Here is a 56,475-nt window from a genome sequence, read left to right as displayed (position 1 = left end):
TGATGCGTGCGGTTGTCGTCCATCAGAAGCGCGTCGACTTTCGTCTTCAGCTTCTCCGGCATGGCGCGTTCGACGCCGTTCGCGAGCATCGGCAATAACTGGCGATAAACGAAGGGACGATCGATCGTGCCATCGAGCATGGCGGGCAACGCCCATTCCGGCGTCTGGTCGCGGAATTGCCACTTCGTGAAATAGCCGTTGTACGATGCCGCCGCGACCACGTAATACATCACGACGAGCAGCATCCAGCGTACACCGCGGCGCAGAACGGGTTCGTTAAACATGGCGATCTCCAGACGATGTGTCGACCCAGCCCCGCAGCTCGGCACGAGACTGATATCGGTCAGGCGACTGTTCCGGACAGCCTCGCGCATGTTCGCTGATTTTCCTCGCCGCGAAGGTGGGCTACCGCACCGTTATGCAAATGCAAGGCGTACTGAGCGAAGGCCGCCGCGACGCTTTCGCGACTGGCGGCCTGTGCGACATCGCGCGATGCGGATAGAGTGGCGCTACCGCAATCCTTTCGAGATCATGGATAACCAGACCTTCAGCGAATCCGAACGCAACGCCGTGTATCGCGCCATTCAGGAGCGCCGCGACATGCGCCATTTCGTGAGCGATCCCGTCGCGCCGGCCGTGATGCAGCGGCTCATCGACGCCGCGTTGCATGCGCCGAGCGTCGGCTTCATGCAGCCGTGGCGCATCGTCCGGATCACGTGCCCCGAGATTCGCGCGCAACTTCACGCGGCGGTCGAGCGCGAGCGCCTGCTGACCGCCGATGCGCTCGGCGAGCGGCGCGATGCGTTCATGAAACTGAAGGTGGAGGGCATGCGCGATTGCGCGGAGGTGCTCGTGATGGCGCTGATGGACGGCCGCGAGCGCCATGTGTTCGGCCGCCGGACGCTGCCCGAGATGGATCTCGCGTCGGTGGCCTGCGCCATTCAGAACATGTGGCTGGCGGCGCGCGCCGAAGGCATCGGCATGGGATGGGTGTCGCTTTTCGATCCGCAGGAAATCGCCGACGTGCTCGCGATGCCCGCAGGCGCGCGGCCCGTGGCGATTCTTTGCGTCGGACACGTCGAGCGGTTCTACGACGCGCCGATGCTGGAAACCGAGGGCTGGGCCACGCGCCGGCCCCACGAAGAATGCGTCTTCGAGAACCGGTGGCCGTCGCGTTGACTTCTTAACAGGCCGTCGGCCTGACGCGTTCCACTTCCAGCCCGAAGAGCGGGCGCAGGCGCGTGCCGAGCACGTTGCCGAAGAACGCCGCCACGAGCCACAGCCAGCCGTGCAGGCTGCCCGACACGATGCCGCTGAAGTACGCGCCGATATTGCATCCGTACGCGAGCCGCGCGCCGTAGCCGAGCAGCAGACCGCCGACGATGGCGGCGATCAGCGAGCGCATCGGCACGCGCCACACCGGCGCGTAGCGGCCCGCGAGCGCGGCGGCGAGCATCGCGCCGAGCACGATGCCGATATCCATCACGGACGTCACATCGTGCGAGACCGGCGCGGCGAGCGTCGCGGCGTTCGGCTTGCTCATCCAGTACGGCCAGCTAGCGACGTCGAAGCCGATGGCGGAGGCCGCCTTCGCGCCCCACAACGCGAACGCCGACGTGACGCCCCACGGCCGGCCCGACAGCGCGAGCGTCGCGAAGTTGAGCACCGCGAGCGCCAGCGCGCCGGCCAAGAGCGGCCACGGACCATGCAGCCACGGCGACGTGTGCGCGGGCTGCACGTGCGCGGCGACGAGCTTGCCGTGCCGGCGCTTCTCGATGACGACCGTCAGCGCGGCGATCAGCGCGAACACGATCCAGTTGACCGCGAGCGCGGGCGCGAGGCCCAGCGACTTCACGAGCGAGATGGGCTGCAACGAAGGCAGCGCGGTCCAGAACGGCATATGCGCGGTCGCGATCACCGATCCGACGATGAACGCGGCAAGCGTCACGATCATGCGCGTGCTGCCGCCGCCGACCGTATAGAGCGTGCCGGATGCGCAGCCGCCGCCCAGTTGCATGCCGATGCCGAACAGAAACGCGCCCACGATCACCGACGTGCCCGCAGGCGACACGAGCCCGGTCACGGGCATGCCGAAAAGCGACCCGGCCGACAGCGCGGGAAAGAACAACGCGACGCCCACGGCCAACATGAGCATTTGCGCGCGCAGGCCGGCGCCGCGGCCATCGGCAATGAAAACGCGCCACGCGGACGTGAAGCCGAAAGCGGCGTGATAGAGCGCGACGCCGAGCAGCGCGCCGACCACATACAGCGCGGCCTGACGCGCGCCGGCAGTCTGCGCGAGATAGAGCATACCGGCAAGCAGAAGGAGGCCGGCAACGGTCAACGGCTTCGGGTTGATCTCGGTGCGGCGGCGAAGAGGGCTGGCTAAGTCAGACATGATGAGTCGAGGCGGTGAATTTGCGTAAACCCCTATATTGTCGGCCTATTTCGGGGTTCTTGCTGACGGCCGATCGGTCGCCGCTTGGTCACCGCTTCCCTGCTTCGGCCTCCTTGCCGTAGCCCGTGAGTTCGAGATAGCCGCGTCCGCCCTTGCCTTCCGCCTGGCCCTGGCCCGTCACCGTCACGGCGCCTTCCCAGTACACCGCGCCGGTGGAATCACGCGAGTCGAGTTCCTGATCGTCGATGAGCGGCGCGAGACGCCAGCGCATCGCGCCGACGCGCACGGTCATCGCGACCGGATAGCGCGTGTTCGTGCGCGGCGAGCGCCACTGGCGTTCCGGCGTGAACTCGACATCGCCGGGACTGAACTGCGTCGTGCGGCCATCGCGGTCGCGCAGCGCGGCGTGCGCCCAGACCGCGCGGCCGTCGCGGCTGCGGACCTTGAACGCCATCAGCGCGGAACCGTCGTCGAGGTTCGCGCCGAGCCAGTCCCAGCCGGCGGCGTCGGCGGGTAGCAAGGTGCTCGACCACTCGTGATCCAGCCACGCGCTGCCGGTGACATCGACCGTATCGCCCGGGCCTTTCGCCGACGGCCGCGTGACGCTTCCCGTCACCTGCAATTGCGGTTCGCTGTAGTAATAGCTCGCTTCTTCCGGCGACGGCCCCTTGCGCGAATAGCCGCGCTCGCCCTGAATCATCGGCGGCTGCGTCGGCGTGAACGTGAGATGCAGCGCGAAGCCGGCGGCATCCGCGCTCACGGTGTAGCGGCCATCGGCTTCGCGCACCATGCGCCATGCGTCGAGCTTGACGTCGGTGTTGCCGTTCGCCGCATACGCGAGCCCGAAGCCCTGCCGCGCGATGTCCTGATCGTGCACGAGCCGCCCGAACGCCGGATCGGAGAGCGCGGCGTGCGCGACGATGACCTGCGACGGATCGAACGCGCCGCCGCCGGCCTTGCCCGTATTCGAGCGAAAGAACGTGATCTGGAAACCGAGCGGCTTCTTGTCCGGCGTCTGCAGCCAGCCGGTCGCATACCACCACTCCGTGCGGTACGCGGGATGCGCGCCGCTGTCCTGCGGCCAGTCGATCGCCCGGCCCGGCACGACCGCCGCGAACGGCGCATCGGCGGCGAGCGCGCTCGTCGAAAAAAATGCGGCGAGCGCCAGGAGCATCGCGATAAAGAAGCTGAAGCCGCGCATCACCAGTCCTCCCGCACGGCGCGCACCGCGTCGACCGATACGGCGCGCCGCCCCGCCAGCACCGCCGTCGTGCAGGAAGACACGAGCATCACCGCGCCGATGACGACGAGCATCGTCCACGGCACATGCAGCGACATGGTCCAGTGGAACGATTGCGGATTGACCACGAAAACGAGGATCAGACTGATGGCGAAGCCGAGCACGCAGCCCATGGCAATGCCGAGCAGCGTCAGCAGGCCGCCTTCGGAGGCGAGCAGCGCGAGGATCTGTTTTCGCGTCACGCCGACATGGCGCAGCATGCCGAATTCACATGAGCGCGCGAGCGTCTGGACCGAGAACGTCGCCGCGACGCCGAACAAGCCGATGATGATCGCCACCGCTTCCAAAAGGTACGTCACTGCGAAGCTGCGATCGAAGATGGTCAGCGTGCGCGAGCGGATGTCCCCGGGCTGCGAGAATTCGAGCGCGTCGCCGAACGGCAGGCTTTGCAGCGCCGCGATGACCTGCCCTGCCCGCACGCCCGGGCGCAGCGTGATGGCCACTTCGGTCGCGCCCATGTCGCCCGTCAGCCGCCGATAGTCCGCGAGCCGGAATTGCAGCGCGCCGGTCTGCCGCACGTAGTCGCGCCAGATGCCAGCCACGACGAAATGTTCGTCCGCGCCGCCGAGCGGCAGCGTGACGCGCTGGCCGGTGCGATAGCCGTACAGATCGGCCATCGCCTCGGACGCCCACACGGGCGTTTCGTCGGCGCGCCATGCTTCGGGCGGCAACGTCGCGCCGGTCATTTGCAGCATCGCGCCGGGGTCCGCGCCGTTGATCTCGCGAGCGATCACGGCGACGGGCGGTTTCGAGGCATCGAGCGTCACTTGCGAAGAACGCGAGAACGCCGCCCGCGCGACGCCGCCGGTAGCCGCGATCTGCGCCTGCTGCTGCGGCGTGAGTCCGCCCGTATCGCCGGTGGATGCGAGCCGCGCATAGACATCGGCGGAAAGCAGATGCTCCAGCCAGTCCACCACCGATATGCGGAAACTCGCCACCATGATCGCCATCGCGACGATCAGCGTGAAGCTCGACAGCACGCCGCCCATGGCGATCGACGCCTGCCCCGGCGCGTTCGCGAGCCGCGCGAGCGCGAGCGTGCCCACCGCACTGCGGCCATGATTGCGGCGCAGCCACGCGTAAGCCGCGCTCGCCGCGCCGAAGACCATCGCCGTGAGCCGCGGCATCAGCGCGATGCCGCCCACCAGCAGAAGCGCGACGGCGAGATAGCCCGCGATGGGCGCATCGTCGATGGGCGGCGCCTGCGTGAGCGCCGCGCCCGCGACGAGGCACAGGAGCGCGGGCCACGGCGTCGAAAGCGGCGAGAGCGCGGCTTCCTCGCTGCCCGCTTTCAACGCCGGCGCGGGGCGCGCGCGAACCGCTTCGAGCGCGGGAACGAACGTGCCCGCGAGCGCGACGCCCAAGCCGAGCGCGAGAAAGATCGCGGTCGAGACCGGCTCGAAATGCACGCGCGGCTGCACGCCCGGAAAGTAGCCGCCGCCGAGATCGCTGCCGAAAAAGCGCAGCGCGAGCCCGGCCACCGCAAAGCCGAGCGCGATGCCCAACAGCGCGCCCGCAACGCCGAGCAACGCGCCTTCGGACATGATCTGCCGCACGAGCTGACCCCGCGTCATGCCGAGGACGCGCAGCATCGCGAACTGCGCGCGGCGTCGCACGACGCCCGCCGCCTGCGTCGAAAAGACGAGGAACGCGCCGGTGAAGAGCGCAACCAGCGCGAGCACGTTCATGTTGATGCGGTAGGCGCGCGACAGCCTGTCGGTGCGGCTTTCCGTGTCGCGCGTCTCCGCGACGACGAAGCGCGGCCCCAGTTCATCCTGCAACGCGCGACGAAACGCTTCGCGATCGACGCCGCGCGCGAGTTGCAGGTCCACGCGCGAGAGCCGCCCCTGCACGCCGAAGCGCGACTGCACGGCGGCGATATCCATCACGCCGATACGCTGACCCGGCAACGCCCGCACGATGCCGCCCGCGACGCGCAAGCGCACCGGCGACGTGCCATTCTGCAAATCGACGTCCGCGCCCACGCGCGTGTTCAGCCATTGCTGCGCGGCGGTCGACAGAAAGATGGCGTCGTCCGACAAGACGTCGAGCGGCGTCTGCGGCGACGGCACGCCGGTCAGATCGGGCGCGATGCGCTTTGCGCGAAACACGTCGATGCCGAGCACCTTGAGCGGCGCGGTCTGCTTCGGCACGGCGACGTCGAGTTCCAGCACGGGGCTCGCCACGACCACGCCCCGGCGCATGGCGAGCATCGGATAAAGGCGCTCGTCGATGAACTGTTGCGCGCCGCGCACCTGCAAGTCCGCCTGCCCCGACAGGCTGCGCGCGGCGGCGGAAAATTCGTTGAAGGCCGCGCTGTTGATGAGTTGCACCGCGTAACCGAGCCCGACGCCGAGCGCGATCGTCAGCACGGCGACGAGCGCCCGCCCGCGATGACTGCGCCATTGAGCGCCCAGCAGCCAGCGCGCGAGCATGCGATGACCGGCGGCGCGCGCCGTCATCGCGCGCGCGACTCGTTGAACGCCGCGAGCGACGCGGCTTCGTGCAACGTGCCGTCGGCGAGGATCAGCACGCGGTCGGCGAACGCGGCGGCCGCTTCCGAATGCGTGACCATGATCGCGGCGGCACCGGTCGCTTTCGTTTCGGCGTGGAAGAGGCCGAGAATTTCGTGGGCCGTTTGCGGATCCAGATTGCCGGTCGGTTCGTCGGCGAGTATCAGTCGCGGGCGATGCACCAGCGCCCGCGCGATGGCCACGCGCTGAAGTTCGCCGCCGGAAAGCTGGCGCGGCAGATCGTTCTGACGATTGAAGAGACCGACGGCCGCGAGCATGCCGTGGGCGGGCGTGGTCGGCAGGCCGTTCAGGAGCAGCGGCACCGCGACGTTCTGCACCAGCGTGAGATGCGGCAGCACGTGAAACGCCTGAAACACGAAGCCGAGCTTTTCGCGCCGCGTTTTGGTGGCGGCTTCGTCGCTCATCGCGGAGATGGGCACGCCGTCGATCAGAATCTCGCCGCTGTCGGGGGCGTCGAGGCCCGCGACCAGATTGAGCAGCGTGGATTTCCCCACGCCCGAGTCGCCCATGATCGCGATGAATTCGCTCGCGCCGAGCGTGAAGTCCAGCCCTGCAAGAATGGTTCTGCCGGGACCATAGGTTTTGTGAAGGCGGCGGCATTCCAGGGCGGGGCGTGTCATAGGCAAGCGCGCTCAATATCCTCGGGTGACGAGTATTATGCCTAAGGTGTTTCGTCCGATGTGAACGACCATCGCCGCCATTCGTTGGACGTTTCGCGTCGACCTGTTCACCCGCTTTCTCTTGCGCATTCCGTGCGCCCGCCGGCCCGCGCACGTGTGCGCATTGTGCGGTACGCCACATAGGTCCGTTGCCCGCTGGACTAGATTGTTCGCAAAGAAATGGCGTCGCCTTCCTGCATGGATCGGCACCCCTGAACAAGTCGTTCCGAGCCTTCATTCCGCTTAGGATACCTATCTTTTTTTGGTACCCGCCGTTCAAGGTGAATCGCATACATCCATCTGACGAAACAAGGGACATCAATGAAAAGCAAAAAAGACGGCTATGGCTATAACGAACGCCTCTTCTCCGGCGGAGTCCGCGGCCGGTTCCATCTGGCGCGTTTCAACTGGATCGCCCGCGAGCTGGCCCGGCGGCGCTGCGCATCCGGCTCGGTGCTGGAACTCGGTTGCTTCGACGGAAAGCTGATCGAGTTCCTTCCCACCGCGCCGAAGAAGTACGTCGGGTACGACGCAAACTGGGAAGGCGGCCTCGACATCGCCGCGAAGAAATGGGGCGAGCACGCCGACTTCGTCTTCCACGAGGCGACGCAGCCCGAACACATGGCGCTGGCCGACGACGAACGCTTCGATATCGCCGTGTCAATGGAAACGCTCGAACATGTGCCGCCGCATCTCGTCGATGGCTATCTGCGCAAGATCGCGGAGCATCTCGACGGCTACCTGTTCGTCACGGTGCCGAACGAAAAGGGCATCGTATTTCTGACCAAGTGGACGCTCAAGCGCATGCTGAGCAAGGACGCGCACGCCTATTCGTTCGATGAGCTCATGAACGCGACGCTCGGCAGAATGGAGCGCGTGCGGCGCAACGAGCACAAGGGGTTTGACTACGGCGCGCTCGTGCAGCAAATGAAAAAGTACTTCGATATCGTGGAAGTATCAGGGCATCCGTTCGGCTTTCTGCCCGCGCAGCTGTGTTTCAGTATCGGAATCATCGCGAAGCCCAAGGGCGTCACGCATGCTGCGCCTTACGAGAGCGAACCGATGCCGGGAGCGGCCGCGAAAGCCTGATGATTTTGCGTGCGCCCGGACGACCCGCCTGGCTGATCGCGGCAGCGGCGGCGCTTGCCGGGGTCTGGTTGATCGGCTCCGGCGTCTGGGGCGCCGCCTTCCGCGATCCCGGCGATGAGCCGGCGGTATCGCAAGGAGAGCATGTCGCGATCGTGCTGCTGAGTGCGGGCGCGCGCCGCGAACGCCCAGGCGGCGCGTGGGTTCCGACTCGCGATGCGTTTTATCGTATCGAGAAGACGGCCGACGTGTATCGCGCCTGCAAGCACGACGAACGCACGTGCGCCGTGATCGTGAGCGGCGGCGACCCGGACGGCCACGGCATCTCCGACGCGCAGCTCTACCAGCCGTGGCTCGTCGGGTCAGGCGTCGATCCGCGCGACATCACGCTCGAAACGCAGAGCGCGAATACACGCCAGAACGCCCGTTACGTGAGCCGCATCCTGCACGGCATGCCACACGACAGCGTCACGCTCGTGACTTCCGCTTATCACATGCGCCGCGCACAGCTCAATTTCGAGGGTCTGGGGATTCGCACACACGCGGCGGCGGCCTTTTCGGACAGCGCCACAGTATCGCTCGTTCCGCGGCGAAAGAATTTCCTCGTCGCCTATCACGTCGTGCATGAAACGCTCGGCATCGCGCAATACTGGGTCATTCACTGGATTGGCGTGTTCTAGCGCCGTAATTTATTCGTCGTTCAAAGTAAATTGATGCTTCCTGCGGATGTCCCGCCGCGCCCGGCATTTACCGCCCCGACTTCACCGCATCGGCTTCGGCCGGCTTCTCCCAGCCGAACGCCTGCACGTCCGTCACCGCGCCGCCGACCGCCACGACACCGCGTATCTCGCCGGGCATCGGCAGCACGATCGCGTGCCACGATGCATCCGCGCCGCTGTCGCACCGCTCGGCGCGCGTCTTCGCGATGCGCGCCGCATCCGCGAGCGCATCCACCGTGACGCCGATGCCGACGCTCGCCGCGCCCACCGCGATCACGATCCAGATGCCCGAATACGCGACATCGACGCAAACGCTGCGTTCGCCGCGGGGATCGGTGGCGATGATGCGCTCGTCCGGGCCGTCCTCGACCTGCACTTCTTGCGGACGGCAATCGAACATCTGCGAGACGACGAGCCGCAGCGTCGCGCGCGCCACGCCGAAACGCCGCCCGATGGCCGAATGCGGATGGAGCCGCGCGCGCCTGCGCTCCGCGACATTCAACCAGCTTCCAACGTTCGACGCCGACGCAAAGCGGAATTCGCTCGTGATGAGCCATACGCACAACTCGCCGCTCGCGGGCGGCCGGTCGACGGCCCGCGATTTCGCGAGGTCGTGATAACGCCACGCGGCGTCGTCGGCCAGCTTCAGCGGGAAAGACGTGCAGACGCCCTGCATCATGCACAGAGGCTCGGTCGAAGGGCAAAGGCATGCGGCATGGCGGCGACCTCTCAGGTTGTTTTTGTGGGGCGCCCGCCGGGCGGGCCAACCTGCATTTTCCGGAACGGTTCCTTAACAAACGCTTATGAGACGGCCTTCATTTAGCATGCAATGGTAGGCGGTTCGCGCGCATGGCACCGCATGCCGGAATATCGATTGCTGCCCTCTCCGACCACCTGTCATTCCGGAGACTCCCTATGCCACAAGCCGCTCTGTTTACTCCCACGCGCGTGCGCAACCTCGAACTGGCGAACCGCATCGTCATTGCACCGATGTGCCAGTACTCGGCCGAAGACGGCTGCATGAACGAATGGCATCTGATCCATCTCGGCCAACTCGCGTTGTCGGGCGCGGCGCTGCTCACTATCGAGGCGACCGCCGTGCTGCCCGAAGGCCGCATCACGTGGGCGGATGTCGGCCTATGGAATGACGAGACCGAAGCCGCGCTCGAACGCACGCTGAAGGGCATTCGCCGCTGGTCCGACATGCCGATCGCCATCCAGTTGAGCCATGCGGGCCGCAAGGCATCGACGGAAGTGCCGTGGGAAGGCGGCGCGCAGCTCGCGCCCGACGACGCGCATGGCTGGCAGACCGAAGCGCCCTCCTCCGTGCCGTTCGAGGAAAACGAAACGCCGCCCGTCGCGCTGGACCGCGCGGGGCTCGAGCGCATCCGCGACGCCTTCGCCGCTTCAGCGAAACGCGCCGCAAGACTCGGCCTCGACCTCATTCAGATCCACGCGGCGCACGGTTATCTGCTGCATCAGTTCCTGTCGCCGCTTTCGAACCGGCGCGACGACGAGTACGGCGGCTCGCTCGAAAACCGCATGCGCTTTCCGCTCGAAGTCTTCGACGCCGTGCGCGGCGCCTTCCCCGAGGACCGGCCGGTGACGGTCCGCGTGTCCGGCACGGACTGGGTGGATGGCGGCTGGGATATCGAACAGACCATCGCCTTCGCGCGCGCGCTGGAGGCGCGCGGCTGCGATTCGATCCACGTGTCGAGCGGCGGCCTGCACCCGGCGCAGAAGATTCCCGTCGGTCCCAGCTATCAGGTGCCGCTTGCGCGCGCGGTCAAGGGCGCGGTGAAGATGCCGGTCGTCGCGGTGGGGCTCATCACCGGCATCGAGCAGGCGGAGAGCATCATCGGAACGGGCGACGCGGACATGATCGCGCTCGCCCGCACCGCGCTCTACGACCCGCGCTGGCCGTGGCACGCGGCGGCGCAACTGGGCGCGCACGTGCGCGCGCCGAAGCAGTATCTGCGCTCGCAGCCGCATCAATATAGGGACTTGTTCGAAGAGGACTGAGGCCCCGCGCAAACGTCGCGGCGTGCTATCTTCAAGCCGTCGCGCGTCGCCGTGTCATGTGGTGCCATCATGAGTCAAGTCCGCTATCCGCTCGGACCCGACGACCGGGTGCATCTTCTCTGCTGGCTCACATGCGGCTTTCTCGGCGCGTTCTATCTCGAAGGCGCGTGGCCCGAACCGTCGTTTCAGGTGCGCGCGGCGCATCGCTGGCTGGACAACCACAACCGCGCCGCCGACTGGATCGAGACCGCCAAGCTCTCCGTCACCGCGCAGGCGCTCGCGTCGCGCTTCTGTCCGCTGCTCGATACCGAAGCGGGACGCAGCGCCATCGAAAAGATCATCGAAGGCGACGATCTCGACTACGAGAGCGAACTCGTCCAGCGCATTTTCCACGCTTGTGTCGTCCAACTGACGGACCGGCGGCGGCCCTCGCGCTAAAGTCGCGCAACCCCGCGCGCGGCGTTGTATTCGTCCGACAGAACGCCCTTCTTCCCACGCTTATTTCACTTGACAAGCCGGTTGCCCGCGCCTTGCAGCAAGCCTTCGGCCGCGCGGATTTTTTCTGCAGCGGCTATGTGCGGTAGCCCACACTTCGGCGTTCGGGCGCGTTGCTAAATTCGTGCCGCCTGCTCGCACATCGATGTTCGCCCTCTCGCTAGCCGACGACGGCGCGGCTACACCGTCAGCGGCCAAAAGACGACAAAACAAATCGACACAGCCCGGAGGGTGTATGCAGCGCAGCATCGGTTCTTTCAGTCGCGCCTCGCGGCTTCGGCCGCTTTCGGCCATCGTGCCGCTTATCGTCGGTCTTCACTGTGCGCACGCCGCGCCCCCGCTTCCGAGCGGCGGCCAGTTCGCCGTGGGCAGCGGCTCGATCACCGGCGGCGGCCGGTCGCTCGTGATCGACCAGACTTCGCCGCGCGGCGTGATCGACTGGAAGAGCTTTTCGATCGGTAACGGCCGGCAGGTCACGTTCAACAACGGCAACGGCGCGACGCTCAATCGCGTGACGGGCGGCGATCCGTCCACCATTCTCGGCCAGCTCACCGCGAGCGGCAGCGTGTATCTCATCAACCCGCAGGGCGTGGTGATCGGGCCGGGCGGCGTGGTCGCGACGGGCGGGCGCTTCGTCGCGTCGTCGCTGAACGTGAGCGATGCGGCCTTCATGAAGGGCGGCGACCTCACCTTTTCCGGCGACGGCCGCGGCGTCGTGGTGAATCTCGGCAAGATCGGATCGAGCGGCGGCGATGTCTTCCTCGTCTCGCGCACGGCTGCAGTGAACGCCGGCTCCATCGACGCGCCCAAAGGCTCCGCCGAACTGGCGGCGGGCACGCAAGTGCTGCTGCACGATTCATCGAGCGGCCAGCAGATTTTCGTGCAGACGGGCAGCCACGGCACGGTCGCGAACGCGGGCGTGATCCACGCGGCGCAAGCGAGCCTTCAGGCCGCCGACGGCAACGTCTACGCGCTCGCGGGCAACAACGCGGCGATCCGCGCGACCGGCACCGCGAAGCGCGACGGCCACGTGTGGCTCGTCGCCGATCAGGGCGCGGTGCATGCAGCGGGCACCCTCGCCGCGACGAATGCCACCGGCAGCGGGGGCACGGTCGAAACCCGCGCGGCCACGCTCGATGTCGCGAACGCAAACGTTGTCGCGGGCGAGTGGTCGCTCGCGTCGCCGACCTTGACCATCGACAGCGCCACCGCGAATGCGTTGTCGCGCGGCCTCGCCAACGGCACGTCCGTGAATGCGCAGTCCGGCGGCGATCTGACCGTGAACGGCAACGTGCGATGGAACGGCAACGCGTCGTTGACGCTCGCCGCGGGGCATGGCGTCACGGTAGCGCAGACATCGACTATCGCGAACACGGGCGGCGGCAATCTCATGCTGCGCGCCGATGCCAAAGGCGTCGACAACGGCGGCAGCGTGACCAATCGCGGCAAGATCGACTGGTCGGGCAGCACGGGCATCGTGAGCGCGCTCTACGACATGAACGGCAGCTACGCGCCCGGCACGCTGCTCACGCACGCCGGCTGGACGGCCGCGCCGTATAGCGGCGTCGTCACGCAGATCACCGCGTACAAGCTCGTCAACACGCTCGCCGATCTCGGCCGCGTGTCGCAGAACCTCGCGGGCAACTATGCGCTCGGCAAGGACATCGACGCGAGCGCGACCGCGTATCCCAACTTCTTTACGCCGATCGGCGCGACGGCCGCCACGCCGTTCACCGGCCAGTTCGACGGCTTCGGGCACACCATCGACCAGCTCGCGGTCAACGACTCTTCGTCGTCGGGCTACGTCGGCATGTTCGGGGTGATCGGCGCGAGCGGCGTCGTGCGCGACATCAAGCTGACGAACGCCAGCGTGGGCGGCGGCGCGCCCGGAACCTACGGCCTGCTCGCCGCGCAGAACAACGGCCTCATCACGTATGCCTCGACCTCGGGCGACTTGTCGTACGGCGGTTTCGGCGGCGGCGGAAACGGCGGGCTCGTCGGCGCGAACAACGGCCGCATCGAGCGTTCGTCGAGTAGCGCGACGGTCGGCTTCCAGGGGCCGTCGGGCGGCCTCGTGGGCGTGAATACCGGGACCATCGCGCAGTCGTATGCGACGGGCAATCTGACCGGCGGCTCGCACGCATCGGTGGGCGGGCTCGTCTCCTTCAATAATGGCACCATCACGCAGTCCTACGCGACCGGCAGCACGGGCGGCCAGACCGGCGACGGCGGACTGGTCTACGACAACGGCAGCGCGGGCGTCATCAACGAGTCGTTCGCGGTCGGTCAGGTCGGCGGCGGCGGACCTCCGTTTGCCGGGTACGGCGGCATCGCGGCGATGAACGAGGGCGTGATCGGCAACGTGTACTGGAACCGTGACACGACGACGCTCACGAACGCCGTGGCCCTCAACAACGGTACCGCGCCGGGCGACGCGAACGGGCTCTCGAACGCGCAAATGCGCATGCCGGGCAACTTCGCGTCGTGGAACTTCGGCGCGGGCGGCGCGTGGACGATGCCCGCCAACGCGACGCATCCGGTTCTGAGCTGGGAACGAGCGCGGCCCTGAGGCGTCTCGCACGAAGCGCGAAGGGCGGGCAGCCGCCCGCCCTTCAACTTCCGATCACGACGAACACTTCGCCGAGCGGCGCCTTCGATCCGTTCGGCACGACCGCTTTCAGCGGAAAGCCGAACGTTCCCCGCACGCTGACGAAGCGCCCCATCTGAAAGCGAATGCCCGCGCCGACGCTCGCGAGCGATGCGTTGTTTACCTCGCCCGCTTCGGGAATGCGGTTCCACACGTGTCCGGCATCGAAGAAGACGAACGGCTGCAGCGCCGCGACGCCTAGGGTGAGCGCGGGCGCGCGCATTTCCGTCTGCACGTTCCAGCCGCGATCGCCTTGCGCCGCATACGGCTCGTAGCCGCGCACGGTCGCATCGCCGCCTAGCCCGAGTTCTTCGCTCGGCAACAGCGTGTTGCCGGTCCACTGAAATAGCCCTCGCGCGGACACCGAAAATCCCGACGCCCCCAGCGCCGACTCATGCTGTCCCGACAGTTGCACGTACTGATAACGCGGCGTCGCGCCGAGCCGCGCGGCATCGAAGGCGGCTTCGTTGTTGCTGCTGTCGAGACGGCCGGGACTCGCAAAGAGCGACGCGTTCAGATGCGTGCCGCCCGCCGGGTCGCCGTTCGTGAGATCGTAGGCAAGCACGAACTGGTGAATATGCGTGTTCGCGTTGAACACCTGAAAGCCGCCGAATTCGAGGTCGTTGTTCGAGCGCTTGAAGTCATAGCCGAACTGGATCTGCTGCTGCCACGCGCCCGCGTTGTCCAGCGGCGGAAGCAGGCGGTCGTAGCGAAAGCTCAACTGCGAACTGATGCCGGTCTGTCCGTAACTGTCCGGCAGGCGCGGCGTGCTTTGCGCGAACACGCCGAACAGTTCGATGCGATCCAGCCACGGCAGCGGCGCGAAGAAGTTGAACGCATGCGCGACGAAGCGCGCTCGGTCGGGCCGTCCTTCGATGTCCGGATTGCCCGAGAATAGGTCGTTGCTCGCCGTCGCCTGATAGCCGATGCGCGCGTCGATGCCGAACAGGTTGCCGTAGTCGAAGCCCGCGAGAAACCGGTCTCGTCCGAGATCGCGCACGCCGTCGTTGTTGTAGCCGCCGTAGACGCGCAGCGGCAGGCGGTCGTCCGTTTGCAGCACGACGTCGGTCGTGTTCTGCGCCTCGCCCGGCGCATAGATGACATCGACCCGGCGATACGGATTCGCGTTGAGCAGCGCGAGCCCCGCTGCGACATCGGCCTCGTGGATCGGCTCGCCGCTCGCAAGCGGCATCTCGCGCGTGAGCAGCGCATCCGAGAAATAGCGGTTGCCCTTCGCCATCACGCGCCCCGCGCGGAACTCGGCGACCGCGATGGTCACCACGCCGTTGCTCACGTCCTGCTCGGGCACGTAGACATCGACGAGCGGCTGTCCCGCGGCGCGATATCGCTGCACGACCGCGCGGCGGATCTGCGCGAGACGTGCGAAGGTGAGCGGCTTGCCGAGATCGGCGGCGAAAGTGTCGAGGAAAGCCGCGTCGAGGAGCGGAAGGTCCGTGGACGTGATCGCGCCCTGCGCGGCGGATCGGCGATGGCCCGATGCGGCCTCGCCTGCGCGCGCGAACGCAATGCCGCGCAAGTCTTCGATCGCGACGGCCGGCGATTCGTCGGCCGGCTGCTGCGGCGGCTGCGGCGCGCGCGGGCGCTCGGCGGCGGGCGGCGCGATCGGCGCGACATCGCGATAAGCCTGCGCGGCGGCATCGCCGATATGCGCGCACAGCACCGCGACCGCGACGGCCAGCGCGCGCATCGGCGGGAAAAGACGCGTCATGCGCCGCGAAGGCGCATGGCCGAACTCACGACGCGGCGGGCAGGCGAGCCGCGCCGCGCATTGTCAGCGTGTGTCACGCCGCCTCCGATGCTGTCCGTTGCTGGGCCGCCGACTATATATCGGCGGCGGTCCGGCCCGCCAGCCTGCGTCCGGCGTGAATGTGCGAAAGCGCACGGTAAGCAGACGAATCGCTCGCATCCGCTTACGCGCGCGCAACGCATCACGCGCTCACGGCTTAAGCACGACCTTGATGCAGCCGTCTTCCTTGTCGCGGAACGTCTTGTACATGCCCGGGCCGTCCGCGAGCGACACCGTGTGCGTGATGACGAACGACGGGTCGATCTGCCCGTCCTGAATGCGCTTGAGCAAGTCGTCCGTCCAGCGGTTCACGTGCGTCTGACCCATGCGCCACGTCAGTCCCTTGTTCATCGCGGCGCCGAACGGAATCTTGTCGATGAGCCCGCCGTACACGCCCGGCACCGACAGCGTGCCCGCCGGACGGCACACGTAGATCATTTCGCGCAGCACGTGCGGCCGGTCCGTCTCCAGCATCACGGCCTGCTTCGCGCGGTCGTACATGGCATCGACGGAACGCGTCGCGTGCGATTCCATGCCCACTGCGTCGATGCATTTTTCCGGACCCTTGCCCTGCGTGAGTTCGCCCAGACGTTCCAGCACGCTTTCTTCCTTGAAATTGATGACGGTCGCGCCGCCCGCGCGCGCCATCGCGAGGCGCTCGGGAATATAGTCGATCGCGATCACCTGCTTTGCGCCCAGCAGCACCGCGCTGCGAATCGCCATTTGGCCGACCGGGCCCGCGCCCCAGATCGCGACCGTGTCCGTCGGTTCGATATCGCATTGCACGGCGGCCTGCCAGCCGGTCGGAAAGATGTCGCCGAGAAAGAGCACTTGCTCGTCGGTCAGGCCGTCCGGAATCTTGACGTGCGTCTTGTCCGCGAACGGCACGCGCACGTATTCGGCTTGTCCGCCGGGATAGCCGCCCGTCAGGTGCGTGTAACCGAAGAGGCCCGCTGTCGTGTGGCCGAACACCTTGTCCGCGACATCCTTGTTGCGATTGCTGCGTTCGCACACCGAGAAATTGCCGCGCTTGCACTGATCGCACTCGCCGCAAACGATCGTGAACGGCACGACGATGCGATCGCCCTTCTTGAGCGCGCTGTTCCCCGAGCCGACTTCGACCACTTCACCCATGAACTCGTGGCCCATGATGTCGCCGGATTCCATGCCAGGCATGAAGCCGTCGAAGAGATGCAGGTCGGAACCGCAGATTGCGCACGTCGATACCTTGATGATGGCATCGCGCGGGTGCTCGATGACCGGGTCCGGGACTGTCTCGTAGCGGATGTCTTTCTTGCCTTGCCAAATCAGCGCCTTCATTGTTTGCCTCCAGCGGGAGTGAAAGGTCGGATCGCGTGTTGCATCTGGGAGCAGCAGGTTGCCGCGACCGCAAACAAGTTCAGCAACGCGTGTTCCGCGCTGGCGGCCGCAATGATGTCCATGACGCGCATCCGACATCGCGCGCAGCACGTAAGCGATGCAATAACGCGAACGGCGCAGTGGGTCCGTCCTTTGAGCCGCGACATGCCCCACGCCTGTGAAACGCCCGCGCGAACCGCGCCGCGCGTCGCCCCTATCGACGCGATTGGAAAAATCCAACGGCTCGGCGCGCCGTGGGAATACCCACTGCTGTTCACTCGATGCGCCCATCCGGTTCTAGCGCTGGACGCTCGATGGCGCTTCCCCGCATCGCTTGTTTGGACCTCTCGCACTTTCATCGAAGGAGCCTGCCATGTTCATTCACAACAAACGTCTGCAGTACACGGTGCGCGTTGCCGCGCCCAATCCCGGCCTCGCCAATCTGCTCCTCGAGCAGTTCGGCGGCCCGCAAGGCGAGCTTGCCGCCGCCATGCGCTACTTCACGCAAGCGGTGACCGAAGACGATCCGGGCCGCAAGGACATGCTCTTCGATATCGCGACCGAAGAGATGAGCCATCTGGAAGTGATCGGCAGCATTGTCGCGATGCTGAACAAGGGCGCGAAGGGCGCGCTCGCGGAAGCGGTAGAGCAGGAAGCCGAGCTGTATCGCTCGATGACGGGCAACGGCAACGATTCGCACACGACCGCGATTCTTTATGGCGCGGGCACGCCGCTGACGAACTCGGCCGGTTACCCGTGGACGGCGGCGTATATCGACACCATCGGCGAGCCGACGGCTGACTTGCGCTCGAACATCGCAGCCGAAGCGCGCGCGAAGATCGTTTATGAACGCCTGATCAACGTCACGGATGATCCCGGCATCAAGGACGCGCTCGGCTTTCTGATGACGCGCGAAATCGCGCATCAGAAGTCGTTCGAGAAGGCGCTGCATTCTATTCAGCCGAACTTCCCGCAAGGCAAGCTGCCCGGCGTGCCGGAGTTCACGAGTGTGTACTTCAACATGTCGAAGGGCGACGACGCACGCGGCCCGTGGAACGAAGGCGGCGACTGGAAGTTCGTCGAAGATCCGCAGCCCGCAGTCGATGGCGGCGACGGCACGGCGAGCGTGACCGTGAGCGAGATGGAGAAGGACGCGCTCACCACGATGGCAACGCGCACTGCGTCCGACCCCGCCGCCGACCCGGTAACGGGCGCGGACCTGGGCTCGGGCAAGGCAGTCTGACGCGCGCATCGCGCGACGCCGCCGCAAGAACAAACGGCCGCGATCGTGACGATCGCGGCCGTTTGCGTTGGTGAAGCGTTGGTGAAGCCTTCGTGAAACTCGGTGCAGCTTAGAACCGGTGACGCAGACCCACCGCAGCGGCGACCTGATTCTGCGAGGTCGACGGCGACAGCGTGTTGATGATCGCGACGTTCGCGCCTGCGTTGCCGAGCTGGCCGGAGGCATGCTGATACACGCCTTCGACATAAACGTCCGTGCGGCGCGACAGCGAGTAATCGGCTTGCAGCGAGACGGTATGCCATTTCGGATCGCCCGTGCCGTTCGATCCCGTGAGCTTGCCGTCCGTGTACGTGTAGGCGGCGTCGAGGTTCAGCGCCGGCGTCAGCGCGTAGCGGCCGTTCAACTCGAAGTTGTTCAGATGCAGGTTCGTGCCGGTCGGCAGCGTGAACGACGTGCCGCCCTGCGACGCCGCGATCAGGCCGTCATAGTGCGTGTTCGTCCACACGAAGCCCACCGTCGCCGGACCGTACGCGTAGTTCACGCCTGCGCCGAACGTGCGTTGCAGATCCGCCGTCAGGTTGCCCTTGTTGCTCTGCCCCGCCGTCACCGCGCCGCCCGTGTTGAAGTTGCGCGAGTTGTTGGTTTGCAGGTAAGCCGCCGCGAAGTTCAGCGGGCCGGCCGTGTACGACGCGCCCGCGCTCCATGCGCGGTTATTCGAGAACTGGCCGGCGTCGTTGCTGAAGCCGTACAGACCGCCGAAATTGAAGCCCGCGTAATTCGCGCTGCGATACTTGACCGAATTCTTGATCGAGAACGAGTTGTCGAGATTGTCGTTATCGAACGGATGCGCGCTCAGGTTGTTGCCATAGCCCGCGCCTGCTTCGGAAAGCGGCCCGAGAAAATCGACCATCGAATCATATTGACGGCCGAGCGTGACAGTACCGAACTGATCGCTTTGCAGACCGACATACGCCTGGCGATTGAACATGCCGTCCTGATTGAAGCCGCCGTTATTCAGGTTGAAGCCGCTCTCCAACTTGAAGAGCGCGTGCAACCCGCCGCCCAGATCTTCGCTGCCGCGCAAGCCGAAATACGTATCGGAGACGGAACCGCTGCCTTGTTGCCAATTGCTGTGGCCCCCGGCGTTATTTGCATACACGAGGCCGGCGTCCAGCATGCCGTATAGCGTGACGCTGCTTTGTGCCTGTGCCGAAGCCGCAAAGGCGCCGAGCACGCCCACAATGAGGAGATTTCTTTTCATGGTTGCTGTGTGTCCTGATTTAGAGCAAAGGCTTCCCGAGGCGATGCGCCTTGTCCCCGGGAGGCTCGACACACTTTAAGCAAAGCGCTCTCATACGTCGCGTTATTCGACGCGTTTCGCCAAGTAAGAATCTATTGCTAAAACTGGAATGAGCCTGCTCGAGCGCGGGTTAATGCTTTACGGTCAATCGCTTAGTGCCATTGAAACTTAACCGTCGATGATTTGGATGTTGCACATGGACCACGTTATTCATGCGCCAGTTGGAGAGGTGCTTTGCAGATGAGCGCGTTGATCGACGCAATCGCGCTCGCTAATCTTTCGAAGGTCTAAAGTCTTTGACACGAGTTGCAGTCTGAGGACACGGGGCGGTTTCGCGAGAGGAGACCGCCCCGCTTTTCCATTACCCGTCAAGCAGCAGGATCGAGCTTAACCTTGATCCAGCCCGGCTGGCGCAGATCGAATGCCTTATAAGCCTCGATGACGTTCATCATCGGCTCGCGCGTCGTCAACACGCGAAGCGGATCGAACGAGCCGTTGCTCACGCGCTCGATCAAGGCCGGCGTGATCGAGCGATGGTTGCAGTTGCCCATCTTGATGGTGAGATTCTTGTTCATCGCGATGCCGAGCGGGAAGAAGCGATCGTTCGGCGGATACACGCCGATCACGCCGAGCGTGCCCGCCTTCGCGAGCGCGGCAACGGCCCAGTCGACGGCCTGCGTCGGCGCATTGCCGGGCGTCCAGTTGTTGCCGTCCTGATTGCGCTCGGGCGTGACCGTCTGGCTTTCCTGTTCCGCCTGCTTGATCTTGTCTTCCGACGCGGCCGGCCCGCCTTCGGGATGCACCGCGTCCACGCCGACCGCGTCGATTGCACGATCCACGCCGATGCCGTTGGTCAGTTCCAGAATCGCCTGCACCGGGTCTTCCTGATCGAAGTTCACCGTTTCCGCGCCCTGCGCGCGCGCCATGTCGAGACGATCCTGCAAGCGGTCCACAGCGATCACGCGGCCCGCGCCGAGCATCCATGCGCTCGCAATCGCGAATTGGCCCACCGGCCCCGCGCCGAACACGGCGACGGTATCGCCCGGACGCACCTCCGCCAGTTGCGCGCCGAAGAAGCCGGTCGGAAAGATATCGGAGATGAGAATGGCGCGCTCGTCGTCGACGTTTTCCGGCAGCTTGATGAGGCTCGCGTTCGCGAGCGGCGTGCGCGCGAACTCGGCTTGCAGGCCGTTGATCGGGCCCGTGGCTTTCGGTCCGCCGTAGAACGCCGTGCCCGCGGACGGACCGTTCGGGTTCGCGAGGTCGCATTGCGCGGTGTAGCCCTGCCGGCAGTACCCGCAGCATCCGCATGAAACGGTCGACGGAATCAGTACCCGATCGCCGCGCTTCAGGTTGCGCACGCCCTTGCCGATTTCTTCGATGATGCCCACGCCTTCGTGACCGAGGATCGTGCCCGGCACCATGCCGGAGAACGTGCCGCGCACCATGTGCAAGTCGGTGCCGCAGATGGCGCTCGCGGTGAGCCGGACCACTGCGTCGTGATTGTGCTGAATCGTCGGGTCCGCTACGTTGTCGAGCGATATGTTGCCTATGCCGTGAAACACGACTGCTTTCATCGTCTGACTCCCGGAAAGGTTGATCGAACGATGATTCAGCAACACGCGCGCCCGTAAGCTCGGGCATAACCGTTGCGACGAACGGTATGTTGAAACCGCTAATCCCGAAAGGAGAGTCACATGAACAAGGACACGACCGAAGGCATCAAGGAACAGGTGAAGGGCTGGGTGGATACGGCCATCGGCACCGTGACCGGCGACGAGGACCGCAAGCTCAAGGGCGACGTCGAAATCACCAACGGCGCGAACCGTAAGGACTACGGCGATCAGAAGGACAACATCGAGAAGGGCGTCGAAGATCCGGGCGAGCCGACCAACACGTAAGCCCGCTCTTTCCCGTCACGCCGCGCGCTTCACATAGCGCGCGATGAAGGTGCGCGTCTCGTCGTCCGGGAAGCGCACCGCCACCCGATCCGCGCTCACCATCTCGACGACGCCATCGCCATAGCGGCGCACACGCACGCGGTCGCCCTGACTGAACGTTGGTGCGCTTCGCTTCGGCTTCGCTTCTTTCTCGTGCTCTTCCGACAGCGCCTGTTCGCGCACTTCGCGCGGGCTCTCCTGCACTTCCGGCGGATGCAGGCAGTTGTCGCAGGAACCGCACGCGCCGCCGCCGAGTTCGTCGTCGGGCGCCCGATAGTTCACTTCCTGCTTTCCCGCGGACGGCTGCGGAGCAGCGTCGTCCACGTCGTCGGCGAAATAGTCGAGCAGCATGCGCCACCGGCACCGCGCGCTCTGCGCATAGGTGATCATGCGTTCGAGCACCGCGCGATCGCGTCCTGCCCGCGCGGCGTAGCCCTGGGCGGCGTCGTCCAGTTGCGCGATGGCCGCGCCGTCGTCGATCAGCTTCATGCCGCCGCGCCGCGTGCGACGCGTCACGCCCATGTCGTTGAGGAGCGTGGCCGCGACGCGCAGCTTGTTCACGCCGACGTGCGGCAACGCTTCGCGCAGTCGTTCCAGCGGCTTTTCGAGCGTCTGGCTCGCGTTCTCGCGCGCGAGGTCGCGCACCGTCTCCGCCACGCGGCGGATCGTCTCCGCGCTCGGATAGCGCCCGCCGAGAAAGAACTGCTGAACCTGCTTGTCCTTCAGTTCGAAGAGCAGGATGCACTTGGCCGGCTCGCCGTCGCGGCCGGCGCGCCCGGCTTCCTGATAGTACGCGTCGAGGCTGCCCGGCACCTGCGCATGCAGCACGAAGCGAATGTCCGGCTTGTCGATGCCCATGCCGAACGCATTGGTCGCGACCATCACGCGTGCTTCGTCGGCCATGAACGCGTCCTGCGCTTCGGACCGCGCGCTCGCCGCCATCTTGCCGTGATAGCGCTGCGCCGCGACGCCCGCCTCGCCGAGCGCGGCGTGCAGCGCATCGCATTCCGCCACCGTCGCGCAATAGATGATGCCGCTGCCATCCAGCGTGCTCGCGAGCTCGATGGCGCGCCGGCGCTTGTCCTCGGGATTCGTCAGTTGCTCGACCGAGAAATGCAGGTTGTCGCGGTACACGCCCGTATGGATCACGTTGGCTTGGCGCATCTGCAATTCGCGCACGATGTCCTCGATGACGGCGGGCGTCGCCGTCGCGGTCAGCGCGAGCACGGGCGGGCGGCCGAGCGTCTTCACGGCGTGGATCAGCTCGACGTAGGCCGGGCGGAAGTCGTGGCCCCACTGCGAGATGCAATGCGCCTCGTCGATGACGACGAGCGGCACCGACGGCATGTCCTTCGAAGTGAGCGTCGCGGTGAATTCCGCGTTCACGAGCCGCTCCGGCGTGACGAAAAGGATGCGGACCTCGCCTTGCGTGACCGCTTGCATGGCTTCGCGCTCTTCTGTCGTGGACAACGTGCTGTTGAGGACCAGCGCTGCTACACCGGCTTCGGTCAGCTTTGCGGCCTGATCGCGCATGAGCGAGATGAGCGGCGAGACGACGACCGTCATGCCGTCCAGCTGCAAGGCCGGCAATTGATAGCACAGAGACTTGCCGGCGCCGGTAGGCATGACGGCGAGCGTGTCGTGGCCGTCGAGAACGCTGCGGATGACTTCGTCCTGGCCCGGCCGCAGATGAGGAAAGCCGAAAACCTTGCGAAGGGCGGTTTCGAGTTCACGGTCGAGCGGTTTGCGCGCGCGGGTGGCGATGCTGCGGGTGGTGTCGTTCATGTCGATGGGTTCGAGTGGCGCGCTGCGCGGTTTGCATCCGGTGGATTCACTAAGAAAGGATGGCACGCGGCGAAGGGAGCAAGCGCCAGACCCACGGCAAACGTTTGAAGAAACCACCATGCCGCGTGTAAAAGTTTTCGCATCGGTCCGTGCGCTAGCCGACGCACGGCTGCATTTGACGTCGGATGTATCGGCCAAATTAAGTCCAGACGAATAAGGGTGAACGCTAATACCGGCGGGCCTGAGCGCACGTCCGTTTCATTTGGAAACACATTTATCGGTGCGAAAAAGCCGCGAAGGTACGCACCTTGCTCATGTAGTTGTTTTCCGAATTCACGCTGGACGCTTCCTTATGACACGAACCCTCGCCGCCGCCCCCGCCTTCCGACAGCGTCGCCCGGCCCAGCTCGCAGAGCGCGAACTCAAACACCTCGAACTGATCCTGGCGAGTTTCGTGGAAGGCAGCGCCGCGCCGGGACGTCTGCCGACGAAGTATTGGGACATGCGCGTGGCGCAACTCGACAGCGACTACGAGCTCGTCCCCTCGCAAAGCCAACGCGTCGCCACGCTGCAACGCAAGCTGGCCTTGCTCGATTCGGCGCTCGGCTCCGCCGCTGCCGATGCTCAAGAGAAGCAGAATCGCCGCGTGGCCGCCTGAGCCGTTTGAGCCGTTCGAGCCTTCCGACGGCCGCAGTTTCCCGCCTAATCGACGCACGCTGTGCCAGCGGGCGTCAGCCAAAACTGAGTGAACCGAGCGGCGCTTACTTAGCCCGCCGGATCAGCGCGCGTGCCACATTGGCCGCGAGATCCGCGCGGAGCTCGGCCCACTTGCCGAGCAGCGACGCATCGTTGGTCAGGAAGTAAGGCGCTTCCGCAAAATTCGTGTTCTTGCCATCCGAGCTCGCGACTTCGAAGACGCGCATGTCCAGGTCATCGCACGTGCCCATGCTCACGAGTTCGCCGAACGAATGCACGCCCGCGATGGCGACATTCTGCACGCCCACGCCATGCACTACCGCGATGACCGTCTTTCCCATGCGCCAGGCGGCTTCGCGGCTGTCGGCCATGACGAACGCGATACCCTCGACAGGCGCTGTCAGCGTCACGCGAAAGAGCCGTGATTTGCATACGTCACTGAGTTGAGTGGTCATGTTGGCCGCCGGCGGAAGAAGGAACTCGATAAGCGCGAAGAGCGACATGTTAGCAAGTCATGCTCCCGCCTAGCCACCGCTTCAAAGGCAATGGCTTTGCGAGTTCCGCCGACACACGAACCTCGATCACAGCTCGGGGCGCGCGAGATCGGCCTGCACGACCTCGTCGCCGCGGCGCTGCGCCGCTTCGATTGCATCCGACTTCGACGCGTAGGGCCCAAGCGTGTCCGCGCCTTCGAACGGAAACAGCAATCGCCCGTCCGTTTTTCGCACGACCTTCAAGGTGCCGTAATAGCCGCTTGCCGCACTACCGCGATACGACGCATAAATCTGGAAGTCACTCTCACTCGCGCCTGGCGTCGGCGCGACGATGCGGGTGGGGAAATAAACCAGCTTGGGGCGTCTGCCACTCGAATACGTCACGAAAATCACCGGTTGAACGCGCGTGAACCTATGCCTTAGTTTCGGACGAGTCAGCCCGGGCGCGGCTCGTCGCATCACGATGCGAACCACGCTGCGCGCCTGCCGTCGGAAAAGAACGTAGGAAAGGAAATTCAGCTGCATTCAGATTGAGCAATTGGCAAGCCGGATCGGCTGTCCAGGACGCGCGCCTCGGCCTATGCGCGCGGATCGTCGCAGAACACGGTCGTCGCGTGCTTTCTTTCCACGGTGAGGTTCACCGAGCGCGCGCCGAGCGGACGCGTGCGATGACGCACGCCCGCCGGAACCGTCAGCAGTTGTCCGGCGTGGACGTGCATCGAGCCGTCTTCGAGGTCGATCACGAGCGTACCTTCGGTGACGATGAACGTCTCGTCCGAATCGGGATGCAGATGCCATTCGTACGGCGAGGTCATCACGCTTATGTGGACTTCGTGGTCGTTGACGGTGGCGACGATGCGATTGAGATAGCCGTCGTTCGGCGTGCGAGCGAGCGTCGTCAGATCGATGGGCGAGATCATTGCGGCTCCTTCCGTGCGATGCGGTTCGTTCACCGAGCCTAGTCGAGCGTGAGCGCGCGGCGCAAACGAATCGTTTTCGCTTCGTTGCGAAGCGGGCTCACACAATTGGTCGCACTCGCCGAAGCCCTCTGCGCTCGTCGCGCTTAAGATGCCCGAGTCAGCCGCAAACTCCGATGAGCAACAGAGGAAACGGAACGAATCGTCACACGCGCCACCCTATGCCGCCGCAATGCAGTTACGATAGCTCGCGAGCACTGCGCGTCCATCGCTGCGTGCGCGAACGTGACGCCGGTCCATGAGGACGCCATCATGTCGATGCGGCTTCTTCACGGCCGACTTTCATACCCAACACTGCGACTCGCCACACCATGCGTCGAATCACTGTCCGAACATCGCCCGTTCATGGCCGGGGCGTCTTCGCCCTCGCGGATCTGCCCGCGGGCGCGCTGCTCTTCGAATACAAAGGCAAGCGTCTTTCGTGGAAGGAAGCGCAACGCATGTACGAGCGTTCCAACGCCGAGGACGGTCATACGTTTCTTTTCGGACTCGACGACGGCCGCGTGATCGACGGTGCGCGCGGCGGCAATTCCGCGCGCTGGCTCAATCACAGTTGCGCGCCGAATTGCGAGGCCGAACAGGACGGGGAGCGCGTCTTCATTCGTTCGCTTCGCCCGATCGGCAAGGGGCAGGAACTGTTCATCGACTACCGGCTCACCGTCGAAGGACGGCGCACGGCGGCGCTCAAGCGCCTCTACGCGTGCCGATGCCTCGCGGCCAATTGCCGGGGCACGATGCTCTCCGACGAACGGTGACCTGCGCCGCACGGCGCGCTTTGAGTCCGCGGGCACGCTTCAATCGCGGCGCATGGCATCGGCCCGATACAGGCGCGCCAGTTCCCGAGCACGCTGCCTGAGCGCCTCGCGATCGGCGCTCGACGCATCGCGCATGGCCGCTTCGAGTTCGTCGATCGACACGGCGCCCGGCGCGTTCGCGTCGTCCCACGTTTGCGCATAGGCGGCCTGCTTGCCGGTTCGCGCCGCTTCGTCCGGATGAAGCATGTTGATGCGAGGCAGTCCATACGCCATCGCGACGATCCGTCCGTGCAGGCTGCTGCCCGCATAGCCCGCGCTCGTCGCGATCAATGCGCAGATGTCCCAAATGTCCAGCGACCGGAAGACGAGCGCACGATGCTGCATGCGTGCCGCAAGCCGCGCGTATGCGTCGATGTCGTCGTGCCACGGCGCCGCGCCCGCGCGAAACAACACGATGCCGAGGCCGGTCGATGCAGCGAGCGCATCGAGTGCGCGCGCCAGCCGGTCGAGCGTCGCGTCGTCGGCGAAGTCGGCGCTGAACTGCACCGCGAGGTGGCCGCGCGGACACGCCCGTCGCACGTCGGCCGACGGGCCGAGGCGGGCGCGCGAGGCGATGCGTGAATCGAAAAGCTCGGCAATCATCGTCACCGGGTCCGGAACGAGCCTCGCTTCGATGCCGGCCGCACGCAGCATCGCTTGCGTGTGCTCATCGCGCACGCTCAGGTCGTCGGCGCTGCGCAATGTGCTCACGACTTCGTAGCGCAGCGCAGGCTCGCGCGTGTCGAGCGACACGCCCCCCACCGCATTGAAGCGAATCGACGACGCCTGCGGCCATGTTTCTCGGCCGACGACATACGGCGCGAGCGCGTCGGAATCCAACAGCGTGCGCGCATACGCCGAGCGCTCCTCGGCCCGCGCGCCGTATCGCGCGATGGTCGCCTGCGCGTCCTCGGGTTCGTTGAGCATCACGGCGGCTTCCCACGCGTCGCAGGTCAAGAGTTCGCCGCCGGCATGCACGAGCGTGACCGGCTTATCGCGCAGATGTCCGGCGAGCGTGCCGAGCGCCGCGACCGCATGGCCGCCGTATCGGCGCAGGTCTCGCGCGGCCAGTCCCGCAAAAAGCGGTTCGGCGTCAGGCAGGCGTTCGAGAAGCAGACGCTGCTCGACATGCGCGAACAACATGTCGCCGAAGTTGTGGCGGTCGAATGCGCCGAAGATCACGACGGTGGCATTGAGCAATGGGCTTCCTCTGTCTATTCGATGCGTGAGCGACAACGAGCCGGCTTCGTTCGCTTGACGCGCCGCAGTCCTGCGCCTATACAGGACGTTCCCGCTTCGAGCACGCGAGGCGGCCGACCGCGACCGGAGCCTTCGATGACGAGCACGACACGCGCCGCGCTATTCCCTGCCTCGCTTGCCCTACCCTTCGTCGTGTTCTTCACCGCCTGTTCGACCAGCCCGCCGCCCGCCCCGCCGGCGCAAGCCATTACGACGACGCTGCCATCCGGCGGCGTCTACAAAGGCACGCTCGGCGACGCGGACGCCACGTTGCTCGTACTCTTCGACGGCACCGCCTACCTCTTCTATGCGAACGGCAGCGCGGGTGTCGGAGGCGTCGTCATCGCGACGAACGGCTCGCAGACGAGCGACGGACGCTTCGCCAGCTCCTCCGCATTAAATTACCGCATCGGCGCAGCGCCGCCGTCGCCGGTGTCGTTCACGGCGGACTTCGCGCATGCGCCGGCCGTCCAAGGGGCGATCACGCGCGGCAACGGCGGCGAGAGCCAGAGCTTCTCCGCGACGGCGGCGCCGTTGCTCGACACCGCGCCCACGCTCGCGAATGCGGGCGGCCTCTACAGCGGACGCGGCATGGCGCTCGGCGGCTCGACGACGACGCGCATCACCATCGCCGCCGATGGCTACGCCGCCGGAACCACCAGCGCCGGCTGCATCTTCAAGGGGACGCTGCGCCCGCGCCCCGGCGTGAACGCCTACGCGGTGTCGGCCACCTTCGGTCCCGCGCCCTGCCCGCTGCCCGACGCGACGGTGGACGGCAGCGCCATCGTCGACGGCGCGCGTCTCCTGGTCGCGCTGCCGAGCCCGGACCGCTCCAACGTCTTCATCTTCGACGGCCGGAAGTAGCGGCGGCATCGACTTTATTCACGCGCCGCTTACATACGGCGTTTCCTGTCCTAACATTGCTTTACCGGGCCAGCGGCGCCGTACCTGCCGGCGCACCGACGCGGAGGGCTCGGCAAAGAAAGTCCTGTGGTCGAACACCATCTTCCGATGCCGTAAATAAAGGAGACAACCGGATGAACGCAACGCTCAAGCTCTTGCCACTGGCCCTCGGCCCAATGCTCGCCTGCATGCCGCCCGCCGACGCAGCGCAGGACAACGTCGGCACCCTGTCCAACTTCCGTCAGACCGGCAATACGCAGCCGCCCGAAACCGTCCCGCAAACCGGTCAGACTGCGGACGCGCTTCGCGAAAACCTCAAGCAGATCAAGCTGCCGCCGGGCTTCAAGATCGACCTGTATGCGGTCGTGCCGGAAGCGCGGCACATGGCGATCGAGCCATCCACGGGCGTGGTGTTCGTCGGCACGCGCAAGAATCGCGTGTGGCAGGTGACGGACAGGACGAAGCAACGCGTCGCGAGCGACGTCGTGCAGTTCGCTTCGTCGGTGACGTTCAAGGTGCCCAACGGCGTGTGCTTCTCGCCGGACGGCGTGCTCTACGTGGCCGAGCAGAACCGCGTGCTCGGTTTTCCGGCCGCGCAGTTCTTCGGCGAAGGCGGACCGGACGTGGCCGCGGCAGTCGTGGTGCCGCAAGGCAAGCTGATTCCGACGCAGTTCGAGAGCTTCAATCACGGCGCGCGCGCGTGCCGCATCGGACCGGACAAGAAGCTGTACATCGCGCTCGGGCAGCCGTGGAACGTGCCGCCTAAGGACAAGCTCGCCGAACTCGACCGCAACGGACTCGCGGGCATCATCCGCATGGACCAGGACGGCAAGAACCGCGAAGTGTATGCGCATGGCGTGCGCAATTCGGTGGGCCTCGACTTCAATCCGAAGGACAAGACCTTGTGGTTCACCGACAACCAGGTGGACGGCATGGGCGACGACATCCCGCCGGGCGAGCTGAATCACGCGACGAAGGCCGGCGAGAACTTCGGCTTTCCGTGGTACGGCGGCGGCAAGGTGCGCACGGTCGAGTACAAGGATCAGAACCCGCCGGCGGGCGTCGTGTTCCCGCAAGTGGAGTTCGCCGCGCATGCCGCCGACCTGGGCATGTCCTTCTACACCGGCAAGATGTTCCCGCAGAAGTATCAGGGCGGCATCTTCGATGCGGAGCACGGCTCCTGGAACCGCACCAAGCCCATTGGCGCGCGCATCATGTACACGCCGATCAAGGACGACGGCACCGCTGGCGAAACGGAAGTCTTCGCCGAAGGCTGGCTCACGCAAAGCGGCGAATACATGGGCCGTCCGGTCGACGTGCAAATGCTGCAGGACGGCTCACTGCTCGTCTCGGACGACTACGCCGGCGCCATTTACCGCATCTCGTACTCGGGGGCCAAATGAGGCGCGTGAAGCAGACGGCGGCGCTCGCGGCGTTGGTGGCGATGCTTGCGGCGATATCGGACGCGTCGCTCGCGGCGGGCGATATCAAGGCGGGACGCGCGAAGGCGGCGCAGTGTCAGGCGTGCCACGGGCTCGACGGCATGTCGAAGCTGCCGGAAGCGCCGAATCTCGCGGGGCAGACGGAGGAATATCTCGTGAAGGCGCTCAACGATTTTCGCTCGGGCGCGCGGCAGAACGAGATGATGTCCGTGGTGGCGAAAGGCTTGTCGGATACGGATGTCGCGAATCTGGCGAGCTATTACCACAGCCTCGGCAAGCAATGAGGGCGTTGGAATTTTTTCGAAATGAACGCTTGACTTGGCGGACTAAGGGTTTATACTAGCCCTTGTCTCCTCCATGTCTCAACCGATGTGGATTCAAGCCCGCTCTCTCGAGCGGGTTTTTTTTTGGGCTTTCGCGGCGAGACTATCCACAGAAATCGGGGAAAAGGCTGTGGATATCGGGCTGACGAATGGCCTAAGCCGTTGACCCTGAAGCGCTTACTCTCGCCGCTTCACAACGCACCCGCTCACTTCCCGACGCCGACGCACGACAAAACCATCGCGTCCGCGCGGCTCACGTCGGCGGCGAATATCGCTTGCGGCGCAGTCGCGATGCTCAACTCTTCGGCCGCCGACCCCGGCAGCGCGTAAAGGATCGTGCCCGTCGCGACGAGCGCCACGATCATCGATAAGAACCAAGAAAAGACGTACATCGCCGGCACCTCGCCAAAGAACGCTTCGTCTGGACAGGCGCGCCGAACGTCAGCGCCTGACGCGCAGAGTAAAGCGTCGCGGCGGGTCGCACAGCCCCACGGAGGGAGGGACGTGAAGGAGGGAAGCGCTCGGTCAGCGCGTGTCCGGCGCGGGCACCGGCGAGACGCCTTGCGCACGGGCGGCGGCGTCCTGGGCGCGCATCGCGCGGATGAAGCCATCGCGTTCGCGCAGCCGGGCCCAGTAACGCGCGACCGGTTCGGCGAAGCGCGCGCTCAAGTCCAGATGCTCCGCCAGCATCAGCGCATAGCCGACCGAAATGTCCGCCGCCGTGAAGCGGCCCGCGCAGAGAAAGTCCTGGCGTTCCAGAAGCGGCGCGAGGGCGCGCAACCGCGCGTGGAACCATCGCGCGTAGTCTTCCGCGACCTGCGGCTGCCGGCGCTCGGGCGGCTCGAAATGCGTGTAGCGCAGCACGAGCGTCTGCGGAAACGTGAGCGTCGCCTCGCCGAAGTGCAGAAAGTTCAGATAACGGCCAAAGTCGGCCTCGTGCACGGCGACATCCAGTACGCCAGGCGAATAGCGCGCCGCGAGATACTGGCAGACTGCGGCGGATTCGGTCATGAACAGCGCATCGTCGGAAAATGCGGGCACCGTGCCGAGCGGATTCACGTCCATGAAGGCGCGCGCCATCATCCGCGGCGGAAACGGCAGCATCTTCACTTCATACGGCAGGCCGATTTCCTCGAGCGCCCACAGCGGCCTGAACGAGCGCGCGCTGACGCAATGATGGAGCGTGATCATCGCCGTGCGTCTGCGCTCAGGCCAGCCACGACGGCTTGCGCTTTTCGAGGAAACTGCGCACGCCCTCGCGCCCTTCGTCCGATGCGCGTATCCGCGCGATGCGATCCGCCGTGTCCGACATCAGCGTCTCGTCGATAGCGCTGCCCGCGAGATCCGCGACGAGCCGCTTGCATTCGCGCACCGCATTCGGGCTGTTCGCGGCGATGCTCGCGGCGATTCCGTCGACGGCGGCGTCGAGCGCATCGGCTGCGACGACCTGATGCACGAAACCGATGCGCAGCGCCTCGGCCGCGTCGAAGCGCTCGGCCGTCACGAAATAGCGGTGGGCGGCGCGCGCGCCCATTGCGCGGATCACGTACGGCGCGATGGTCGCGGGCATCAGGCCGAGCTTGGCTTCTGACAGGCAGAAGTGCGCCGTGTCCACGGTCACCGCGATATCGCACGCGGCGACGAGGCCCACGCCGCCCGCGTAGGCGTCGCCCTGCACTCGCGCGATGACCGGCTTCGCGCTCGTATAGATGGCGTTCAGCATGGTCGCGAGACCGAGCGCGTCGGCGCGGTTCTCCGCGTCGGTGAAGCCCGCCATGCGTTTCATGTAGTTGAGGTCCGCGCCCGCGCAGAAAGCCGGGCCGTTCGCGGCGAGGATGATCGCGCGCACGTTGGCGTCGTCGTTGAGGGCGCGGAACGCGGCGGTCAGGTCGACGATAGCCGCGTCGTCGAACGCATTGCGCACGTCCGGCCGATCGAGCGTCACGCGGGCGATCGGGCCATCGACGGCGAGTTTCAGGCGTTGCAGGTTCATTGCATCGCTCATGTCTTGTCTCCTCGTTTGCCGCTGCATGTGAGTAGCGCTCATTTCTCGCGGGTGCGAACTCGCGCCATGCGGCACAGTTTCTTCGATAACGGTAATCGCGGTCAATCGCTTCCTGTGAGGCAGGCTCACACGAAGCCGACGCCCGCTGGACCTTCATCATGTCACGAACGCGCGTAATATATTCGGCTATATTACGCTGGCTCGTCCGGCCGAATATGCCGCGACACACCAACACGACGAAGAACAGGAGCAGTTACGTGAAGACCCGTTTCATCCGCACGATGCTTGGCGCGTTGCTTTCGCTCGCAGTCGGCCTGGCCGCGTCCGCTGCGGTCGCCGGCGAGGTGCAGGTCGCGGTCGCCGCCAATTTCACGGCGCCCATGCAGGCCATTGCCGCCGACTTCGAGAAGGACACGGGCAACAAGGTCGTCGCCTCGTACGGCGCGACCGGCCAGTTCTACGCGCAAATCAAGAACGGCGCGCCGTTCGAAGTGTTCCTCGCCGCCGACGACACTACGCCCGCCAAACTCGAAAGCGAAGGTCTGACCGTGCGGGGCAGCCGCTTCACCTACGCGACCGGGGCGCTCGCGCTGTGGTCGGCGAAGGACGGCTACGTTGACGACAAAGGCGAAGTGTTGAGGAAGAACCAGTTCACACACCTCGCGATAGCGAATCCGAAGGCCGCGCCCTACGGGCTCGCCGCGACGCAGGCGCTCGACAAGCTCGGGCTGACGCAGGCCGTCGCGTCGAAGATCGTGGAAGGACAAAACATCTCGCAGGCGCAGCAGTTCGTCGCCACGGGCAACGCCGAGCTCGGCTTCGTCGCGCTGTCGCAGATCTACAAGAACGGCAAGATCACGGGCGGTTCGGCGTGGATCGTGCCCGCCTCGCTGCACGAACCGATCAAGCAGGACGCGGTGATCTTGAGCAAGGGCCGGGACAATACGGTCGCGAAGCAGTTCGCAGACTATCTGAAGGGTCCGAAGGCTGCGGCGGTCATCAAATCGTTCGGTTATCAACTCTGAGCGGACCATGCCGATCGATTCCGCCGACCTTCAGGCCATCGCGCTGACGCTGGAACTCGCGTCGCTCGCGACGGTGCTGCTGCTCGTCATCGGCACGCCGGTCGCGTGGTGGCTCGCGCGCACCGCATCGCGCATGAAGGGCCCGGTCGGCGCCGTCGTCGCGCTGCCGCTCGTGCTGCCGCCGACGGTCATCGGCTTCTATCTGCTCGTGCTGATGGGGCCGAACGGCGTTGTCGGCAAGCTCACGCAGGCGGCGGGCATCGGTCTGTTGCCGTTCACGTTCGCCGGGCTCGTCGTGGGTTCGGTGATCTATTCCCTGCCGTTCGTCGTGCAGCCGCTGCAAAACGCGTTCGAAGCCATCGGCCGCCGTCCGCTCGAAGCCGCCGCGACGCTGCGCGCGGGGCCCTGGGACACGTTTTTCACAGTGGCGTTGCCGCTCGCGCGGCCGGGCATCGTCACGGCGACGATTCTCGGCTTCGCGCATACGGTCGGCGAATTCGGCGTGGTGCTGATGATCGGCGGCAACATTCCGGGGCGCACGCGCGTGGTCTCCGTGCAGATTTTCGATCACGTCGAAGCCCTGGAATACGCGCAGGCGCACTGGCTCGCGGGCGGCATGGTGCTGTTCTCGTTCGTCGTGCTTCTTCTGCTCTATTCGACTCGCCGGAGGGCGGCGGCGTATGTCTGAACGCACGTCACCTTCGCTCATGTTCGACGGCGCGCGCAACAACGCGACGCACGCGGCCATCGAAGCACGCTTCGTGGTTCAACACGGCAGCTTTTCGCTCGATGTCGACCAGAACCTGCCGGGGCGAGGCGTCACCGCGATCTTCGGCCAGTCCGGTTCGGGCAAGACCACGCTGTTGCGCTGCATCGCCGGGCTGGCGCGCCCGACACGGGGGCGGCTCGTCGTGAACGGCGACGTGTGGCTCGACACCGAACGCCGCATTTTCCTGCCGACGCATCGGCGCGCGCTCGGCTACGTCTTCCAGGAAGCGAGCCTTTTTCCTCACCTGAGCGTCGAAGAGAATCTGCGATTCGGGCTCAAGCGCGTGTCGCCCGCCACGCGCCGCGTCGATCTCGCGCACGCTGCGGAATTGCTCGGGATCGCGCATCTGCTCGAACGGATGCCGGCGGGTTTGTCGGGCGGCGAGCGGCAACGCGTGGGCATTGCGCGGGCGCTGCTGACGAGCCCACGTCTGTTGCTGCTCGACGAGCCGCTCGCCTCGCTGGATCACAAGCGCAAGCTCGAAATCCTGCCGTATCTCGAACACCTGCACGACGAGCTCGATATTCCGATGTTTTACGTGAGCCACGCGCCCGAGGAAGTCGCGCGGCTCGCCGATCATCTCGTGCTGCTCGACGCGGGGCGCGCGCTGGCGAGCGGTCCGATCAGCGAGACCCTCGCGCGGCTCGACTTGCCGATCGCCCTCGCCGACGATGCCTCGGTGGTGCTGGAAGGCACGGTCGCTGGCTTCGACGCGCGGTATCGGCTGCTGACGCTCGCGCTGCCGGGAGGACGCGCGACGCTGCGCGTGCTGCACGAGCCGGTCGCGCAAGGCAAGCCGATGCGCGTCGCGGTGAAGGCGCGGGACGTGAGCCTGATCACCGGCGAGCACGACCATACGCTGAGCAGCGTGCTGAACGTGCTGCCCGCGACGGTGAAGGGCATTGCCGAAGACGCGAATCCGTCACAGGCGGTCGTGCGGCTGGACGTGAACGGCTCGCCGCTGCTTGCGCGCGTGACGCGTTACTCGCTGGATCGCTTGCACATCGCGCCCGGCATGCACGTGTGGGCGCAGGTCAAGGCCGTGTCGCTGCTCGCCTGAGCGCGAGATACTGCAACAGCATGATCGTCTTACCGTCCATGATCTCGCCGCGGTCGATCATCGCCATCGCCTCGTGAAGCGGCGGTTCGATCACCTCGATCTCCTCGCCCTCGTCGATCACGCCGCCGCCGTCGCCGACGCGCATCGCGCCGTCGTACTCGCCGATATAGAAGTAAAGCTTCTCCGTCACCGATCCGGGGCTCATGAACGCCTCGAAGATCTTCTCGATGTGTCCCACGCGGTAGCCCGTCTCCTCCTCCACTTCGGCGCGGATGCGGGCATCGGGCGTTGCGTCGTCGAGCAAACCGCCGGGGGCTTCGATCAGCATCCCGTCATGGCCGTTGACGAACGCGGGCATGCGGAACTGGCGCGTCAGAAGAACGGTGCCAGTACGCGGGTTATGCAGGAGGATGGTCGCGCCATTGCCGCGGTCGTACGTCTCGCGGCTTTGCCGCTGCCAGGTGCCGTCGCGGCGCCGGAAATCGAAGATGACTTTTCTGAGCACGTACCAGTCGTCGGACAGCGTGACTGTCTCGACAACGCGAACGCGTTCTTTCGTGCCGCCTGCATCGGTCATGATCGCCTTGGCTTCGAGTGTTCTTGACACGCATTATTACCGGGTAACACGCCGAAAGAATGCGTCGCCGTGCCGTAATTGAAATTCTTCCGCGACTGGAATAGCGTAGAAGAATGCACGCATCGCGGCCATGTGGAAGCCGGAAGTTTCCTGCCGCGACGCAACCAAGCAAGATTTTTTTTGGAGAAAGTCGTGAATCGCCTGAAGGCTCTTATCGCGATGTCGGTGCTCGCTACCGCCGGTGTGGCGACCACCGCGAGCGCGCATGGCGGCCATGTCGGAATCTGGTTCGGCGCGCCGCTGTATTACCCGGTGGCGCCCGTGCCGTACTACTACTATCCGCCGGCGCCGGTAGTCGCGGTGCCCGCTGCGCCGACCACGTATGTCGAACAAGGACAGGCCGCGGCCGCTCCCGCGCAGCCGAGCGGTTCCTGGTACTACTGCGACGGATCGCGCACGTACTACCCGTATGTGAAGGAGTGCCCCGGCGGCTGGCGCGAAGTGCCGGCCCAACCGCCTGCGCCTTCGAACCAATGATGAAGTGCTAAGGAAGTCACGTCCATGAACTACCGAAGGCTCGTATTTCTTCTCGCGCTCACCGGCCTGTCCGCATGCACCGTCATGCCGAGCGGGCCGAGCGTCATGGCGCTTCCCGGCTCCACCAAGACGTTCGACCAGTTCCGGGCCGACGACGCCTCCTGCCGTCAGTTCGCGCTCCAGCAGATCGGCGGCGTCAGCGCCGATCAGGCCGCGACCAACAGCGCGGTCGGAAGCGCGGTCGTGGGCACTGCGATCGGCGCGGCCGCGGGCGCGGCGTTCGGCGGCGGCTCGGGCGCGGCCATTGGCGCGGGCGCGGGCCTGCTGACAGGCAGCGCGTTCGGCGTCGGCGCGGCGCAGTCGTCCGGCTACGGCGTGCAGCGCAGCTACGACTACGCGTATCTCCAGTGCATGTACGCGGCGGGCGACAAAGTGCCCGTCAGTGGCGCCGTGCGAACCGTCCCGCCCACCGGCGCTTACTCGGCCCCGCCGCCCCCGCCACCGCCGCCCGGCATCCAGCCGCCTCCGCCGCCTTCGACCTGAGTCGAATCAACGGCGCCGGCGCCAGCTATCGTCGGCGGGGCGCGCGTGTGGATCGAGCGGAGCAACCAGTCCCGGCGCGACCAGAAGCCCCGTCGCCCAGCCGATGTAGAACCGCAGGTCGCTCCAGAACTCCGCGTTCGTGTAGATGCGAAAGCTCTGCACGTGCGCGAGCCACAACGCGACTTGCAGCACGCCGGTCAACGCGAGCCACGTCGCCGCGACGACAGCCGTCGCGCGGGCGCAGCGGCGAAACGTGGACGGGTCCCACTGGTCGCGCACGACCACGGAACCCGCGATCAGAATCAGCACGGAAGGAATCAGCGTCGTCGCGATGACGCGCCCTCCCCACTCGAAGGCCAGCCCGCATAAGTAGCCGATCACGACCGCGAGCAACGCCGCCGGCCATGCCGTCCAGCGCGGCCCGCGCGCCGCGAGCCACGCGATGGTGATGAAGAAAGGCATCGCCGCCCATTGCAGCGCCTGCGCGACCGCTTTCGCGAGATTCTCGCCGGCCTGCTCGTTCGAATGGCTGGCTGCGACATACACGGTGATCGCCTCGTGCACGCACACGGCCACCACCGCGAAGCTCAGCGCTTCGCGCGGCGAAGGCGGGCGACTTGTCGGGCCGTCGATGCGTCGCATCCTCGCCGAGCGCGCGCACGCGCTCCAGCACCGGATCGACGAAGAACGCGAGGATCGCGCCGATTAGAAGCGCCGCGGCGGCGTCGGTCAGCGAAAAGTGTCCGACAAGCGAGACGAGTCCTTGCCACAGGAACTCGGGCGCGGCCGCGCAGACGGCGACCCACAGCGCAAAAAAGAAGCCGTTCGATGCACGTCTGAGCGGCATGGCCACCTCGATGCGGTTGAAACGGACAGCGACCAGACGCTCAACCCGTCTCGGGCAGCGAAGCCCGCGCAAGACGCGCGGCGAGCGCATCACACACGCGCGCGCGCAGGTCGGCGGGAATCTCGAAGCATTCGTACGCGAGCGCCTGCGCGACAGTGACGACTTTCATCTCCTGATAGCGGCGTCCGCTGCCGATGAGCGCTTCGAACGCGTTGGCGCGCTCGTTGATCTCGACCGGGTCGGCATCGACCAGCAACACGGCGTGGGCGAGCACGGCGTAGAGCGGCGTGTCGCGCTCATCGGCTGGTTGCGGCGCGCGCCGCCAGTACTGCGCGGTGCCCGCGATCTTGCGCGCATCGTTGCCGGGCCCCCACGCCAGATTGAAGCGTCCATCGCAAAAGGAGCCGTTCACCGCCTGATGATGCGTGAGGACGCCGAGCGTTTGCAGCGCGTCGGCCAGAATGCCGCACAGATGCACATAGACCGTCTCGGCGAGCGCGCCCATCGGCGCACGCACGGGATACGCGAGGCTCAAGTTTACGATGCCCGGTCCTTGCGGCACCAGGCCGCCGCCCGACAGACGCTGCCACACCGGACAGCCGCGCCGCGCGAAGTTCGCCCGGGCATCGGCGAGCGCCGGGTACCGTTGATAGCTGCGCGGCACCGAGAGCGAGACGGGCGCGGTCCAAATGTGCGCGACGGCATCGCCGGACGCGGCGCGCGCAAGAAGTGCTTCCTCGGCGTCGAGCGGATCGCCGGCAAGCATGGCGGGATCGAGCAAAACGAAGGACATGGGATCAGGTGAGGGCCGCGCCGGTATCGACGCCACCGGGAGATGGTAGCGAAGATCGGCGGCGGCGGCCAAATGCGTGCACCCGGCGCAATCTTCACGAGCCGCGAGCATTCCAACCGCGGGTAAACCGCCCCGCGCGCTTCATCGTTCAGGCCATATGATGCTCGAATCAGCACACGAGACATGCGCCGGCTCGCCGAAGCCGGCGACAAGAACATCAAGAAGGAGACGACCGATGACGAAGATCGCCTACGAAGACTTCGAGCGGCAGGTGGTGCAGCATCACCTGATCAAAGGCAACGTGTACGAAAACGGCGCGGCGCTCGTCGAACGCGCGAACCGGTGGATCGCGGAGAATCGCATCGACGTGTTGAACGTGGAAAGTCTCTCCACCTTCGGCGCCGGTGACGATACCAGCGTGAGCCACTGGTACTCAGGCATTCGCGTCTGGTATCGCACCGAATAGCGCGCTCAGCCGCGGCCGACGAACGGCATCTTGGTCGCCATCACGGTGTGGAACAGCACGTTCGCTTCGAGCGGCAAGTTCGCCATGTACAGCACGGACTGGCCGACGATCTTCACGTCCATCATCGGCTCGACGGCGATCTCGCCGTTCGCCTGCGGCACGCCGCGCGACATGCGTTCGGAGAGTTCGGTCAGCGCGTTGCCGATATCGATCTGGCCGACCGCGATGTCGTACTTGCGGCCATCGAGCGATGCGGATTTCGTCAGGCCCGCTACCGCATGTTTCGTGGCGGTGTAGGCAGCCGAATTCGGACGCGGCGCGCTCGCGGAAATGGAACCGTTATTGATGATGCGCCCGCCTCTGGGCGACTGCGCGCGCATGGTGCGAAACGCCTGCTGCAGGCAATAGAACATGCCGTTCAGATTGACGTTGACGACGCCCTGCCACTGATCCGGCGTCCAGTCCTCGAACGGGCCCGGCGGATTGCTCACGCCCGCGTTGTTGAACAGCAAATCGACGCGTCCGAAGCGCTCCACCGCCGCCTGAAAGAGCCGTTCGACCGATTGCGGATCGGCCACGTCGGTCGGCACGGCCAGGCCGCGTTCGCCCGCGCCGGATTCGGCGATGACCGCCTCCAGCGGCGCGGCGCGGCGGCCGGCCAGCACCACCGACCAGCCATCGCTTAGCAGCGCCAGCGCCGCCGCGCGTCCGATGCCGCTTCCCGCTCCAGTGACGACCGCGATCTTCGAATTCGTGTTGGCTGCTTCAGGCATGTCTCCGTTCTCCTGTCGACCGGAGTGGGCGCGCGAGCGTCGTTCTCCGGTTCCATGTGTGGAAGTGTTGGGTGGCGCGCGACAGTGCGCGCGTCGTCGATCAGGCGAACATTATCGGCGAAATGCCTTGCAACGCCGTTTCAATGACTGCTCGTCGTGTCGGTCGCGACCGTGCCGGCCGTGTTGCGCATGGGGCTGCCGTTGCAGAAGATGGCGGTCATCAGCATCGGCACCACTTCATGGACGACGGCCGTGCTGCCTGCGTCGCGCACGCGCGCCTCGACCGACTCCTTCGACCCGACCACGACGACGCCGTACGCCGAATCGTTGATCGGCTCGCCCTTGCCCTGCTTGAAAAGCGCGTCGCCGTGTTCGTAACCCAGCACGGCGTAGACGCGAAAGCCGTACGCGGTGAGGTCGCTGCCGTGCGTCGGCCGGAAAGCGTTGACCGAGTTGGCTTCGACGCGCATCGGGCTGGCGTCGATGTACTGCTCGTCGCGCAGCGGCGCGATGAAGCGATGCGCGCTCGACTTGCAGTCGAGTTGTTGTTCGAGCGGGTAAGCCTGCGTCACGCTGGGCAGCAATCCCCCAGCCACAGCGGCGAGCGCGGTAAGCGTTGCGAGAGGAACGGTTTTCATGGCAGCGGCAAGGCAGCGGTTGAGGAGTCTGGTCGTTGAAATCCCGGCTGTGGGCGCCGGTTTTGTCAGGAAAGCGTGGCGGATGCCGCAATTTCTGAGCCAGCTTTTGCGGGAACGCGGGACGGTGAACGCTGCGGCGGCATGTAGAACGCCATTCACCTGGTCTGCGTCGAGTGGGCGAACTCGTTATATTGAGCGATTCCCATCGAACAGGACCCGCCATGCCCGCGCTCTCCGACTTTCCGATCACCCGCAAATGGCCCGCGCAGCATCCCGACCGTATCCAGCTTTACTCGCTGCCGACGCCGAATGGCGTCAAAGTGTCGATCATGCTCGAAGAAACCGCCCTGCCCTACGAGCCGCATCTGGTGCGCTTCGATACGAACGATCAGATGTCGGCGGAATTCCTGTCGTTGAATCCGAACAACAAGATTCCCGCGATCATCGACCCCAACGGTCCCGGCGGTGAGCCGCTCGCGCTGTTCGAGTCGGGCGCGATTCTGATTTATCTCGCCGACAAGTCCGGCCAGTTGCTGCCCGAAGACCCGGCGCGCCGTTACGAAGCGATTCAATGGCTCATGTTCCAGATGGGCGGCATCGGTCCGATGTTCGGCCAGCTCGGTTTCTTCCACAAATTCGCGGGCAAGGACTACGAGGACAAGCGGCCGCGCGATCGCTACGTGGCGGAGAGCAAGCGCCTCCTCGGCGTGCTCGACGCGCGGCTCGCTGGCCGTGAGTGGATCATGGGCGACGATTACAGCGTCGCGGATATCGCGGTGTTTCCGTGGGTGCGTAATCTGGTCGGCTTCTATGAGGCGCGCGATCTCGTTCAGTTCGACGCCTACGCGCACGTGCAGCGCGCGCTCGATGCGTTCGTCGCGCGGCCGGCGGTGCAACGCGGGCTCGACATACCGAAGCGCGGGTGACGCGAAGTATCGTCGATGCATTGAGACCGTCGCGCGACGCATGATTGCGCGACGTCGGAGGAAATGCGTGAAGCATCAAGCGCTTAGCCGCTCGATGCTCAGGATATCCACATGGTTGATCACTGAAACTGTGGACAACGATACAGCGTTGTCGTGAGAGAGCCGGTCGAAAGACTCGAGAGCGAACGCGCTTTTTGCAACCGGTCCACAATAGGCGTTTCACGCGCGCATTTCGCACGACGGGCGAAACACGTTTCGCATCAACGCGTTGGCTCGGCGATGCTCAGGATATCCACACGCTTGTGCACGGAAACTGTGGACAACGCGGTGCTTTGCGACCGCTATCGATGAGCCCGGCGCGCCATGTCTCGATGCGATGCTTCGTTGGACTGCGACGCCATGAACACTCCTTCCTTCTTTGATCTCCGTAGGCGCAGCGCGCGAACGCTCGCCGCCGCCGCGCTCGTCGGTTCCGTATGCGCGGGCGCGCACGCGCAGGCGGTCGGTCAATGTCCCGGTTACGTCGAAACAGATGGCGGCAGTGCATTCGACGTCGCCGCCATCGTGAAGGACAGTGGCTCGCCACAGTCGGCGCTCGAGCGCGTGCGCCGTGCGGTATCGAAAATAGATGCAGGCGGCGGATGCTCGATCTTTGCCAACGTCCACGCTTGCGAAGAGACGGTGACGCTCGCACGCAAGGCGATCGTCGCGCTTCAGGCGTGCGCGGCGGCATCGGCGCCGAAGGGCACGACGCGCGGCTGAGCGGCGCAGGCAAAAAAAAACGCGTGCCGTCCATTGGACGGCACGCGTTGTGCCCTGCTCGATCTGCTCTATCTGAGCTTAGCGATCCAGGAACGGACGCAGCTTGTCCGCGCGGCTCGGATGCATGAGCTTGCGCATCGCCTTGCTTTCGATCTGGCGAATACGCTCGCGCGTCACATCGAACTGCTTGCCGAGCTCTTCGAGCGTGTAGTCCGACGCCGTGTCGATACCGAAGCGCATGCGCAGCACCTTCGCTTCGCGCGGCGACAGTGCGTTGAGCGCATCGTCGATCGCGGCACGCATGTTCGCGTGCACGGCAGCATCCGCCGGCGACGCGGCGCCCTGATCTTCGATCATGTCGCCGAGCGTTGCATCGGCGTCCTCACCGACCGGCGTTTCCAGTGACACCGGCTGCTTCGCGATCTTGAGAATGCCGCGGATCTTCTCCTCGGGCATTTCCATGCGCTCGGCGAGCACCGACGGATGCGCTTCCTGACCGGTCTGCTGCAGAATCTCGCGCGAGATGCGGTTCAACTTATTGATCGTTTCGATCATGTGAACCGGCACGCGGATCGTGCGCGCTTGATCGGCGAGCGAGCGCGTCACGGCCTGACGAACCCACCACGTCGCATACGTCGAGAACTTCCAGCCACGGCGATATTCGAACTTGTCCACCGCCTTCATCAGACCGATGTTGCCCTCCTGAATCAGATCCAGGAACTGCATGCCACGGTTGACGTACTTCTTCGCGATCGAAATCACGAGACGCAGGTTCGCCTCGATCATCTCGCGCTTTGCCTGACGCATCTTCAACTCGGCAGCCGTCATCTGACGGTTGATCTGCTTGAGTTGCTTGAGCGGCATCGCGACAGCGGCTTCGATGTCGATGAGCTTTTGCTGCTCTGCCTGAATGGCCGGCAAACTGCGCTCGAGCGATGCACCGTAATGCTTGGCGCTCGCCGCCGTGCGCGCCGTCCATTCGAGGTCGGTCTCATGCCCCGGGAACGACTCGACGAACTTCTCGCGCGGCATGCCGCAGCGATCCACGGCGATCTGCAGAATGCGACGTTCGATCTCGCGCACTTGCGCGACTTGCTGCTGAACGTTCGCGCACAGACGGTCGATGGTCTTCGCCGTGAAGCGGATCGATCCCAACTCGCGTTGAATCTCGGCGCGCGCGCGTTCGACCGCCTTCGTCGCTGCGGCACCCGAACCTTTCGGATGACTGGCTTGTTCGGCCAGTTCGCGCACGCGAGCGAAGATCTCGAGGCAGTCGGCCTTCAACTGCTTCAGACGCGCTTCGTTCGATGCACCCGCGTCGCCACCTTCGATGTCGCCGTCGTCGTCTTCGTCGCTATCCGATTCTTCGGCATCCGTATCGATGTCCGTCGAATCCGTCACTTCGGAGGCCGAAATTTCTTCTTCCGCTGCGTCGTCTTCCTTGAGGCCGTCGACGAGTTCGTCGATCTTGAGCTCGCCCGATTCGACTTGCGCGGCGTCCGCCAAAATGCTCGCCACCGTCGACGGGCATGCGGCGATCGCCTGAATCATCTCGTGCAAGCCGTCTTCGATGCGCTTCGCGATAGCGATTTCGCCGGCGCGCGTGAGCAGTTCGGTCGCACCCATTTCGCGCATGTACATGCGAACCGGGTCGGTCGTGCGGCCAAATTCCGAGTCGACGGTCGAAAGCGCGTTTTCGGCTTCCTCTTCCGACTGTTCATCGGTCACCACCGTCGGCGCGTTGTCGCTCAACAGAAGCGTTTCGGCATCCGGTGCTTGCTCGTAGACGGCCACGCCCATGTCGTTGAACGTGCTGACGATGGTTTCCATCGCCGCCGTCTGCGCGAAGTTGTCGGGCAAATGGTCGTTGATTTCGGCATGCGTCAGATAGCCACGCTCCTTGCCCAACTGAATCAACGCGCGCATTTGACGCTGGCGCTCTTCGTCCTGCTCCGCCGTCATCACGACATCGGGCTGCACGTTGCCGGTCTGGCCCTTTGCTTTGCCTGCGCGTCGGCCCGGCGACTTGCGCGCCGGCGCGACGATATCCAGCTCCGAATCTTCCCGATCAAAACTTGCCATACTTTCTCCTCGACAGGTTTGCTCGGCGATGACAGGTCCCCGGAAGCGAGCGTACGGCCCGCATGGATATCGAATGATTTTCGATCACGGACGGCTTGCTGAGAATCGCATCGAGCAAAGCGCGCAAACCGGCTAGTCGCGCAGCTTGCATATTTCAATCGCCTCTACAGGCGGAACCTTAGAGTATATCAGGGTTTGTTGCGACGCAGCAGATTTTTTAAAAGGTCTGCTCGTTGCGGCGAAATGTCAGACCGCATAGGGCGGATGGGCGCGGGGCCTTCCGCCCTTAACGTCTCAGACTTCTCGCTCCCATTCGATCTGGGGGCGAGGCCGACTGTTTTCAACTTGAGCAGTTGTTTGAGGGCATTGACCTGTTCCTTGCTTCGCGAGGCGCGCTTCGCGGCTGCCGACTCGAACTGGTCAGCGGGCAGGCAACGTGGCGATGCGGCCGCGTTGTTGGCAGCGCTAGCCGCAGCGGGCACGATGTGCCCGGCGTCCAAAGCAGCGATGAATTCCTCGGCCCACGATCCAACGCGTACGCGAGGACGCGCTTCATCGCGGTGATGCGCGGTCAGTTCGGTTGCGTTCGCGGAAACGACATAGCGCGTAAGTCCGTCGCGACTCTCAAACGATTTGCCGGCGATGGCGTCTGTGGCCTGCTTCACGTGGGCGTCTTTGGAGGCGCGCGTCTCTTGTTCGGCGAATTCAGCGTGAAGCGTGCGGACTCGATAGGCGTAGTCGACCGGCTTTCGCAGCAGAGCGCGCAAATAGCTGATGGGATGCTGAGCGCGTTTTAGATGTTCCCAGGTCGTCTCTACGACGTCTGAGAGGAGCTTGCCGTGTCGGCGAGCCTCGGCCATGAGTTTGAAGATCAAAAAATCACGAAATCCCAGAAGCCGCAGGCGCATGAGATCGGCAGGGAGGCGGCCCGGTTGTCTCTTTTGATTACTAGGGGATAGATCCTTATATATAGCACCGTCTGCCAGCGTGACAGACGGCGCGATCAAGAACTGGGCCGTTCTGTTGCGCGCAGGCGATCCCTGTGGCTTATGCGCCGAGTCAGTGGCGTGCTCGGAAGTTTCGGTCAATCCCAGCACGTCGGCCGCTTTGGTTGTCAGGTGCAGATAGGCTCGACCGAAAAGACCGGCGCTGCCGTATCGTGTTTGCGGGGGACGCGTAATGAACCCCGCCGCTTCGAGGTCTTCGAGGCTGCGATAGAACGTGCGCATGGACTGAAGTGCTCGGCCGGTCAAGAGTTCGCGTCGGGCGAAGATTGCTGCGAACGGCCGATTTGCATCGACGGTCCGGGCAAGGGCGGCGAGTACGGCGCGGGCGCGAGCAGGTAGCGCTGATAGGTGATTGGCGCGATGCGCCGCGCGAAAGATCACCCACGGAAGATTCGACCGATCACAAGCGTATTCGTCGAGTGCCTGTTGATCGGGTGTGGCAGTGAGTGAATTATGGTTTTGCGGACGAGAATCAACCTCGCCTGCAACGGAAAGTTGCGCGATATGCATGTCAAGTGCGTCCATTTCGAGAAATGGAGGGCAAATGCTTGACTGCCGATCGCGATCCGCTAAACTTCGAGATGTGCACTCGTGACCCGATTGGCGTCGGGAAGCGAACCGGGCGAACAGCAGTTAAGCCCGAATTCAAAAGCCTTCGGTTGGCGCCGAAGGCTTTTGTCTTTCTACAGCGTGTCGATCACATGGTTACCTCGGCCAGTTAATCACTGGTATTGGCCTATAAGGGTGGCTCTCCTGGTCTCAACCTATCAACGCACTAAGTCGTTGATTTTTAATGAGTACCTAGTAGGTCATTCCTCGGGCGCTGCTTCGCTTAGCGATTTGCTGATGAAATCCGCTATGCGCTGGCCCCACTCACTTGCCGCACTGGCGTCTTTCTCGAAGAACCGGACGCCTACCACTCCATTACGCGTTGTGACTTCGCACACCTTTCGACGCCCGGCGCGAACGACCGTCGAGCTGGGAGGAGTTGCCTTCGGTTTCTCAGCAACCAACGCGACTGCCTTGTCTTGCGTGAAGGTGTCGTCGTCGACAAGACGTCGAACCGCCTCGACAACTTTTTCGGACTTTCCGGCTTCTGCAAGCGCGGCGAGCTTCTGGGCAGCATTGCTTCCGAGGCGCTCGGGCTTCATCGCCAGGGCCTCCTTGGCCTCGTCCGGTAGCGCGTCGAACGAGAAAATCCGACTCACGTGACTTTTGCTCAAGCCCGCGCTGTCGGCGATCTCGGTACGCGAAAGTCCACTTAACTCCTGGAGCCGCTTGAAGTTCCAGTACTTCTCGAAGTCGGTCAGTGACGGCGACAGAAGGTTGGAGAAAAAAGCGGCAAACTCGATCTCGCCTTCCTCGATCGATGCGACGTTCGCGCGAATGCTACTGCGCCCCAGTTCGCGGTAAGCCGCGACCCGGTTGTGTCCCGCGACGATCTCGTAACGTCCGTCCGCGATGGACCGGACAAGAATCGGCGTAGCCAGGGCGTGCTGCGCGAGATTGCTCTTCAGTTCCTGAAATTGTTCGGCTGTGAGCTTTCTGCGACGCCCCGGCACCTCAACCAGCGCGTCGAGCGCGACCTCCAGCGCTGCGCGCTCTTCCAGTTGCGATTCAAGTTCCTTGATCCGGGCCTGCGCTGTGTTGATCCGATGCTGCGCGTCCATCAATCTGCCAGGTGACGTGCGCGGCTCGGTGTTCGTCGGTCGCTGAGCCAAATCAGATGGCTTGCTCCCAACGTTCGCAGTCTTTGCGAGGAGCCTGTCCCCAATGCCCATTTATTCCTCCTTCTGGTTCCACGCGCGGACGAACTGCGCGTCGAGATGCTCTGCGAGCCGGTCGAGCGGCTCCTTGAACCGGTTGTATGCGGCCGTGCTTCCGTCCGGTTTCGACAAGTCATACACGGTAGAGAGTTGCGCAGACGCACCCTTCGGCACCGTGGACTCTGGAATCTCGAATGGAAGTACTCGATCGCCATAGGCTTTCTGCAGCCAGCCTCGCACTACCCGGGAGACATCGTCCGACTTGGCTTTGGTCAAGATCACGTTCACGAAGTCGAATCGCTTTTGTTCGAGTACGCCCGGCAGCTTCTTCGCGATGTCCGCGAAGAGGTGCCAGAACTGCGTCGAACTCGCGAAGTCGAGCGCCTCGGGCGGGCAGGGGAGGAGAATGGCGTCGGACGCGAGGAGCGCGTTTATCGTCAGATAGCTGAGGGCAGGGGGCGTGTCGATGACGATCGCGTCGTAATCGTCCGTCAATGGCAGCAAGCCCTTTCGGACGATCTCCCAAAACTCGAAGGTGCTGTCGTTCAGTACTTTCGCCGGGATCTCGAATTCAGCATCGAAAAGCGACGAGGACGCCGGGATCAGATCGAGGTTGTGCCAGTACGTCTCCTGAACGGCATAGCGGAGCGTCTCCTGGTCACCGTAGATGAGCGGCAAGAGCGTCTGATCGTCGGAAATTTCGGCGTCCGGAGCCCAGCCGCACAGTTGCGTCGTCGTGCCCTGGGGATCGCAGTCGATTACCAAGACGCGTCGGCCGAGGAGCGTCAGCGCCTGCGCAGCCGAAACGGCGGTCGTCGTTTTCGCGACGCCGCCCTTGAAGTTCGCCACCGTGACGATTCGTCCGCGTTTGCCCTCGGGACGCCTGACGCGTTCCTTCGTCGCGCGGATCCAGGTCAGCGTTTCCTCCAGCGTGAACTGTTTACTTCGGCCCGCGCCTTTCGACGTACCCGCCGGCAACTCGCCCTTTGTCGTCAGATATTGGAACCGTTGCTTGTCGATGCCGCACAGCGAGGCGACTTGCGCGCTCGTGAAGGTCGGCGCGCTCTTGCGCGGGTACGGCTCCAGCATCGCGTCGCGGATCTGGTTGAGGATGTCAGTGGCTTGAGCGGCCACCCCCAGCAGCGTTTCGATGGAAACGGATTGATCGACTTCGGGAAGCCGGGCGCTTAACATGGAGTTCGCAGTCACTGGCGGGCCTGGGTAAGCAAATAATTCTTCGGTTTGTGGAAAACATGCTGCAAACCGAAGAATAAACGGCCAACCGGTAAACCTCAAGTAAACTCTGAAGTCGTATTCACGCCTTTTCAGGCATTTTTACAACGTCCGAGGCGCCCGCGAGGCTCCGCTAAGCGGATTCTGATGAGGATCCGAGCGAAAAGTCTCTCGTAAAAGCCGCTCGACGCCAAGTAAACGTCGCCAGCCATCGCCCTTTAGGTACAGCGATGTGGTCGAAAAGCTTGCATGCCCGAGGCCCTTGCCAATCTCGACGATGTCCGCGCCGTGCGCGCGCGCATGCGCGGAATGTGTGTGCCGCAGCCAGTGCGTGCTCGCGAGCGCGAGGCGACGCCCCGATCCAGGGACGTTTCTATCTGCAGCAGCAGCGGCGCTCGTGAAAATCGCCTTGAATAGCTTGCCGATGCCGTCGGGCGTGATGGATCCGCCGTTTCGCAACTGAGCAAGCAGCGGCGTGCCTTCCGGGCAGTCGAGCGCGCTGGGAAGTCCCCGAAGCGCGAGGTTTTCTTCTAGTGCCTCGATCACGATTGGCGGCAGAAGCACCGAACGATTTGCACGTCGCCGCGACACATGCCCGATACTCAGCCGCCAAACCGGCGCTTCGACGCCGGGGAGGCGCCCGACTGACAGCATGTCGGTCGTCGCGCTCGCCAACTCGGAACGACGCAGTCCTGTGGCGTACGCAAGCAGCAGCGCGAGGCGGTCGCGATGTTCGACGAAGGTGTACTGAGGCCGGGTTACGGCGTCGAAAACGAGCCTCCACTGTTCAAAATCGAGCGACCGCGTCTCCGCGTCGAAAATTGATGGCGTCGCCGCTCGTTCCATTCCGCTGAACGGATTCGTCGCCAGATAACTTACCTCGACGAGCCACTCGCACATTGCGGTCAATATTGAACGGGCTGTCTCCCGGCTTCGATCGGACAACGGACCGGCGAACGGCCGCCAATCGGCGAGGCACCGCTCGACACGGCTTTTCCCGACCCAACGCCCGCGACTTGGATTCGAAAGAAAAGTATGAACATACTCGCAGCAATCCGGCAAAGTCAGTGACGACAGCGGCTTGCTCTTCTCGATCAGCGCCCAAAGCAGCAGCCGTTCCGCCTCGCGCCGATAGGCCCGCCGCGTGTGCTCGCTTGCCGCGCGCGCGTCGAGCCACGCGTTGATCGCTTCGATATCGGTGCGAAGACGACAGGTTGAGCCACTCGCGCGATTCATCCCGTTCGAGCCGTCGAGCGGGGCAGGGACGCGAATCGCTTCGAGCGGCGCGATAGCAACCGCGTCACCGTTCGCGACAGGGCGCTCAGGCGCCTCCGCCGTCCACTGCCGCCGCGGCACCAGCGCCGACGGCGAAAGCGTGCGCCCGAGCGCGTCCGAGTGCAGTTGCAGCCAGTCGACGATGCGTTGCGCGCCCTTGGGCCCGAGTCGCGGCACTGCGGTGTACCACCGATGTCGGCGGCGCTCGATCAGTGCGATCAAATCCGAGATCGTCCCGATTTGTGCAGCGGCGAGCCGTGCCGCGACTGCCGGTTCGAACCATCCGTCCACCGGATGCTCCGGCCGCGGATCGTGGACGAGCGTCGCTTCCATTCTCGCAAGCGCGTCCGCCTGACGCCGCCGCAGTCGCATGTTGCGCGCGGTTCGCCGGTCCACGGTGGGCGACGCATCCGCGGGATACGCTTCCCGATACAACGCGAGCAGTTCCGCTTCGCCGAATACACCGTCCGGGTCGACGCGCTCGCGGAACGTCTCGAGCGAAGGCGCGCCCCCGGCGAGTTCAGCGGGCGTCGACGGAATACTCCCGGGGCGCAATCGAAGAAGATGGGCGGCTTCGATGTCGTGCGCACGGCGCGCGAGCACAGAAAGCGTGTCGCGCAGGGCAGCGATGAGCCGGCGCGTGCTGCGCATGTCGCTGCCCGAGTCGCCATACGATGCGTGAAGCTGCGCTTCGGACACGCCGTCCAGATAGCCGCGATACAGGGCGAAATGCTGGCGCGTGAGGCGAGGCGTTGCCGAGCCTTCATGCAACGCGCCTTCAGAACGAGAAATTTTGTGTTTGAAATCAGCCATTTGCGGCGAGGTTATCAACTCCGCGTGAAATTGACAACCTAAATCGTTACATCTGATAAGTCGAATTATCAGTGTTCAACGCCGCCGACCCGCCCGGAGCTTGTATCTTTAATCCGCCCGGCGCATATTCGTTCACTGACAAGCGCCTTACCGGAGCCCGTGCCGATGCGCGACCCTCGCCCCGTGTACAAAGATGCTCGACAGGACGATTTGCGCCCGAGTTTGCCGGAGGTCTACGCGTCGGTGCGAGTGCCGGTCGGTGGCAGTTGGTTCCGGCGACTCCTCGCGTTCGCCGGCCCGGGCTACATGATCTCGGTCGGTTACATGGACCCGGGCAATTGGGCGACGGACATTGCCGGCGGCTCGCGTTTCGGCTACACGTTGCTCGCGGTGATCCTCTTGTCGAACCTCATGGCGATCCTGCTGCAGGCACTGGCTGTCCGGCTCGGCGTCGCGACGGGGCGCGACCTCGCGCAGGCATGCCGCGATCATTACTCCCGGCCCGTCAATCTGGCGCTGTGGCTTGCGTGCGAGATGGCGATCATCGCGTGTGATCTCGCCGAGGTTATCGGCACCGCCATCGCGCTGAAGCTGCTGTTCGACATTCCGCTCGTGCTCGGCGCGCTGATCACGGCGCTCGACGCCTTCCTTCTCCTGCTCCTCGTCAACCGAGGCTTCCGTTTCCTCGAAGCATTCGTCATTGCGCTGCTGGCCGTCATCGCGGTCTGCTTTGCGTTGCAGATCGCCGCGGCGGCGCCCCCGGTCGCGCAGGTGCTGCGCGGCTTCGTGCCGTCCCCGCAAATCGTGGCGAACCGCGAGATGCTGTACCTCGCGATCGGCATTCTCGGCGCGACGGTCATGCCGCACAACCTGTATCTGCATTCTTCGGTCGTGCAGACGCGCGCCTATGGCGCCTCGGTGGATGCGCGCCGCGACGCCATCCGCTGGGCGACGATCGACAGCACCCTCGCGCTGACGCTCGCGTTATTTATCAACGCCGCGATCCTCGTCGTGGCGGCGGCCGTCTTTCATAGCAGCGGTCACGACCAAGTGGCCGAAATCGCCGACGCGTTCCATCTCCTGTCGCCGCTGCTCGGTCTCGGCATCGCGTCGACCTTGTTCGCGGTCGCGCTGCTCGCCTCCGGTTTGAATTCGACGGTGACGGCCACGCTCGCCGGCCAGATCGTGATGGAAGGCTTTCTTCAATTGCGCCTGCCGAACTGGGCGCGCCGCCTTCTGACACGATCGATCGCCATCACGCCCGTGATCGCCGTCACTGCAATTTACGGCGAAAGAGCCACCGGCCAACTCCTCGTCTTGAGCCAGGTAATCCTGTCGATGCAACTGCCGTTCGCCGTCGTGCCGCTCGTGCGCTTCGTGTCCGACCGCCAGAAAATGGGCGTCTTCGTCATCGGTCGATGGCTGGCGGCGCTCGCGTGGCTGGTCGCCGGCGTGATTGTCGTGTTGAATGTGAAGCTGCTTGCCGATACGCTGCTTTCCTGACCGACGACTCCGGAGACGCCTGACATGGCTGGGACTTTCATCGACATCGCCGCCCGCGAAGGCGGCCCGATTCGCGCGTACGTGACACGCCCGGCGCAAGGCTCGGGACCGGGACTGCTGCTCTTGCACGATGCCGCGGGCCTCGACGACTTCGCGCAATCGACCGCCGAGCGTTTCGCCGAGGAGGGGTACGTCGTGCTGGCGCCCGAGTTGGCCGGGCGCGAGCTTCGGGGCGGCGGCGTCTCGATGGAAAACCTGGCGGCAATCATCGAAGCCCTGCGCGCGCTGCCGGAACATGCGGGCAAAGTGGGCGCGGTCGGCTTCGGCGCGGGCGGACGGCTAGCCGTGCAGGCCGCGGCGAACGCGGACATCGACTGCGCGGTGGCCTACTATCCCGACGACCTCGCCGCCTGCCTCGACGACCTGCGCACCATCCGCTGCCCGATGGTTTTCCATTTCGCGGAAACGCAAGCGAGCGACGCCTTCGCCGGCAAGCCACAGATACAGCGCTATATATATAGCGGGTGCGCGCCGGGTTTTGCCGCGCCCGCCGCATCCGCTGACTCGCCATACGACAAACCTGCCGCGCTGATGGCGTACTCGCGTACGCTCGGCTTGCTGCGCGAGGTGCTCGGTCCAGTCTACGACCTCGACCGCTTGTGGGAGCAGCACTGCTATTTCGAATTCGCGACGCGCGACGTCGACGCCGTCATGCCGACCATGGTCGCCGAGCCGTACGTCAACCACGTGCCGACGATGACGGGCGGCGTCGGATACGACGAGCTCAAACGCTTCTACCGATATCACTTCGTCCACTCGAACCCTGCCGACACTAAGCTGATCCCGGTCTCGCGCACGATCGGCGCGGACCGGATCGTCGACGAATTCGTGTTTTGCGCGACGCATGATCGCGAGATCGACTGGCTGCTGCCGGGCCTCGCGCCCACGGGCCGCTATTTCGAAGTGCCGATGCTCGCAGTCGTCCGCTTTCGCGGCGACAAGCTCTATAACGAACACATCTATTGGGATCAGGCGTCGGTGCTGGTGCAGATCGGCGTGCTCGATCCGACCGGCTTGCCTGTCGCCGGTCGCGAAACGGCGCGCAAGATGATCGACGAGACCTTGCCGAGCAACACGCTGATGCGAAACTGGGCATCGAGCGAAGGAAAGCCGGTCTGACACACGAAATATATAAATAAGGAGACGAAGCTCATGGCCGACGCAAACATCGCGACACCCGCGACCCAATGCCCTTTCCATTCGACTGCGCCGAACGGCTGCCCGGTGAGCGCGCGCGCCGCGGATTTCGATCCGTTCAGCGACGGCTATCAGCAAGACCCGCCCGAGTACGTGCGCTGGGCGCGCGAAGAGGAGCCGGTGTTCTACAGCCCGAAGCTCGGTTACTGGGTCGTCACGCGCTACGACGACATCAAGGCGATCTTTCGCGACAACCTGACGTTCAGTCCGTCGATCGCGCTGGAGAAGATCACGCCGACCGGGCCGGAAGCGAACGCGGTGCTCGCGTCGTACGGCTTCGCGCTCAACCGCACGCTCGTCAACGAGGACGAACCGGCGCACATGCCGCGCCGTCGCGCGTTGATGGACCCGTTCACGCCCGAGGCGCTCGCGCATCACGAGCCGATGGTGCGCGCACTCACGCGCGAATATGTCGATCGCTTCATCGACGATGGCCGCGCCGATCTCGTCGATCAGATGCTGTGGGAAGTGCCGCTAACCGTCGCGCTGCACTTTCTCGGCGTGCCCGAGGAGGACATGGACACGCTGCGCGAATACTCCATCGCGCATACGGTGAATACGTGGGGCCGCCCGAAGCCGGAGGAGCAGGTCGCGGTCGCGCATGCCGTCGGCAAGTTCTGGCAGTACGCGGGCAAGGTGCTCGACAAGATGCGCGAGGACCCGTCCGGCCCCGGCTGGATGCAGTACGGCATTCGCAAGCAGCAGACACTGCCCGACGTGGTTACGGACTCCTATCTGCATTCGATGATGATGGCCGGCATCGTCGCGGCGCACGAGACCACGGCCAACGCGGCCGCCAACGCGATCAAGCTGTTGCTGCAACACGGCCAGGCGTGGCGCGCCATCTGCGAAGACCCGAGCCTGATTCCGAACGCGGTCGAAGAATGCCTGCGGCACAACGGATCGGTTGCGGCGTGGCGGCGGCTCGCGACGCGCGACGTGAAGATCGGCGGCATCGACATTCCGGCGGGCGCGAAGCTGTTGATCGTGACGTCATCGGCCAACCATGACCCGCATCAGTTCGCGGACGCCGATCTCTTCGACATCCGCCGCGAAAATGCCAGCGATCAGCTGACGTTCGGCTACGGCGCGCATCAGTGCATGGGCAAGAATCTCGCGCGCATGGAGATGCAGATCTTCCTCGACGAACTGACGCGCCGCCTGCCGCACATGCGCCTCGCCGAGCAGCGCTTCACGTACGTCCCGAACACGTCGTTTCGCGGGCCCGAGCATCTCTACGTCGAATGGGACCCCGCGCTGAACCCCGAGCGCACGAATCCGTCGGTGCGCGAGCCGCGCGCGGCGGTGCGCATCGGCGAGCCGTCGTCGCATGCGGTGAGCCGCGCGGTGATCGTCGAGTCGGTGTCGATGTGCGCCGATCGCATCGCGCGCGTGCGTCTCGTCGCAGCCGATGGTCGCGCGCTGCCGCGCTGGACGCCGGGCTCGCACATCGACGTCATCTGCGGCGACAGCGGCCTCTCACGGCAATATTCGCTCTGCGGCGATCCTGCCGATTCGGCCGCCTACGAGATCGCCGTGTTGCGCGAGACCGCGAGCCGCGGCGGCTCGGCATGGGTCCACGACAACGTGAAGCCAGGCGTGCACTGGCGCATTCGCGGGCCGCGCAATCACTTCCGGCTCGATCCCGCTGCGCGCAGGCTCGTGCTGATTGCCGGCGGCATCGGCATCACGCCGATCAGCGCGATGGCGCGTCACGCGCGCGAGCACGGCATCGACTATGAGATTCACTATAGCGGTCGCAGCCGCGCGTCGATGGCTTTTCTCGACGACCTGCGCGCGCTGCATGGCGAACGGCTGCGCGTGTACGTATCGGAGGAGGGCGCGCGCAACGACTTCACGGCGCTGCGCGTCGAGGCGGGCACGCAAGTCTATGCCTGCGGTCCGGCGCGCATGATGGACGCGCTCTCGACCGCAAGCGCCCGGTGGCCGGAAGGCGCGTTGAAGATCGAGCATTTCGAATCCACGCTGGGCGCGCTGGACCCGTCCAGTGAGCACGCATTCGAAGTCGAACTGCGGGATTCGGGCCTGACGTTGACCGTTCCGCCGGATCAGACGCTCCTCGCTACGCTTAGGCGCGCGAATATCGATATTCAAAGCGATTGCGAAGAAGGACTATGCGGTTCGTGCGAGATTCGCGTGCTCGACGGTGAAGTCGATCATCGCGACGTCGTATTGACTAACGAAGAACGATTAACCAATACGAGAATGATGGCGTGTTGTTCGCGAGCAAAAGGTATCAAACTGGTATTGGCGATTTAATTCAATCGCGGCAAATCGCCGCAATACATCGACATGTCATGAATGCATTCCATGTTAGATAGTCGACGTGGACAAAATCGGCTGATACTAAGCGGATAATGAAAAGGTGGCATTGAAGTGGTCCGATGCCTGACGAAACGGCCGGCGCTGCACGCGCCTGCCGACCGGCCGTTTTGCACCGGCGGGCAGCGAAGCTTTCATGCACCATTCATCAGACTAGCGCACAATTTCCGCTGCTAAACAGCAGATTTATTGCACGGCCGTTCGACGTTAGAGCAAACTACGCGCATCTTTAGTGCGGCATATCTTACCGTACATAGGGTTATTACCTAGGAATATGAAAACTTTTGTCGATGTTTTGCGTTTAGAATGACTTCTGATTGGTGCGGCGCACAAGCGCACGCCCTAACTTACTTCCCCGACCAGATGCGATTAACGCGTGCAACAGTGCATGCGGCGGACTTGCGTTTGCGTATTTTCCGCGCATCGATGCAATCGGGAGAAGGCCGTTGTCGACCTGAGAGTCTAATTAAAAGCCCATGTAAATGGGCTGCGTCGTTTGCATCGAAAGCGCGTGATTGAGTGCGCGAACGAAGCGCATGAAAACCGTGATTCACGAGTTCCGCTGTTCAACGAGGATTGAAGATGAATGACGTAGTGATCGTATCGGCCGCGCGCACCGCGGTCGGCAAATTCGGCGGCTCGCTTGCGAAGATCGCAGCGCCGGAACTGGGCGCCACCGTGATTCGCGCGGTGCTCGAACGCGCGGGTCTGAAGCCCGAGCAAATCAGCGAAGTCATTCTGGGTCAGGTGCTGACCGCGGGCTCGGGCCAGAACCCGGCGCGCCAGTCGGTTATCAAGGCCGGCTTGCCCGAAATGGTCCCCGGCATGACGATCAACAAGGTCTGCGGATCGGGACTCAAGGCAGTGATGCTCGCGGCCAACGCGATCATCGCGGGCGATTCGGAGATCATCGTCGCGGGCGGGCAGGAGAACATGAGCGCCGCGCCGCACGTGCTGCCGGGCTCGCGCGACGGCTTCCGCATGGGCGATGCGAAGCTGATCGACTCGATGATCGTCGATGGCCTGTGGGACGTCTATAACAACTACCACATGGGCACGACGGCCGAGAACGTCGCGAAGGAATACGGCATCACGCGCGAAGCGCAGGACGCGTTCGCGGCCTTGTCGCAGAACAAGGCAGAGGCCGCGCAGAAAGCCGGCCGCTTCAACGACGAAATCGTGCCGGTGTCGATCCCGCAGCGCAAAGGCGAGCCCATCCAGTTCGCCACGGACGAATTCGTGCGCCACGGCGTCACCGCCGAAGCGCTCGCGGGACTGAAGCCCGCGTTCTCGAAGGAAGGCACGGTGACGGC

General features: G+C 64.8%; 53 protein-coding genes (1 of these 53 only partly in view). 25 read left to right on the top strand and 28 right to left on the bottom strand.

Translation table 11 applies throughout. The annotated features are described in order from the left end of the window. Positions 1–284, bottom strand: the start of a protein-coding gene (locus tag NCR34_RS21360) for a hypothetical protein (RefSeq protein WP_248324550.1). The gene continues 898 nt to the left of window position 1, outside the view; only the first 284 of its 1,182 coding nucleotides appear in the window; the start codon lies at positions 282–284; the stop codon falls past the left edge of the window. Between the two features lie 247 nt (positions 285–531). Between NCR34_RS21360 and bluB the strand changes: the two genes are divergently transcribed. Then, positions 532–1,179 carry a 5,6-dimethylbenzimidazole synthase gene (gene bluB, locus NCR34_RS21355; RefSeq protein ID WP_248324549.1) on the top strand — a complete coding sequence of 216 codons (648 nt, stop codon included), beginning with the start codon at positions 532–534 and terminating at the stop codon, positions 1,177–1,179. Positions 1,180–1,183: 4 nt separating this feature from the next. Here the strand turns inward: bluB and NCR34_RS21350 are convergent, their stop codons facing one another. The 4 genes from NCR34_RS21350 to NCR34_RS21335 form a co-directional block, all read right to left on the bottom strand. Continuing rightward, complete coding sequence (locus NCR34_RS21350; RefSeq protein WP_248324548.1) at positions 1,184–2,398, bottom strand: YeeE/YedE family protein; 1,215 nt, start codon at positions 2,396–2,398, stop codon at positions 1,184–1,186. A gap of 88 nt (positions 2,399–2,486) precedes the next feature. Continuing rightward, a complete protein-coding gene (locus tag NCR34_RS21345) occupies positions 2,487–3,572 on the bottom strand; it encodes a lipocalin-like domain-containing protein (RefSeq protein ID WP_248324772.1) in 1,086 nt (361 codons plus the stop codon). Between the two features lie 26 nt (positions 3,573–3,598). Further along, positions 3,599–6,160, bottom strand: a complete 2,562-nt coding sequence (locus NCR34_RS21340; protein WP_248324547.1) for an FtsX-like permease family protein — start codon at positions 6,158–6,160, stop codon at positions 3,599–3,601. Next, on the bottom strand, positions 6,157–6,852 hold the full coding sequence (locus NCR34_RS21335) for an ABC transporter ATP-binding protein (RefSeq protein WP_248324546.1): 696 nt from the start codon (positions 6,850–6,852) through the stop codon (positions 6,157–6,159). The genes NCR34_RS21340 and NCR34_RS21335 overlap by 4 nt, the downstream gene beginning before the upstream one ends. Before the next feature lie 360 nt (positions 6,853–7,212). On the opposite strand from NCR34_RS21335, the gene NCR34_RS21330 reads away from it, so the two are divergent. Beyond that, entirely contained in the window at positions 7,213–7,980 is a 768-nt protein-coding gene (locus tag NCR34_RS21330; protein ID WP_248324545.1) for a class I SAM-dependent methyltransferase, read from the top strand. Next, on the top strand, positions 7,980–8,657 hold the full coding sequence (locus NCR34_RS21325; RefSeq protein ID WP_248324544.1) for a YdcF family protein: 678 nt from the start codon (positions 7,980–7,982) through the stop codon (positions 8,655–8,657). Before NCR34_RS21330 ends, NCR34_RS21325 begins: the two co-directional genes overlap by 1 nt. 67 nt (positions 8,658–8,724) lie before the next feature. Here NCR34_RS21325 and NCR34_RS21320 read toward each other — a convergent pair whose 3' ends face one another. After that, the gene (locus NCR34_RS21320; protein ID WP_248324543.1) at positions 8,725–9,375 is read right to left on the bottom strand and encodes a hypothetical protein; all 651 of its coding nucleotides are present in this window, start codon (positions 9,373–9,375) and stop codon (positions 8,725–8,727) included. Between the two features lie 236 nt (positions 9,376–9,611). On the opposite strand from NCR34_RS21320, the gene NCR34_RS21315 reads away from it, so the two are divergent. The 3 genes from NCR34_RS21315 (at position 9,612) to NCR34_RS21305 (ending at position 13,782) form a co-directional block, all read left to right on the top strand. Beyond that, positions 9,612–10,718, top strand: coding sequence for an NADH:flavin oxidoreductase/NADH oxidase (locus NCR34_RS21315; protein ID WP_248324542.1), 1,107 nt, complete (start codon positions 9,612–9,614; stop codon positions 10,716–10,718). 69 nt (positions 10,719–10,787) lie between these two features. After that, a complete protein-coding gene (locus NCR34_RS21310) occupies positions 10,788–11,156 on the top strand; it encodes a hypothetical protein (protein ID WP_244850673.1) in 369 nt (122 codons plus the stop codon). 292 nt (positions 11,157–11,448) lie between these two features. Continuing rightward, the gene (locus NCR34_RS21305; RefSeq protein ID WP_248324541.1) at positions 11,449–13,782 is read left to right on the top strand and encodes a two-partner secretion domain-containing protein; all 2,334 of its coding nucleotides are present in this window, start codon (positions 11,449–11,451) and stop codon (positions 13,780–13,782) included. A 43-nt stretch (positions 13,783–13,825) separates the two neighbouring features. Here NCR34_RS21305 and NCR34_RS21300 read toward each other — a convergent pair whose 3' ends face one another. Continuing rightward, entirely contained in the window at positions 13,826–15,568 is a 1,743-nt protein-coding gene (locus NCR34_RS21300) for a ShlB/FhaC/HecB family hemolysin secretion/activation protein (protein WP_248324770.1), read from the bottom strand. 249 nt (positions 15,569–15,817) lie between these two features. Further along, the gene (locus NCR34_RS21295; RefSeq protein WP_206470712.1) at positions 15,818–16,987 is read right to left on the bottom strand and encodes a zinc-dependent alcohol dehydrogenase; all 1,170 of its coding nucleotides are present in this window, start codon (positions 16,985–16,987) and stop codon (positions 15,818–15,820) included. Positions 16,988–17,399: 412 nt separating this feature from the next. Between NCR34_RS21295 and NCR34_RS21290 the strand changes: the two genes are divergently transcribed. Continuing rightward, positions 17,400–18,269, top strand: a complete 870-nt coding sequence (locus tag NCR34_RS21290) for a manganese catalase family protein (RefSeq protein ID WP_175945721.1) — start codon at positions 17,400–17,402, stop codon at positions 18,267–18,269. 109 nt (positions 18,270–18,378) lie between these two features. Here NCR34_RS21290 and NCR34_RS21285 read toward each other — a convergent pair whose 3' ends face one another. After that, positions 18,379–19,530: a porin gene (locus tag NCR34_RS21285; protein ID WP_248324540.1), complete on the bottom strand. Its 1,152-nt coding sequence runs from the start codon at positions 19,528–19,530 to the stop codon at positions 18,379–18,381. A gap of 407 nt (positions 19,531–19,937) precedes the next feature. Next, positions 19,938–21,146, bottom strand: coding sequence for a zinc-dependent alcohol dehydrogenase (locus NCR34_RS21280; RefSeq protein WP_250501045.1), 1,209 nt, complete (start codon positions 21,144–21,146; stop codon positions 19,938–19,940). A gap of 120 nt (positions 21,147–21,266) precedes the next feature. Here NCR34_RS21280 and NCR34_RS21275 point away from each other — a divergent pair, with 120 nt between their 5' ends. Then, on the top strand, positions 21,267–21,470 hold the full coding sequence (locus NCR34_RS21275; protein ID WP_244850679.1) for a CsbD family protein: 204 nt from the start codon (positions 21,267–21,269) through the stop codon (positions 21,468–21,470). A 15-nt stretch (positions 21,471–21,485) separates the two neighbouring features. On the opposite strand, the gene NCR34_RS21270 is transcribed toward NCR34_RS21275, so the two are convergent. Next, positions 21,486–23,294: a RecQ family ATP-dependent DNA helicase gene (locus NCR34_RS21270; RefSeq protein WP_248324538.1), complete on the bottom strand. Its 1,809-nt coding sequence runs from the start codon at positions 23,292–23,294 to the stop codon at positions 21,486–21,488. Positions 23,295–23,646: 352 nt separating this feature from the next. On the opposite strand from NCR34_RS21270, the gene NCR34_RS21265 reads away from it, so the two are divergent. Then, entirely contained in the window at positions 23,647–23,952 is a 306-nt protein-coding gene (locus tag NCR34_RS21265; protein ID WP_175945727.1) for a hypothetical protein, read from the top strand. A gap of 103 nt (positions 23,953–24,055) precedes the next feature. Here the strand turns inward: NCR34_RS21265 and NCR34_RS21260 are convergent, their stop codons facing one another. The 3 genes from NCR34_RS21260 to NCR34_RS21250 form a co-directional block, all read right to left on the bottom strand. Next, entirely contained in the window at positions 24,056–24,445 is a 390-nt protein-coding gene (locus NCR34_RS21260) for a hypothetical protein (RefSeq protein WP_248324537.1), read from the bottom strand. Positions 24,446–24,571: 126 nt separating this feature from the next. Further along, the gene (locus tag NCR34_RS21255) at positions 24,572–24,868 is read right to left on the bottom strand and encodes a DUF6723 family protein (RefSeq protein WP_370650741.1); all 297 of its coding nucleotides are present in this window, start codon (positions 24,866–24,868) and stop codon (positions 24,572–24,574) included. Positions 24,869–25,062: 194 nt separating this feature from the next. Then, on the bottom strand, positions 25,063–25,404 hold the full coding sequence (locus tag NCR34_RS21250; protein ID WP_248324536.1) for a cupin domain-containing protein: 342 nt from the start codon (positions 25,402–25,404) through the stop codon (positions 25,063–25,065). A 368-nt stretch (positions 25,405–25,772) separates the two neighbouring features. Between NCR34_RS21250 and NCR34_RS21245 the strand changes: the two genes are divergently transcribed. Beyond that, positions 25,773–26,216 carry an SET domain-containing protein gene (locus tag NCR34_RS21245; RefSeq protein WP_175945733.1) on the top strand — a complete coding sequence of 148 codons (444 nt, stop codon included), beginning with the start codon at positions 25,773–25,775 and terminating at the stop codon, positions 26,214–26,216. 39 nt (positions 26,217–26,255) lie between these two features. Here NCR34_RS21245 and NCR34_RS21240 read toward each other — a convergent pair whose 3' ends face one another. Beyond that, the gene (locus NCR34_RS21240) at positions 26,256–27,455 is read right to left on the bottom strand and encodes a polysaccharide pyruvyl transferase family protein (protein WP_248324535.1); all 1,200 of its coding nucleotides are present in this window, start codon (positions 27,453–27,455) and stop codon (positions 26,256–26,258) included. Positions 27,456–27,590: 135 nt separating this feature from the next. Here NCR34_RS21240 and NCR34_RS21235 point away from each other — a divergent pair, with 135 nt between their 5' ends. The 3 genes from NCR34_RS21235 (at position 27,591) to NCR34_RS21225 (ending at position 30,123) form a co-directional block, all read left to right on the top strand. Continuing rightward, entirely contained in the window at positions 27,591–28,358 is a 768-nt protein-coding gene (locus NCR34_RS21235; protein WP_248324534.1) for a hypothetical protein, read from the top strand. A gap of 173 nt (positions 28,359–28,531) precedes the next feature. Continuing rightward, the gene (locus NCR34_RS21230; protein WP_250501044.1) at positions 28,532–29,800 is read left to right on the top strand and encodes a PQQ-dependent sugar dehydrogenase; all 1,269 of its coding nucleotides are present in this window, start codon (positions 28,532–28,534) and stop codon (positions 29,798–29,800) included. After that, complete coding sequence (locus tag NCR34_RS21225; protein WP_502800119.1) at positions 29,797–30,123, top strand: c-type cytochrome; 327 nt, start codon at positions 29,797–29,799, stop codon at positions 30,121–30,123. The genes NCR34_RS21230 and NCR34_RS21225 overlap by 4 nt, the downstream gene beginning before the upstream one ends. Before the next feature lie 245 nt (positions 30,124–30,368). Here the strand turns inward: NCR34_RS21225 and NCR34_RS21220 are convergent, their stop codons facing one another. From NCR34_RS21220 to NCR34_RS21210, 3 genes are all read right to left on the bottom strand, one after another. Then, positions 30,369–30,554 carry a hypothetical protein gene (locus NCR34_RS21220; protein WP_248324532.1) on the bottom strand — a complete coding sequence of 62 codons (186 nt, stop codon included), beginning with the start codon at positions 30,552–30,554 and terminating at the stop codon, positions 30,369–30,371. Positions 30,555–30,687: 133 nt separating this feature from the next. Continuing rightward, entirely contained in the window at positions 30,688–31,353 is a 666-nt protein-coding gene (locus NCR34_RS21215) for a glutathione S-transferase family protein (RefSeq protein WP_248324531.1), read from the bottom strand. A gap of 16 nt (positions 31,354–31,369) precedes the next feature. Next, the gene (locus tag NCR34_RS21210; protein WP_248324766.1) at positions 31,370–32,155 is read right to left on the bottom strand and encodes an enoyl-CoA hydratase/isomerase family protein; all 786 of its coding nucleotides are present in this window, start codon (positions 32,153–32,155) and stop codon (positions 31,370–31,372) included. Between the two features lie 269 nt (positions 32,156–32,424). Here NCR34_RS21210 and modA point away from each other — a divergent pair, with 269 nt between their 5' ends. From modA to modC, 3 genes are read left to right on the top strand one after another with little or no spacing between them, the layout of a single operon-like run. Beyond that, the gene (gene modA, locus NCR34_RS21205; protein WP_502800118.1) at positions 32,425–33,192 is read left to right on the top strand and encodes a molybdate ABC transporter substrate-binding protein; all 768 of its coding nucleotides are present in this window, start codon (positions 32,425–32,427) and stop codon (positions 33,190–33,192) included. Between the two features lie 7 nt (positions 33,193–33,199). Then, entirely contained in the window at positions 33,200–33,880 is a 681-nt protein-coding gene (gene modB / locus NCR34_RS21200; RefSeq protein ID WP_248324530.1) for a molybdate ABC transporter permease subunit, read from the top strand. Next, complete coding sequence (modC, locus tag NCR34_RS21195) at positions 33,873–35,021, top strand: molybdenum ABC transporter ATP-binding protein (RefSeq protein ID WP_248324529.1); 1,149 nt, start codon at positions 33,873–33,875, stop codon at positions 35,019–35,021. The genes modB and modC overlap by 8 nt, the downstream gene beginning before the upstream one ends. Here the strand turns inward: modC and NCR34_RS21190 are convergent. Beyond that, positions 34,996–35,598: an NUDIX domain-containing protein gene (locus NCR34_RS21190; RefSeq protein WP_248324763.1), complete on the bottom strand. Its 603-nt coding sequence runs from the start codon at positions 35,596–35,598 to the stop codon at positions 34,996–34,998. The genes modC and NCR34_RS21190 overlap by 26 nt on opposite strands. A gap of 192 nt (positions 35,599–35,790) precedes the next feature. Here NCR34_RS21190 and NCR34_RS21185 point away from each other — a divergent pair, with 192 nt between their 5' ends. Both NCR34_RS21185 and NCR34_RS21180 read left to right on the top strand, forming a co-directional pair. Then, positions 35,791–36,135, top strand: a complete 345-nt coding sequence (locus NCR34_RS21185) for a hypothetical protein (RefSeq protein WP_248324528.1) — start codon at positions 35,791–35,793, stop codon at positions 36,133–36,135. Positions 36,136–36,159: 24 nt separating this feature from the next. Next, the gene (locus NCR34_RS21180) at positions 36,160–36,678 is read left to right on the top strand and encodes a glycine zipper family protein (RefSeq protein ID WP_248324527.1); all 519 of its coding nucleotides are present in this window, start codon (positions 36,160–36,162) and stop codon (positions 36,676–36,678) included. A 6-nt stretch (positions 36,679–36,684) separates the two neighbouring features. Here the strand turns inward: NCR34_RS21180 and NCR34_RS21175 are convergent, their stop codons facing one another. Together NCR34_RS21175 and NCR34_RS21170 are read right to left on the bottom strand one after the other, a co-directional pair. Next, positions 36,685–37,320 (bottom strand): beta/alpha barrel domain-containing protein, encoded by a 636-nt coding sequence (locus NCR34_RS21175; protein WP_250501043.1) that lies wholly within the window; start codon positions 37,318–37,320, stop codon positions 36,685–36,687. A 245-nt stretch (positions 37,321–37,565) separates the two neighbouring features. Then, entirely contained in the window at positions 37,566–38,318 is a 753-nt protein-coding gene (locus NCR34_RS21170; RefSeq protein ID WP_248324525.1) for a lipoyl protein ligase domain-containing protein, read from the bottom strand. 235 nt (positions 38,319–38,553) lie between these two features. Between NCR34_RS21170 and NCR34_RS21165 the strand changes: the two genes are divergently transcribed. Next, complete coding sequence (locus tag NCR34_RS21165) at positions 38,554–38,784, top strand: hypothetical protein (protein WP_175945753.1); 231 nt, start codon at positions 38,554–38,556, stop codon at positions 38,782–38,784. A gap of 5 nt (positions 38,785–38,789) precedes the next feature. Here NCR34_RS21165 and NCR34_RS21160 read toward each other — a convergent pair whose 3' ends face one another. Both NCR34_RS21160 and NCR34_RS21155 read right to left on the bottom strand, forming a co-directional pair. Further along, positions 38,790–39,557: an SDR family oxidoreductase gene (locus NCR34_RS21160; protein ID WP_248324524.1), complete on the bottom strand. Its 768-nt coding sequence runs from the start codon at positions 39,555–39,557 to the stop codon at positions 38,790–38,792. A 140-nt stretch (positions 39,558–39,697) separates the two neighbouring features. After that, positions 39,698–40,195: a hypothetical protein gene (locus tag NCR34_RS21155; RefSeq protein WP_248324523.1), complete on the bottom strand. Its 498-nt coding sequence runs from the start codon at positions 40,193–40,195 to the stop codon at positions 39,698–39,700. 221 nt (positions 40,196–40,416) lie between these two features. Here NCR34_RS21155 and NCR34_RS21150 point away from each other — a divergent pair, with 221 nt between their 5' ends. Next, the gene (locus NCR34_RS21150) at positions 40,417–41,121 is read left to right on the top strand and encodes a glutathione S-transferase N-terminal domain-containing protein (protein ID WP_248324522.1); all 705 of its coding nucleotides are present in this window, start codon (positions 40,417–40,419) and stop codon (positions 41,119–41,121) included. 399 nt (positions 41,122–41,520) lie between these two features. Continuing rightward, positions 41,521–41,883, top strand: a complete 363-nt coding sequence (locus NCR34_RS21145) for a hypothetical protein (protein ID WP_248324521.1) — start codon at positions 41,521–41,523, stop codon at positions 41,881–41,883. A gap of 78 nt (positions 41,884–41,961) precedes the next feature. Here the strand turns inward: NCR34_RS21145 and rpoD are convergent, their stop codons facing one another. The 5 genes from rpoD to NCR34_RS21120 form a co-directional block, all read right to left on the bottom strand. After that, the gene (rpoD, locus tag NCR34_RS21140) at positions 41,962–43,965 is read right to left on the bottom strand and encodes an RNA polymerase sigma factor RpoD (protein WP_248324520.1); all 2,004 of its coding nucleotides are present in this window, start codon (positions 43,963–43,965) and stop codon (positions 41,962–41,964) included. Positions 43,966–44,153: 188 nt separating this feature from the next. Next, positions 44,154–45,497 carry a replication protein O gene (locus NCR34_RS21135; RefSeq protein WP_371747505.1) on the bottom strand — a complete coding sequence of 448 codons (1,344 nt, stop codon included), beginning with the start codon at positions 45,495–45,497 and terminating at the stop codon, positions 44,154–44,156. 284 nt (positions 45,498–45,781) lie between these two features. Further along, positions 45,782–46,753 carry a ParB/RepB/Spo0J family partition protein gene (locus tag NCR34_RS21130; RefSeq protein WP_250501042.1) on the bottom strand — a complete coding sequence of 324 codons (972 nt, stop codon included), beginning with the start codon at positions 46,751–46,753 and terminating at the stop codon, positions 45,782–45,784. After that, positions 46,754–47,932: a ParA family protein gene (locus NCR34_RS21125; RefSeq protein ID WP_248324517.1), complete on the bottom strand. Its 1,179-nt coding sequence runs from the start codon at positions 47,930–47,932 to the stop codon at positions 46,754–46,756. 141 nt (positions 47,933–48,073) lie between these two features. Beyond that, the gene (locus tag NCR34_RS21120) at positions 48,074–50,017 is read right to left on the bottom strand and encodes a site-specific integrase (protein ID WP_250501041.1); all 1,944 of its coding nucleotides are present in this window, start codon (positions 50,015–50,017) and stop codon (positions 48,074–48,076) included. A 207-nt stretch (positions 50,018–50,224) separates the two neighbouring features. Here NCR34_RS21120 and NCR34_RS21115 point away from each other — a divergent pair, with 207 nt between their 5' ends. The 4 genes from NCR34_RS21115 to NCR34_RS21100 form a co-directional block, all read left to right on the top strand. Then, positions 50,225–51,562 (top strand): Nramp family divalent metal transporter, encoded by a 1,338-nt coding sequence (locus NCR34_RS21115; protein ID WP_248324514.1) that lies wholly within the window; start codon positions 50,225–50,227, stop codon positions 51,560–51,562. 24 nt (positions 51,563–51,586) lie between these two features. Next, positions 51,587–52,741: a dienelactone hydrolase family protein gene (locus NCR34_RS21110; RefSeq protein ID WP_248324513.1), complete on the top strand. Its 1,155-nt coding sequence runs from the start codon at positions 51,587–51,589 to the stop codon at positions 52,739–52,741. 33 nt (positions 52,742–52,774) lie between these two features. After that, positions 52,775–55,099, top strand: coding sequence for a cytochrome P450/oxidoreductase (locus tag NCR34_RS21105; RefSeq protein WP_250501040.1), 2,325 nt, complete (start codon positions 52,775–52,777; stop codon positions 55,097–55,099). Positions 55,100–55,744: 645 nt separating this feature from the next. Then, positions 55,745–56,475, top strand: a 731-nt coding sequence (locus NCR34_RS21100) for an acetyl-CoA C-acyltransferase (RefSeq protein ID WP_250501039.1), incomplete at its 3' end; no start/stop codon positions are given.

It is taken from the genome of Caballeronia sp. GAWG1-5s-s, from assembly GCF_023631445.1.
In the GTDB taxonomy this organism is placed as follows: domain Bacteria; phylum Pseudomonadota; class Gammaproteobacteria; order Burkholderiales; family Burkholderiaceae; genus Caballeronia.
This window is presented reverse-complemented; position numbering and strand designations above follow the sequence as displayed.

Excerpts from the sequence above, each read along its gene's own strand:
- bluB (WP_248324549.1), top strand. The coding sequence starts at position 532 with ATGGATAACCAGACCTTCAGCGAATCCGAACGCAACGCCGTGTATCGC.
- NCR34_RS21350 (WP_248324548.1), bottom strand. The coding sequence starts at position 2,398 with ATGTCTGACTTAGCCAGCCCTCTTCGCCGCCGCACCGAGATCAACCCG.
- NCR34_RS21345 (WP_248324772.1), bottom strand. The coding sequence starts at position 3,572 with ATGCTCCTGGCGCTCGCCGCATTTTTTTCGACGAGCGCGCTCGCCGCC.
- NCR34_RS21340 (WP_248324547.1), bottom strand. The coding sequence starts at position 6,160 with ATGACGGCGCGCGCCGCCGGTCATCGCATGCTCGCGCGCTGGCTGCTG.
- NCR34_RS21335 (WP_248324546.1), bottom strand. The coding sequence starts at position 6,852 with ATGACACGCCCCGCCCTGGAATGCCGCCGCCTTCACAAAACCTATGGT.
- NCR34_RS21330 (WP_248324545.1), top strand. The coding sequence starts at position 7,213 with ATGAAAAGCAAAAAAGACGGCTATGGCTATAACGAACGCCTCTTCTCC.
- NCR34_RS21325 (WP_248324544.1), top strand. The coding sequence starts at position 7,980 with ATGATTTTGCGTGCGCCCGGACGACCCGCCTGGCTGATCGCGGCAGCG.
- NCR34_RS21320 (WP_248324543.1), bottom strand. The coding sequence starts at position 9,375 with ATGATGCAGGGCGTCTGCACGTCTTTCCCGCTGAAGCTGGCCGACGAC.
- NCR34_RS21315 (WP_248324542.1), top strand. The coding sequence starts at position 9,612 with ATGCCACAAGCCGCTCTGTTTACTCCCACGCGCGTGCGCAACCTCGAA.
- NCR34_RS21310 (WP_244850673.1), top strand. The coding sequence starts at position 10,788 with ATGAGTCAAGTCCGCTATCCGCTCGGACCCGACGACCGGGTGCATCTT.
- NCR34_RS21305 (WP_248324541.1), top strand. The coding sequence starts at position 11,449 with ATGCAGCGCAGCATCGGTTCTTTCAGTCGCGCCTCGCGGCTTCGGCCG.
- NCR34_RS21300 (WP_248324770.1), bottom strand. The coding sequence starts at position 15,568 with ATGCGCGCGCTGGCCGTCGCGGTCGCGGTGCTGTGCGCGCATATCGGC.
- NCR34_RS21295 (WP_206470712.1), bottom strand. The coding sequence starts at position 16,987 with ATGAAGGCGCTGATTTGGCAAGGCAAGAAAGACATCCGCTACGAGACA.
- NCR34_RS21290 (WP_175945721.1), top strand. The coding sequence starts at position 17,400 with ATGTTCATTCACAACAAACGTCTGCAGTACACGGTGCGCGTTGCCGCG.
- NCR34_RS21285 (WP_248324540.1), bottom strand. The coding sequence starts at position 19,530 with ATGAAAAGAAATCTCCTCATTGTGGGCGTGCTCGGCGCCTTTGCGGCT.
- NCR34_RS21280 (WP_250501045.1), bottom strand. The coding sequence starts at position 21,146 with ATGAAAGCAGTCGTGTTTCACGGCATAGGCAACATATCGCTCGACAAC.
- NCR34_RS21275 (WP_244850679.1), top strand. The coding sequence starts at position 21,267 with ATGAACAAGGACACGACCGAAGGCATCAAGGAACAGGTGAAGGGCTGG.
- NCR34_RS21270 (WP_248324538.1), bottom strand. The coding sequence starts at position 23,294 with ATGAACGACACCACCCGCAGCATCGCCACCCGCGCGCGCAAACCGCTC.
- NCR34_RS21265 (WP_175945727.1), top strand. The coding sequence starts at position 23,647 with ATGACACGAACCCTCGCCGCCGCCCCCGCCTTCCGACAGCGTCGCCCG.
- NCR34_RS21260 (WP_248324537.1), bottom strand. The coding sequence starts at position 24,445 with ATGACCACTCAACTCAGTGACGTATGCAAATCACGGCTCTTTCGCGTG.
- NCR34_RS21250 (WP_248324536.1), bottom strand. The coding sequence starts at position 25,404 with ATGATCTCGCCCATCGATCTGACGACGCTCGCTCGCACGCCGAACGAC.
- NCR34_RS21245 (WP_175945733.1), top strand. The coding sequence starts at position 25,773 with ATGCGTCGAATCACTGTCCGAACATCGCCCGTTCATGGCCGGGGCGTC.
- NCR34_RS21235 (WP_248324534.1), top strand. The coding sequence starts at position 27,591 with ATGACGAGCACGACACGCGCCGCGCTATTCCCTGCCTCGCTTGCCCTA.
- NCR34_RS21230 (WP_250501044.1), top strand. The coding sequence starts at position 28,532 with ATGAACGCAACGCTCAAGCTCTTGCCACTGGCCCTCGGCCCAATGCTC.
- NCR34_RS21225 (WP_502800119.1), top strand. The coding sequence starts at position 29,797 with ATGAGGCGCGTGAAGCAGACGGCGGCGCTCGCGGCGTTGGTGGCGATG.
- NCR34_RS21220 (WP_248324532.1), bottom strand. The coding sequence starts at position 30,554 with ATGTACGTCTTTTCTTGGTTCTTATCGATGATCGTGGCGCTCGTCGCG.
- NCR34_RS21215 (WP_248324531.1), bottom strand. The coding sequence starts at position 31,353 with ATGATCACGCTCCATCATTGCGTCAGCGCGCGCTCGTTCAGGCCGCTG.
- NCR34_RS21210 (WP_248324766.1), bottom strand. The coding sequence starts at position 32,155 with ATGAACCTGCAACGCCTGAAACTCGCCGTCGATGGCCCGATCGCCCGC.
- modB (WP_248324530.1), top strand. The coding sequence starts at position 33,200 with ATGCCGATCGATTCCGCCGACCTTCAGGCCATCGCGCTGACGCTGGAA.
- modC (WP_248324529.1), top strand. The coding sequence starts at position 33,873 with ATGTCTGAACGCACGTCACCTTCGCTCATGTTCGACGGCGCGCGCAAC.
- NCR34_RS21190 (WP_248324763.1), bottom strand. The coding sequence starts at position 35,598 with ATGACCGATGCAGGCGGCACGAAAGAACGCGTTCGCGTTGTCGAGACA.
- NCR34_RS21180 (WP_248324527.1), top strand. The coding sequence starts at position 36,160 with ATGAACTACCGAAGGCTCGTATTTCTTCTCGCGCTCACCGGCCTGTCC.
- NCR34_RS21175 (WP_250501043.1), bottom strand. The coding sequence starts at position 37,320 with ATGCGACGCATCGACGGCCCGACAAGTCGCCCGCCTTCGCCGCGCGAA.
- NCR34_RS21170 (WP_248324525.1), bottom strand. The coding sequence starts at position 38,318 with ATGTCCTTCGTTTTGCTCGATCCCGCCATGCTTGCCGGCGATCCGCTC.
- NCR34_RS21165 (WP_175945753.1), top strand. The coding sequence starts at position 38,554 with ATGACGAAGATCGCCTACGAAGACTTCGAGCGGCAGGTGGTGCAGCAT.
- NCR34_RS21160 (WP_248324524.1), bottom strand. The coding sequence starts at position 39,557 with ATGCCTGAAGCAGCCAACACGAATTCGAAGATCGCGGTCGTCACTGGA.
- NCR34_RS21155 (WP_248324523.1), bottom strand. The coding sequence starts at position 40,195 with ATGAAAACCGTTCCTCTCGCAACGCTTACCGCGCTCGCCGCTGTGGCT.
- NCR34_RS21150 (WP_248324522.1), top strand. The coding sequence starts at position 40,417 with ATGCCCGCGCTCTCCGACTTTCCGATCACCCGCAAATGGCCCGCGCAG.
- NCR34_RS21145 (WP_248324521.1), top strand. The coding sequence starts at position 41,521 with ATGAACACTCCTTCCTTCTTTGATCTCCGTAGGCGCAGCGCGCGAACG.
- rpoD (WP_248324520.1), bottom strand. The coding sequence starts at position 43,965 with ATGGCAAGTTTTGATCGGGAAGATTCGGAGCTGGATATCGTCGCGCCG.
- NCR34_RS21135 (WP_371747505.1), bottom strand. The coding sequence starts at position 45,497 with ATGGACGCACTTGACATGCATATCGCGCAACTTTCCGTTGCAGGCGAG.
- NCR34_RS21130 (WP_250501042.1), bottom strand. The coding sequence starts at position 46,753 with ATGGGCATTGGGGACAGGCTCCTCGCAAAGACTGCGAACGTTGGGAGC.
- NCR34_RS21125 (WP_248324517.1), bottom strand. The coding sequence starts at position 47,932 with ATGTTAAGCGCCCGGCTTCCCGAAGTCGATCAATCCGTTTCCATCGAA.
- NCR34_RS21115 (WP_248324514.1), top strand. The coding sequence starts at position 50,225 with ATGCGCGACCCTCGCCCCGTGTACAAAGATGCTCGACAGGACGATTTG.
- NCR34_RS21110 (WP_248324513.1), top strand. The coding sequence starts at position 51,587 with ATGGCTGGGACTTTCATCGACATCGCCGCCCGCGAAGGCGGCCCGATT.
- NCR34_RS21105 (WP_250501040.1), top strand. The coding sequence starts at position 52,775 with ATGGCCGACGCAAACATCGCGACACCCGCGACCCAATGCCCTTTCCAT.